We start from the raw sequence: 52,890 nt of genomic DNA, 5'->3' as shown, positions 1-52,890 counted from the left end.
GGCGATGCCTTCGATCCTGCCGCCCAGCCGGGAGCCGCCGGCGGGCCACGCCAGCTCGGCCAGATCATCGACGAGGAGTTCGCCGGTGACCAGGGGCAGGGGCCGATGGACCTCTCCAGCGTCGGGCGCCCGGTTCCGGGAGGGGCGCTGCCGCCCGCGGCAGCGCAGGGCACCAGCGTCGCCGCGACGGGACAGGCGGCCAGCCCGCGCGAGCTCTACGACGTCGCCTACGCCCATGTCCTGCGCAAGGAATACGAGCGCGCCGAGATGAGCTTCCGCGAGTTCCTGCAAAGCTATCCGCGCGATCGTCTGGCGGCCGACGCCACCTTCTGGCTTGGCGAGAGCTACTACCAGCGCCGGCGCTATCGTGAGGCGGCCGAGCAGTTCCTGAAGATTTCGCGCGATTTTCCGAAGGCCGGCAAGGGCGCCGACAGCCTGCTCAAGCTCGGCATGTCTCTGAACGGGCTCGGTGCGCGTGACCAGGCCTGCGCCACCTTCGCCAAGGTCGGCGTCGATTATCCCGCCGCCTCGAATGCGGTGCGCCAGGGGGTCGAGCGCGAGCGGCAGCGCGCCCGCTGCGCTTGACCGCGGCGCCCGCAGGTCCTGCCCAGTCCGAGCCGCTGACGGCGGCTGAAGCCGATGTCCTGTTCCGCCCGCTCGCCCACGACGACACGCTTGTCGTCGCGGTGTCGGGCGGGCCTGATTCCATCGCTCTCCTCGCGCTTCTGGCCGATTGGACCGGGCGGGGCCGTCCGCGGCTCCTGGCTGTCACCATCGATCACGGCCTGCGCCCCGAGGCGGCGCAGGAAGCGATGATGGTTGGCGAGCTGTGCGCGAAGCTTGGCGTCGAGCATCGTACGCGGCGCTGGCAGGGCCCGAAGCCGCAGGCCGGAGTGCAGGAGAAGGCGCGCGCGGCGCGCTATGCCCTGCTGGCGGAAGAGGCGAGGGTGCCAGGCGCCACCACGATCGTCACCGCGCACACCGCTGACGACCAGGCCGAGACCCTGCTGATGCGCATGGCGGCGGGGTCCGGTCTCGCCGGCCTGGCCGGGATGGCGCCGCGCAGCGCTGTGAACGGGGCCGTGCTGGCGAGGCCGCTGCTCGGGATCGCGAAATCCCGGCTGATCGCAACCTGCGAGGCGCGAGGGCTCGCCTTCATCCGCGATCCGTCCAATGACGATCCGCGCTTTGCCCGCATCCGCTGGCGCGCACTATTGCCGGCCTTGGCCCATGAAGGGCTGACTGCCCAGCGGCTCGGCCAGCTTGCGCATCGGCTGGCGCGGGCCGACGAGTCGCTCGACAGATTGGCGGCGCATGCCTTGGCGAGCGTGCCGGCCGGGGATGAGAACGGTCGGCGCTGGTTCGATTTCGCGCGGCTCTGCGGGGAGCCCGAGGAGATCGTGATCAGGAGCCTGGGGCTCGCGCTCGCCGCGGCGCAGGACGGCGAGGCGCAGGCCGGGGTACCGCCGCGTCTGGCGCGGCTGGAGGATTGCGCGAAGGCGCTGATCGCCGCGGCGCGCGCGGGCAGGGCGCTGCAGCGCACGCTCGGCGGCTTTCGTCTGTCGCTGGCCGGCGATGGCGTTTTGACGCTGATGCGCGAGGGCGAGAGGCGCCGAGGCGTTCACCCTGCGACGGTATAACCCTAAGAAGGGTCAGGCTTCCCTTGGCAAGGGGGCATGGCGGCCCTAGATTAGGCAGCGAAAACCACAGGCTCGCGCGGCAATCCCGCCGGCGAGCGGATCGGAACCGTAATGAATCCGAACTTCCGCAATTTCGCCCTCTGGGTGGTGATCTTCCTGCTGGTCCTGGCGCTGGTCACCTTGTTCCAGAGCCCGAGCCAGCGTGCCAGCACCAATGAAATCCCGTTCAGCCAGCTGATCAACGAGTCCGAGGCCGGCCGTATCGCCAATGTCGTGGTGGCCGGGCCCGAGATCACCGGCACGTTCACTGACGGCCGCAACTTCGTTGCTTACGCGCCTTACAACGACCCGCAGCTCGTTCGGACGCTGGCGCAGAAGGGTGTGCAGGTCTCGGCCCGCGCCCCGTCCGAGGGCACGCCCTGGTTCATGGCGCTGCTGGTCAATTCGCTGCCCTTCGTGATCTTCATCGGCCTGTGGATCTTCATGTCCCGCCAGATGCAGAACGGTGCCGGCCGGGCGATGGGCTTCGGCAAGTCCAAGGCCAAGCTCCTGACCGAGGCGCATGGCCGCGTCACCTTCGAGGATGTCGCCGGCATCGACGAAGCCAAGGAAGACCTGCAGGAGATCGTCGAGTTCCTGCGCGATCCGCAGAAGTTCCAGCGCCTGGGCGGCCGGATTCCGCGCGGCGTGCTGCTGGTCGGCCCTCCCGGCACCGGCAAGACCTTGACCGCGCGCGCCGTCGCCGGCGAGGCCAATGTGCCGTTCTTCACCATTTCGGGTTCGGACTTCGTCGAGATGTTCGTCGGCGTCGGCGCCAGCCGCGTGCGCGACATGTTCGAGCAGGCCAAGAAGAACGCGCCCTGCATCATCTTCATTGACGAGATCGACGCGGTCGGCCGCCATCGCGGCGCCGGCCTCGGCGGCGGCAATGACGAGCGCGAGCAGACGCTGAACCAGCTCCTGGTCGAGATGGACGGCTTCGAGCCGAACGAGGGCGTGATCATCATCGCCGCGACCAACCGTCCGGACGTGCTCGACCCGGCGCTGCTGCGCCCCGGCCGCTTCGACCGCCAGATCGTCGTGCCGAACCCCGATGTCGCCGGCCGCGAGAAGATCCTGCGCGTGCATGTGCGCAAGGTCCCGCTCGCTCCGGACGTCGATCTCAAGGTGCTGGCCCGCGGCACGCCCGGCTTCTCCGGCGCCGACCTGATGAACCTCGTCAACGAGGGCGCCCTGCTCGCCGCCCGTCGCGGCAAGCGCATGGTCACCCATGCCGAGTTCGAGGACGCCAAGGACAAGGTCATGATGGGCGCCGAGCGCAAATCGATGGCGATGTCCGAGGAGGAGAAGAAGCTGACCGCTTATCACGAGGCCGGTCATGCCATCGTCGGCCTCTATGTTCCCGCCGGCATCCCCGTGCACAAGGCGACGATCATTCCGCGTGGCCGTGCGCTCGGCATGGTCAAGTTCCTGCCCGAGGGCGACCGCTACTCGATGAAGTTCAAGGAGTTCACCTCGCAGCTCGCGGTCGCCATGGGCGGGCGCGTCGCCGAAGAGATGACGTTCGGCATGGAGAACGTGACCTCGGGCGCGACAGGCGACATCCAGCAGGCGACCAAGATGGCCAAGGCCATGGTCACCCAGATGGGCTATTCCAAGGAACTCGGCATGGTCGCCTATGGCGACAATCAGGAAGAGGTCTTCCTCGGCATGTCGATGGGCCGTACGCAGAGCCTGTCTGAGGCGACCGCGCAAAAGATCGATTCCGAGGTGCGCAAGCTGGTCCATCAGGGCTATCTCGACGCCCAGGCGATCCTGACCGAACACCACGACCAGTTCGTCGCGGTGGCCGAGGCGCTGCTCGAGTTCGAGACGCTGACCGGCGACGAGATCCGCGACCTGATCGCGGGCAAGCGCCCCTCGCGCGACGACGCCGACACGCCGCACGCGCCGCGTGGCTCGGCAGTGCCGAGCGCCGGCAAGGGCCGCAAGCGCGACGAGCCCGATGCCGGGCTGGAGCCGCAGCCGCTGGCCTGATGGCGCGACCAGACCTCGAACGACCAAAGGGCGGCCTTCGGGCCGCCCTTTGTCATGCTGATCCTCGTCAGCCATGCTGCGAAGATCCGGTGCCCCACATGCTTGTTTTATCGCATTTTTTTACGCGGACCGGTGTCCACTTCGCTCGAAAGTGCCCTAGCGGATACGGTCCGACACAATTTGTGAGAAGCTGAGCAGGCAAAGAGCCTGTATGAGCTGCAAAAGCAACGAGCCGGGCTAGGCTCCGAGGACTGACCTCATGACACGCAAATACTTCGGCACCGATGGCATTCGCGGACGCGCCAACGGCGTGATCACGCCCGATCTGGCGCTGCGGGTCGGGCAGGCAACAGGCATCGCCTTCCGCCGCGGCGACCACCGCCATCGCGTGGTGATCGGCAAGGATACGCGGCTCTCGGGCTACATGATCGAGAACGCGCTGGTCGCCGGCTTCACGTCCGTCGGGATGGATGTGCTGCTGCTGGGCCCGATGCCGACGCCGGCGGTGGCGATGCTGACCCGCTCGATGCGGGCCGATCTCGGCGTGATGATCTCGGCCTCGCACAACCCCTACGAGGACAATGGCATCAAGCTGTTCGGGCCGGACGGCTACAAGCTCAGCGACGAGGTCGAGGCGGAGATCACCCAGCTGATCGATTCCGATCTCGGCAAGCAGCTGTCGTCGTCGGCGATGCTCGGCCGGGCCAAGCGCGTCGAGAGTGCCCATGCCCGCTATATCGAGTTCGCCAAGCGCACTTTGCCGCGCAATCTTGGCCTGGACGGCCTGCGCATCGTGCTCGACTGCGCCAATGGCGCTGCCTACAAGGTTGCGCCCGAGGCGCTCTGGGAGCTCGGCGCCGAGGTCATCACCATCGGCGACGAGCCCGACGGCTTCAACATCAACAAGGATGTCGGCTCGACCAAGCCGGCGGCGCTCAGCCAGAAAGTGCGCGAGTTGCGTGCCGACCTCGGCATCGCGCTCGACGGCGACGCCGATCGCGTCCTGATCGTCGACGAGCAGGGCCAGATCGTCGATGGCGACCAGCTGATGGGCGTGATCGCACGCAGCTGGCAGGAGGACGGCCGGCTCTCGGCGCCCGGGATCGTTTCCACCGTGATGTCCAATCTCGGCCTGGAGCGCTATCTGGCGGGTCTCGGCCTGTCGATGGCGCGTACTGCGGTGGGCGATCGCTATGTGCTCGAGCACATGCGGGCCAACGGCTTCAATCTCGGTGGCGAGCAGTCCGGTCACATCATCCTCTCCGACTATGGCACGACCGGCGACGGGCTGGTCGCGGCGCTGCAGCTGCTCGCCGTGGTCAAGCGCCAGGAGAAACCGGTCTCCGAAGTCTGCCATTGCTTCGAGCCGCTGCCGCAGATCCTCAAGAACGTCCGCTACAGGCAGGGCCGTCCGCTGGAGGAGAAGCCGGTCGTCAATGCGATCAAGGCAGCCGAGCAGCTGCTCGGCGAGAGCGGACGGCTGGTGATCCGTCCCTCCGGCACCGAGCCGGTGATCCGCGTCATGGCCGAGGGAGACGATCGCGATCTCGTCCTGCGAGCGGTCGACGAAGTGGTCGAGGCGGTGACTAAGGCGGCCGCCTGAGCGGATCCCGCGGGCCTGGCGCCGTCCCCTGGACGAGCGCCAACGGTTCGCAGCGCTGAATTTATCGGAGGGCGCCGAGCCCTGCGATGGATTCCGGTACTCCGTTTCACCGCGGCCGGGATGGCAGAGAGCTGTCTTGGCAAGGTCTTTCGTTCGACCCCATGAATGCCTTCACGGAAGCTGATCTCTCAGGAGCAATGCTGCCGTTTACGGAGTGATAGGGTTAGTTTTTAGGGTTAAGTCTCATTTAAGAAATCCGTGGCAAGGTTTCCCCATCGGTAACTCGCGCGCTCCTGAGTTCGGCGGCGCGCACATTCGAGGGGTCCCGCCATGGGCAGCCTGAAATCTCTCGCGCTTGCTGGCGCCATGGCCGTGAGCGCGTCCGCCATCGCCAGTGCCGCAGATTTTCCGATGGCCCAGCCCGTACCTCCGCCGCCGCCGGAGCTGCGCGGCACGATCTCGTCGGGCATCTATATGCGCGGCGACATCGGCGTCGGCGTCACCAATTTCGGCAAGTACGAGCAGGAAGACGTTCGCCAGGCGAACGGGACCTGGCCTGCCAAGGAAGATCGCTCGACCTCATTCTTCGGCGGCGTCGGTATCGGCTATCGCTTCAACAACTGGTTCCGCGTCGACGGCACCTTCGAGTATCGCGGCGGCGGCAGCTTCGGGGCGACCGATCAGGTCGACCTGGGCGGCGGTACACTCCTGCACAACACCTACAAGGGCAGCATCAGCTCGATGGTCGCCCTGTTCAACGCCTATGTCGACCTCGGCACCTGGAACTGCCTGACGCCCTATATCGGCGCCGGTATCGGCTATGCGAGCAACCGCATCCACGGCGTCACCGACCAGGGCGTCATGAGCACCTTGACCCCTGGCGGCTGGGGCCCCGGCTACAGCACGCTCGGCACCGCCAATGCTGGCACCAAGAGCGGTGTCGCCTGGGCGCTGATGGCCGGTGTCGGCTACGAGGTGAACAAGAACCTGACCCTCGAAGTCGGCTATCGCTACCTCAATCTCGGCGACGCCCAGTCTGGCCGCCTCGTCAACGCCTATGGCGGGCAGGTGCAGGGGCCGCTCAAGATCAAGGACATCGACAGCCACGACATCAAGATCGGCATGCGCTGGAACTTCGGCGAGCCCGATTGCTGCGGCCCTGTCGAACGCCCGGTCGCCTACGCGCCGGCTCCGGTCGTCCGCAAGTACTGACCAGTCCGACAGCTGAAAAGAAGCCGCGCGAGCCATGCTCGCGCGGCTTTTTCGTTTGCCGCCGTGCCGGCGATCGATATACTCCCGTGGAGTATCCTGGTCGTAGGGCATGAAGCGCCATGCCGCATAGTCCTGAAGACAAGAAGCGGGCCGTCGCCCGCCTGCGCCGCATCAAGGGCCAGGCGGAGGCGCTGGAGCGCGCGGTCGAGGCGGGCACGGATTGCAGCGCGCTGCTGCAGCAGATCGCCGCCTTGCGCGGGGCGGCCAACGGATTGATGGCCGAGGTTCTGGAAAGCCACCTGCGCGAGACCTTCGGTCTTGCGCTGGGATACGGACGCCAAGGCGAGGAAGGGACCGGTTTCGAGCCCGAAGCCGAACTCGACGGAATCATACAGATGCTGCGAACCTATCTGAAATAGGCGCGGGCAATGCTCTGAAGGAGGGTGCTGAGATGAAGACACGTGCCGCCGTGGCCTGGGAGGCCGGCAAGCCGCTGACGATCGAGACCATCGAGATCGGCGGACCGAAGGCTGGCGAGGTGCTGGTCGAGGTGATGGCGACCGGCATCTGCCATACCGATGCCTATACGCTGTCGGGCCTGGATTCCGAGGGCAAGTTCCCGGCGATCCTCGGCCATGAGGGCGCCGGCATCGTGCGCGAGGTCGGCGCCGGCGTGACGACGCTGAAGCCCGGCGACCACGTCATCCCGCTCTACACCCCGGAATGCCGCAGCTGTAAGTCCTGCCTGTCGCGGCGGACGAACCTCTGCACCTCGATCCGCGCCACGCAGGGGCAGGGGCTGATGCCGGACGGCACCTCGCGCTTCTCCTGCGATGGCGGCGAGGTCTTCCATTATATGGGCTGCTCGACCTTCGCGAACTTCACCGTCCTGCCCGAGATCGCGCTCGCCAAAGTCCGCGAGGACGCGCCCTTCGACAAGATCTGCTATATCGGCTGCGGCGTGACCACCGGCATCGGCGCGGTGATCTACACCGCCAAGGTCTGGCCGGGCGCGAACGTCGTCGTCTTCGGCCTCGGCGGCATCGGCCTCAACGTGATCCAGGGCGCCCGCATGGTCGGCGCCGACAAGATCATCGGCGTCGACATCAACCCGGCAAAGCGCGCCATGGCCGAGAAGTTCGGCATGACCGACTTCATCAACCCGGCCGAGATCGGCAACGACAAGGTGGTGCAGGCGATCGTCGACCTGACCGGCGGCGGCGCCGACTTCTCCTTCGACGCCACCGGCAACACCAATGTGATGCGCCAGGCGCTGGAGTGCTGCCATCGCGGCTGGGGCGAGTCGATCATCATCGGCGTCGCCGAGGCCGGCAAGGAGATCGCCACCCGGCCGTTCCAGCTGGTCACCGGCCGCGTCTGGAAGGGCACCGCATTCGGCGGGGCGAGGGGGCGCACCGACGTGCCGAAGATCGTCGACTGGTACATGGAGGGGAAGATCAACATCGACGACCTGATCACCCACAAGCTCTCGCTCGACGAGATCAATCACGGCTTCGACCTGATGCACGAGGGCAAGTCGATCCGCTCGGTCGTCGTCTACTGAGCCAGCGATCTCGTCCTTCGGGAACGCCCGCACGCGATCGGGGTTGATCGGTGCGGGCGCATCCGGAGGCAGCCATGGCCAACAAGATCGCGGCGGGGAACAGCCGCTCCGTCTTCACCCGCCTGTCGCAGGCGACGGCGCATTGGGCCGGCAAGCCGCAGACGTTCTTCGCCGCGTTGGCGATCATCGTCGTTTGGGCGCTATCGGGGCCGTTGTTCGGCTTCAACGACACCTGGCAGCTGGTGATCAACACCTCGACGACGATCGTCACCTTCCTGATGGTGTTCATCATCCAGAACAGCCAGAACCGCGACACGGCGGCGATGCAGATCAAGCTCGACGAGCTGATCGACAAGATCGAAGGGGCGCGCGAGGAGCTGCTCGATCTCGAAGAGCTCGACGAGGACAAGCTCGAGGAGATGCGGGCGGAGTTCGAGGAGCTGGCGCGCAAGGCGCGCGCCGCTCGCGAAGGTCGCTCCGGCTGAATTATTTTTGACGCCTGTCGAAATCGCCCTTGCTCCGGCGTCGAGGCGGCGGCGAAGGAAATCGCTCCTTCGTCCTCGACGGTCATGAGCCACAGGAGAGCGCGATGCAATACATGCTGATGTTCCGCGAAGGAGAGGCCGAGTTCGACATGCGCGACGACCCTGCCAGGGCCCCCGCGTATTGGGGCGCCTGGACGGCGTATATCGGCGCGCTCAATCAGGCCGGCATCGTGGTCAGCGGGGCGGGCCTGCAGCCGCCGCGGAGCAGCGCCGTCGTCAAGGTCCGCGACGGCCGGCGCCAGATCCAGGATGGGCCTTACCCCGATACCAAGGAGCAGCTGGGCGGGTATTTCGTCGTCGAAGTGCCCGATCTCGACGTCGCACTCGACTGGGCTGCCCGCAGTCCGGCGGCCGCCTACGGATCGGTCGAGGTAAGACCTGTCCTGCCTCCCCCCGCTGCGGCCTGAGCGCCCGGCCGACGATGGCGCAGCCGGGCGAGTTTCTGGCGGCAAGGGCGGCGGCGGAGTTAGCCGCCCGTGCCAGCTATGGCCGCCTGCTGGCGACGCTGGCGCGGCAATGGCGCGACCTCTCTGCGGCAGAGGATGCGCTAGCCGAAGCCTTCCGCGCCGCGCTGGAAAGCTGGCCCGAGGCCGGCGTGCCGGCGCGGCCGGAAGCGTGGCTGTTGACCAGCGCCCGCAATGCGCTGATCGACGCAGCGCGCCGCCGCCGGGCGCGCGCCGACGCCACACCGACATTGGCACTTGTTGCAGGGCGGGACGACGAGGGCGACAGCGGCGTCTTTCCGGACGAGCGGCTCAAACTGCTGTTCGTCTGCGCCCATCCGGCGATCGACGCTTCGGTGCGGCCGGCGCTGATGCTGCAGGCCGTGCTCGGGCTCGACGCCGCGCGCATCGCCGCCGCCTTCCTGACCTCTCCGGCTGCGCTCGGCCAGCGCCTCGTCCGCGCGAAGGCGAGGATCCGCGAGGCCGGGCTCGCCTTCGCCGTACCGGAGCAGGCGGAACTGCCGGAGCGGCTGCATTGCGTGCTGCAGGCGATCTACGCCGCCTATGGCAGCGGCTGGGAGGATGTTGCCGGCGCCGATCGCAAGCGCCAGGGTCTGACAGGCGAGGCGATCTTCCTGGCGCGGCTGGTCGCGGCGCTACTGCCCGCGGAACCGGAAGCGCGCGGGCTGCTCGCGCTGATCCTGCATTGCGAGGCCCGCCAGGCGGCAAGGCGCGACCCCGCGGGCTCATTCGTGGCGCTGTCCGACCAGGATACGACCCTGTGGTCGGCGGAGCTGATCGCCGAGGCCGAGCGCGAACTGGCCGCCGCGTCCCGCCTCGGGCGTCTCGGCTCGTTCCAGCTGGAGGCGGCAATCCAGTCAGTCCATGCCGGCCGGGCCCGCACCGGCCGGGTCGACTGGCCTATTCTGGCGCAGCTCTATGAAGGCCTGGTGCGGCTCGCGCCGACGCTGGGAGCCTCGACCGGGCGCGCAGCCGCCTTCGCCGAAGCATTCGGGCCGGAGCGCGGGCTGGCAATCCTGGCCGAACTGCCTGAAGCGCAGACTGCCGGCTACCAACCCTATTGGGCGCTGAAGGCTCATCTGCTGGCGCGGACGGGCGCGGCTGCGGCCGCGCGAGAGGCCTATGGCCGCGCCATTGGCCTGGCCGAGGACCCAGCCGTACGCGGCTTCCTGCACCGTGCGCGGGAGCAGCTCGGCGATTTGCCCTGATCAGCTGCGACTGGACGCTGGCAGGCGCAAGACTATCCTTCCCTTGCGCGAGGTGGCGCGAATCGACCGGAGACGGACGCCATGCAGTGGGCTGGTCGGCGCTGGCTGGGTCTGGCCATGCTGGCCTTTGCTATAGCGAGCGCGTCCGCCGACGCCGCCGAACCGCTGCTCGATGTCCAGGATGTCGCCACGCTGCGGCGCCTGGAGGCGACCGGCTATGCGCTGTCCGATGTGCTTGGCGGTGGCCGGGCCGCCAGTACGTCTGATCTCGCCCGTGACAGTTCGGCCTTTCGGACGATTGCCGGCCAGGTCTATGAGGACGTCACGGCGCTGCGCGCCGAGATGCTGGCCAATGGCCGCAGGCTCTATGAGGTCACCGACGGCAATGTCGGCCGGGTGATCGACCTGCGCTGGCTGCGCTCGCCGATCGCGCGCTTCCAGCTGACGGCGATCGTCAACCGGCTCGACCGGCAGGACTTCGCGGCGCTGCTCGGCGAAACCGGTTGCGGCGAGCTGCGCCTGATTTACCGGCTGGCCTATGCCTTCGACGATGCGAAGCTGAAACGCCGGCTAGCCTCGCGCCTGCCGTTCACGCTCAACGCCGTCTTCAGCGTCAAGGCGGGCGAGGGCGGCTCCTGCCGCGAGGCGGCGCAAGCCTGGTCGATCGCGCCAGGCGGCGATCCGGCCATGCTGGCGCGGCAGCTCGCCAGCGGGCCGCTCTCGCCGCAGCGGATCAGCCTCAAGCAGATCGAGCTCAACGCCCAGATCGTGCGCTTCCCCTCCGGCATGGAGACCGCGTTCGGCGGACAGGCGGCCTATCTGCAGCGGGTCTTCGCGGCGTCGAAAGGGGAGGGCGGCTTGTCGCTCAAGCCCAAGCCGCTGGAGAACACGCCTGACGTCGCGAAGCTGAAGAGCGATGCCGCGCTCCGGCAGGAGCTGATCGACTATGTCAGGAGCAATCTCCCGGCGATCGACCGGGGCGTCTACCAGCTGCCGGAGCGCTTCCTGGCGACGAAGGCGATCTCCTACTCGACCTTCGGCAGCGCCCGGCTCGCCAATCACCCTTTCACCGAGGCCGTGCCGGCGGGCGCGCTGACCGGGCTCGAGTGGGGCGCCAGCCGGCTGGTGCGCAACGAGAAGGCGCTGCTGGAGCGGCTCGATAACGGCTCCTGCATGGGCTGCCACCAAGCCGGCGCCACCGCCGGCTTCCACATGTTCGGGCTTGACGACGGCTCGACCTCGGCGCTGAACCGGATCAAGACCGGCATATCCCCGCATGTCTACGCGGAAGGCTTTCGCCGCACGGCCTATGTCGCCGCCGTTGCCGCCGGGACCGAGCCGGACCGCTATCGCCCGCCTTCCTTCGCGCCACCGGCGAATTGGCAGGCGGAGCGGCCCTTTACCTACAAGCCGGCTGCGCTGACCATGCCCTGTCTGACCGGTGAGAGCGCGAGAGCCTTCGGCGAAGGTTGGGGCTGCGCTGCCGGCTCGGTCTGCAAGCCGCTGGTCGAGAGCAAGGCGGTCGGGATCGAGCTCGGCCAGTGCGTCAGGCTCGACGAAGCCCGCAATTTCTCCGGCCAGCCCTGCCTGACCGGTGCGATCACCACCGCTATCGGCAAGCCCTATCTCGACCGCTACCGCAAGACCGGCCAGTTCGGCGCCTTCGCCTCAGGCTTTTCGCAGACCGCCTTCACCTGCCGGCCGGCCAAGATCGGCGTTCCCGCCGGGATGGCCTATCGCCAGTGCACGCCGGCCGACCGGACCTTCGCCGGCTTCGCCAATGGCAAGGTGCCCGACGAGATCTGCGGGCTCGCCGGCGGCAAGGCCTTCGACGATTGCGTCGCGACCAACCGCTTCGACGACTGCCTGTCGCAGGCGGTGACGCGCGGCAATCGCGGCACCTGCAGCGCCACCAGCTTCTGCCGCGAGGATTATATGTGCCAGGCGATTCCGGACGACGTGCCGGGCGCGACCACGACGGTCAAGGATTACGGCTTCTGCTCGCCGACCTATTTCCTGTTCCAGATGCGGATCGACGGCCATCCCGATCCGCAGGCGCGGCTGTAGCGCTCAGGCGGCCAGCACGAAGTCGAAGCGCCCGAGCTGGCCGCCTTCAGCCGGTCGAAGAGTCATCAGAAGTTTCTGGTCGAACAGGCCGTCGCGGCGGTTGCCGGGATCGTCCGGGAAATAAAGCTGGGTGGTGAGCACCGGGCTCTGCGCGCCGCCTCGCACCTTTACATGGAGATGGCGGGTGCGACCGGTATAGAGCCCGGGCGTGCGCGTGATGAACTGGTAGCGACCCTGCTGGTCGGCGAAGAGATGGCCGCGGAAGCGGAAGCCACGGTTGTCGTACTGCCCGGATGGATCGGCATGCCAGAAATCGAGCAGGGCGCCGGGGATCGGCCGGCATTGCCGGGTCAGCACGAAGCCACTCAGTACCAGCAGCGTGCCGTCGCCGTCGCTGCGCAGATCGGCGCGCTGGGGCGAGGACGGGCTGAAATAGGGGCCTTCCGTCTGCCGTGGGGTCGCCGTGGCGCGGCCCTCGCAAGCCGGTGTCAGCGGTCGTTCGGCTTCCTGGGCGAGAGCGTGCTCCGGCTGGGACAGTGCCGCCAGGCCAGCAGCGGACAGCAGGCTGATGACGTTGCGACGATCTGGCGACTGCTGGCTCACGACACGATCCTCCAGGAAGACTGTGTCCCATCTGCACCTTTCCGGCAAAATCAGTCTTGTACACGAACCCGTGACGGCCAATTTCACCCTTGCTTGCTCAATTTCAAGCATGCTGCATCCGGGGGGTTGATGGCTGCGTAGCATGGTCTGCCACGTGGCGACGACCGGAGCTTCACATGATCAGGACTGGACTTCTCGCATCGCTCGCCATTGCGGGCTTGTCAGGCGCGGCATTCGCTGCCGATCTGCCCTCGCGCAAGGGGCCGGTCCTGGCGCCGATCGCGCCGATCTTCACCTGGACCGGCTTCTATGTCGGTGTCCATGCCGGCGCGGTCTTCACCGACAACAACATCCAGACCGAAGGCACAGCGGCGAACACCATCGCCAACGTCGCCTTCTCGCGTCGTCCGCCGAGCCTGTCGGTGAGCGATACCGGCTTCATCGGCGGCGCCCAGGTCGGCTACAACTACCAGATCGGGCAGATCGTGCTCGGCGCCGAAGCCGATTTCTCCTACACCGACCTGAAGAAGCGCGAGAGCTTCATCGGCACCACCAATGCGACTTCCAGTTTCCGACAGGAGATGGAGTATTTCGGCACGGTGCGCCTGCGCGCCGGCTATGCTTTCGATCGCCTGCTTGTCTTCGCCACTGGCGGTCTTGCCTATGGCGACGTCAAGAACAGCGCGACCTTCTTCAGCGCCGCGGTACCGGGCCAGGTCGACTACGTCGGCAGCCGCGACAATGTCGAAATCGGCTGGACGGTCGGTGGCGGTCTCGAATACGCCTTCACCAACAATCTCTCGGTCAAGGCTGAGTACCTCTACTACGATCTCGGCAAGCGCAAGGTGCCGGTCAACCTGCAGCCGGTCGGCCCAGCCGGCGGTTCCTATGTCTCGCGTTTCGAGAATACCGGCCATATCGTGCGCGCCGGCCTGAACTATCGCTTCAGCACCTTCTGAGGCCGAGTTGATCCCGGAAGCGGGCTTTCGCCGCGTGCGAGAGCCCGTTTTCATGGCCAGCGCCGGCTGGCGCAGACCATGATTCTTCGGCAATAGTTGCGCCCGAGGGAATCGACCGGCGAAGGCGTCCCTAGACCTAGCGCTGAGGGACGGCATGTCTACCGATATCGAGATCGCCCGCGCGGCGACGCTTCAGCCCATTGGCGCGATCGCCGAGGCGGCCGGCATCCCCGATGCGGCGCTGCACCCCTATGGCAAGTCCATCGCGAAGGTCGATACCGGCGCGATTCCGGGCTTTGCCGAGAAGCCGGACGGCAAGCTCATCCTCGTCACCGCGATCAGCCCGACGCCCGCCGGCGAGGGCAAGACGACGACGACCGTCGGCCTCGGCGACGGGCTGAAGCACCTCGGCAAACGCACCATGATCGCGCTGCGCGAGCCCTCGCTCGGCCCCTGCTTCGGCCAGAAGGGCGGGGCCGCCGGCGGCGGCTATGCCCAGGTGGTGCCGATGGAGCAGATCAACCTGCACTTCACCGGCGATTTCCACGCCATCACCAGCGCCCACAACCTGCTGGCGGCGATGCTCGACAACCATGTCTACTGGGGCAACGGGCTCGATCTCGATGAACGCCACATCGCCTGGCGGCGCGTGGTCGACATGAACGACCGGGCGCTGCGATCGATCGTCTCCTCCCTCGGCGGGGCGACCAACGGCTTCCCGCGCGAGGATGGCTTCGACATCACCGTCGCGTCCGAGGTGATGGCGATCTTCTGCCTTGCCCGCGATCTCGCCGATCTCGAAGAGCGGCTTGGGCGCATCGTCATCGGCCGCACCCGCAGCAAGCGCCCGGTCACGGCGGCCGAGCTCAACGCCCAGGGCGCGATGACCGTGCTGCTGCGTGATGCGCTGATGCCGAACCTGGTGCAGACGCTGGAGGGCACGCCCGCCTTCGTCCATGGCGGGCCCTTCGCCAACATCGCCCACGGCTGCAATTCGGTGATCGCGACGCGCGCCGCGCTGAAGCTCGCCGACTATGTCGTGACCGAGGCCGGCTTCGGCGCCGATCTCGGAGCCGAGAAGTTCTTCGACATCAAGTGCCGCAAGGCCGGGCTGAAGCCGGATGTCGCGGTGGTGGTCGCGACCGTGCGGGCGCTGAAGATGCATGGCGGCGTCGCCCGCGACATGCTCGGCACGGAGAACCTCAAGGCGCTCGAGGCCGGGCTCTCCAACCTCGCCCGCCATGTCGAGAACGTCAGGAAGTTCGGCGTGCCGGCGATCGTCGCGATCAACAACTTCACCAGCGATACAGCCGCAGAGCATGCGCTGATCCAGAACTTCTGCCGCAACCATCTCGGCGTCGAGGCGGTGATCTGCCGGCATTGGGCCGAGGGCGGGGCGGGCACCGAGGAGCTCGCGACCAAGGTCGCGGCGCTGACGCAGAGTGGGGAAGCCGATTTCGCGCCGCTCTATCCCGATGCGATGCCGCTGCGCCAGAAGCTCGAGACGATCGCGCGCGAGGTCTATGGCGCGGCCGGCATCTCGGCGGATGCCAAGGTGACCGCCCGCTTCGCCGAGCTCGAGGCGGCCGGCTACGGCAACCTGCCGGTCTGCGTGGCGAAGACGCAGTATTCCTTCTCGGCCGACCCGACCCTGCGCGGGGCGCCGTCGGGCCACACCGTGCCCGTGCGCGAGCTCAGGCTCTCGGCCGGCGCCGGCTTCGTGGTCGCGATCTGCGGGGACATCATGACCATGCCCGGCCTGCCGCGCCAGCCGGCGGCGGAGCGCATCTACATCGACGCGCACGGCCAGATCGAGGGGCTATTCTAGCGCTTCGTCGTCGTTCCGGGGCGCTGCGCAGCAGCGAGCCTGGACCCATGACCGCGACGCTATTCCAGCTCGTCATGATCGCCCTTGCGGCGAGCATCCACGTCTTGAACGCCGCTCTCGAAGGACGAAGACGTGGATGGTCGGGACAAGCCCGACCATGACGGGAAAGACGGCCCAGCCCGCCACATTCGTCAACGAAACGTAAACCATATCGCGGCCACCATGCGTCCCGAGCGATTCCGAGCATGTCGGAAGGCGCGGGAGATGCCGACGAGATGGGTTTGCTGAAAGCCTGGACCAATTCGGGCCTGAAGGCGCGTGTGCTCGTGCTCGTCCTGGCGACACTCGTCGCGATCGCCGTGCCTGCGTCCGGCATCTTCCTCTGGATGGTCAACGGCACGGTGGTGAAGCTCGGCACGCTCTTCGCCGAGAAGCAGATCCTGTTCGATCGCTATCGCGGGCTGGAAGCGCTGATGCGCGAGGTCTCGCTGGCCGAGACGGTGGCGCGCGCGCCTGTCATCGTCGACTGGGCGCAGGACGAGACCGATCCGGAGAAGGCCAAGCGCGGCCTTGCCGAGCTCGAGCACTACCGGCTCTCCTTCACCGACCGCAGCTACTTCGCGGTCGTCGACAAGAGCGGCCACTACTATTTCAACGACAAGGACAACACCTACGAGCACAACCGGCTGCGCTATACCGTCTCGCCGAGTGCTCCGCAGGATGCCTGGTACTTCAAGACGCGGGCGCTCGGCAAAGGCTGCCATCTCAACGTCAATCGCGACGAGGTGCTCTCCGTCACCAAGGTCTGGATCAACTGCATCATCCAGAAGGACGGCAAGGTGCTCGGCCTGATCGGCACCGGCGTCGACCTCACTCAGTTCATCAAGGAGGTCGTCGAGTTCCCGCAGACCGGCGTGCAGAGCATGTTCGTCGACCTGCAAGGGGCGGTGCAGGCGCATCGCGATCCGCGCGTCGTCGACTTCCACAGCCTGACCAAGGACGCCACGGCGAAGAAGACGATCTTCCGCCTGCTCGACGAGGAGGGCGACCGCAAGGCTCTCGCCGGGATGATGCAGCGTGTCGCCAAGGGCGAGGCGCTGGTCCTGTCACGCTTCATGCAGATGGACGGGCACGAGGTGCTGGTCGGTGTCGGCTTCCTCGACCGGCTCGGCTGGTTCAACGTCACGGTGATGGATGTCGACGCCATCATCGACCGCAAGCTGTTCGCGCCGCTCGCCGGGCTGATGGTGGCGATCCTGATCGCCGTGGCCGGGCTGATGACCTTCCTGTTCAAGCGCAAGGTGCTCGACCGGCTGGCATGGGTCGAGCAGGGCGTCACCAGGGTCCGCTCCGGTGATTTCACGGCCGTGGCGAAAGAGGACGGCAATGACGAGATCGCCCGGCTGTCGCGCGCCTTCAACGAGATGGCCCAGGCCGTCGGCGACAATACGGGGCGGCTCGAGGCAATGGTGCGCGAGCGTACGCAGAAGCTCGAAGAGCTGGCGCAGCACGATCCGCTGACGTCGGTCCTGAACCGTCGCGGCTTCGAGGAGGTGTTTGCGCGCGAGCAGAACCGGGCGCAGCGCAACGGCACGGCCTGTGGCCTGATCATCGTCGATCTCGACCGCTTCAAGCTTGTCAACGACGATTACGGCCACCGGGCCGGCGACGAGGTGCTGGTCGCCTGCGTGCGCCGGATGCTCCCGGCCCTGCGCAGCTACGACGCCTGCGCGCGCTGGGGCGGCGACGAGTTCATCCTGCTGATCAGCGATTGCTCGGCGCAGTCGCTGGCGACGGTCGCGAACAAGGTCGCGGCGCTGTTGCGCGAGGCGCCGATCATGCTCAGCGACGGCCGAGCCGTGCCGATGACGGCGAGCCTGGGGGCGGCCATGGCGCTGCCTGAGGACAGCCTGACCGATGCCGCCGCGCGCGCCGATGCCGGGCTCTACCGGGTCAAGCATGGCGGCCGCGACGGCGTCGCGATCGATGAGACGGGTGCGATGTTGCGACAGGTTGGGTAGGCGTCATTCTCGGGCGGAGCGAAGCGCAGACCCGAGAATCTCATGACGAGAAGGTGCTGACCAGAGCCTCCTCCGGCCTAAGATGCTCGGGTCAAGCCCGAGCATGACGCGGTTCCTCAGAAGGCCAGCTGCACCTTCATCGCCTTCGACTTATCGGCTGCGAGGTCGAAGGCCTCGACAGCGCGCTCGATCGGGATCGAGGCGGTGAGCAGCGGCGAGAGATCGATGCGGCCGGACGCGATCAATTCGACCGCCCAGTCGAACTCCTCATGGAAGCGGAAGGAGCCGCGCAGGTCGAATTCCTTGGCGACGACGACGTTCATCGGAATGGTGAAATTGCCGCCGACGCCGATCTGGACGATGACCGCGCCTGGGCGCAGTGCATCGAAGGCGCCAGTCAGCGCATGCTGGTTGCCCGAGCATTCGAACATCACGTCGAAGGCGCCTTTCTCAGCGCCATAATCGGCCTTGAGGCGCTCCGGCTCCGCCATGACGTTGATCGCGATGGTCGCGCCCATCTTGACGGCAGTCGGCAGCGGGCCGTCGACCACGTCGGTGACGACGATCTCGGACGCGCCGGCGGCGCGCGCGGCGACCACGGTCAGGACGCCGATCGGGCCCGAGCCGGTGACGAGAACGCGCTTGCCGAGCAGCGCGCCGGCGCGCTTGACCGCATGCAGGCAGACGGCAAGCGGCTCGGCGAAGGCCGCCTGCGCTGCACCGACATGGGCCGGCAGCTTCACCGCCTGGCGCTCTTCGATCACCAGGATCTCGCGGAAACCGCCCTGGACATGGGGGAAGCGCATGGCGCTGCCATAGAACAGCATGTCGAGGCAATGCTGCTGCTGGCCGGCCTGGCAATAGCGGCAGCGGCCGCAGGCCCGGCTCGGATTGACCGCGACGAGGTCGCCCGGCTTGACCCGGCTGACCTCGCTGCCGACCGCTTCGACGATGCCGGCAATCTCGTGACCGAGGATCAGCGGCTCGCGCACCCGGATCGTGCCGAAGCCGCCATGGAGGTAATAGTGCAGGTCGGAACCGCAGATGCCGCCAGCCTTGATCGCCACCTTGACGCCGAGCGGGCCGAGCTCCGGCACGGCCGCATCCTCGACCCGCAAATCCTTCTCGGCATGGATCACGACGGCGCGCATGGCAGGACTCCTGATAAGGCGGCAGCCATGCGGCTGCGGCATTGTCTAATCGTTTTAAAGCGCTTACCCAACCGTTGAAGCACTCACAAGCAACAAGTCAGGCCGAGGCCGGGAGGATAGGATGTCGCTCAATCTGTTCAAGCTCGACGGGCGCATCGCGCTGGTTACCGGCTCCGGCCAGGGCATCGGCCTCGCCATCGCCGAGGGCCTCGCCGCTGCCGGCGCCCATGTCGTGCTGAACGGGCGCGATGCCGGGAAGCTCGAGAAGGCCCGCAGCGCCATCGCCGCCGCCGGCCACAAGGCCTCCGTCGCCGCGTTCGACGTCACCGACCAGAAGGCGGTCGAGGCAGGTGTGGCGAAGATCGAGACCGAGGTCGGGCCGATCGACATCTTGGTCAACAATGCCGGCACACAGCGGCGCGGTGCCTTCGTCGAGTTCCCGGCCGAGGACTGGCATTTCCTGATGGCGACGAACCTGCATTCGGTGTTCTACGTCACCCAGGCGGTGGCCAAGCGCATGGCGCCGCGCAACCGCGGCAAGATCGTCAATATCGGCTCGGTGATGAGCAAGCTCGGCCGGCCGAGCATCGTGCCCTACACGGCGTCGAAGGGCGCGGTCGCCCTGATGACGCAGGGGCTCGCCGCCGAGCTCGGCAAGCACAACATCCAGGTCAATGCGATCGGCCCCGGCTATTTCATCACCGAGCTGAACCACGCCCTGCTCGCCGACGAGACCTTCTCGAACTGGGTCAAGAGCCGCGCTCCGGTCGGCCGCTGGGGCGAGACCAAGGAGCTGGCGGGGGCGGCGATCTTCCTGTCCTCGGAAGCCTCCGACTATGTCAGCGGCCATCTCCTGATGGTCGATGGCGGTTTGACGGCGGTGGTGTGAGCGCCAGCCGTCATGCTCGGGCTTGACCCGAGCATCTCAGGCCGGAGGAGGCGCTGGCTGGCGCCTTCTCGTCAGGAGGTTCTCGGGTCTGCGCTTCGCTTCGCCCGAGAATGACGAGCGCGGTCAGCTCTTCAGAAACGCATTCTGCGGGAAAAGGATCTTCCGCGCCTCGTCGTCGACCTCGGTCTTCCAGGCGAACTTGTCCTTGAGCGCGACGGCCCGCTGCGCCGCCGGCCGGGCCGAGATTTCGTCGAGATGGCGGCGGACGTTCGAGAGCTTGGCGAAAGCCTCGTCGCCGAGAGCGAACTGCGCCCGTGTCGCCCAGCCCCAGACCGCCATGTCGATTAGGGTGTAGTCGTCGCCGAGCATATAGCGGTGCTTGCCGAGCTGGTCGTCGAGGATACCCCAATGCCGCTCGGCCTCGCGGGCATAGCGGTTGATTGCATAGGGCACCTTCTCCGGCGCGAAGCGCGAGAAGTGCACGGTCTGGCCGGTATAGGGGCCGATGCCGGTGGCGACGAACATCAGCCAGGACAGCATCTGGCCGCGCATTTCGGCTGTGTCCGGCGGCAGGAACTGGCCGGTCTTTTCGGCGAGGTAGAGCAGGATGGCGTTGCTGTCGAAGATTTTGACGTCGCCGTCGGTCAGGGCCGGGGTCTTGCCGTTCGGGTTGATCGCGAGAAAGTCGGGCTTGAACTGGTCGCCCTTGCGGGTGTCGACCGGCACCATCTCATAGGGCAGGCCGGCTTCCTCCAGGAAGAGCGCAATTTTCGCCGGGTTCGGCGAAGGGTGGTAGTAGAAGCGGATCATCATTGGTCTCCTGGGTGGAAGGCTCAGCGGCGCGCCGCCACGTAAGGAACGAGTTCGGTCAGGGCGGAAATGGTGAGATCGGCGCCTGCGCCAAGCTGCTCCTCCTGCATGCGCAGCGCCTTGAACAGGCTCTTGGGCCCGATCACCGCTGCGCCTGAGAGTTCGTCGCGCAGGGCCTGCAAGGTTACACGCTCGATGCGCGCCACCGTCATGCCGTAGGCCTTGGCGCCGGCGATGTCGAAGCCGTTGGACGAGACGAACAGGATCTCGTCGCGGGTCAGCCCGAGCCGCTCCTCGACCAGGCGATATCCGCGCGGATCGGGCTTATAGGTCCTGATCTCGTCGACGCTGATCACGGTCTCCAGCAACGTGTCGATGCCGGCCTGGCGGGTGAGGTTGGTCAGCATGGCCGGGCTGCCGTTGGAGAAGATGGCGACGCGCGTCGGGGCGAGCCCCTGCAGCGCCGCCAGCGCTTCAGGATAGAGCGACAGCGCGTCATAGGCCGCGGCGATGCGGGCGAGGAGATCGGGCGTCGCTACGAGGCCAAGCGTCTTCAGCGTGAAGTCGAGCGAGGCCTGTGTCACGCTCCAGAAGTCCTCGTAATGGCCCATCAGCGCACGCAGCCAGGTGTATTCTAGCTGCTTCAGCCGCCAGATCTGGGTGATGGTCTCGCCATGGCCGGGAAAGGCATCCTCGGTGATGCTGGCGACCGACTGGACGTCGAACAGGGTTCCATAGGCATCGAAGACGACGGCCTTGATCGGCATGGCAATCTTCCCTTCTCAAACTCAGCCCTCATCCTGAGGAGTGCCGAAGGCACGTCTCGAAGGATGTTCCAGTTGCCTCATGAGCCTGCTGAAACATCCTTCGAGACGCCGCTTTGCGGCTCCTCAGGATGAGGGCTTTGAGGAACCGCTGCGCTATTCTTAGCGCTCGCCTTGGCCGCGCGGAGCGTGATATCCGCACAAGCACTTGTTCGCAGACGCACAGGATATACGCGCATGTCCAGCCGCCCCGTCATGCTGATGATCCTCGATGGCTGGGGCTGGCGCGACGACAAGGACAACAACGCTGTCCTGCTGGCGAAAACCCCGAATTTCGACCGTTTCTGGGCCTCCTCGCCGCACGCCTTCCTGCGCACCTCCGGCCTCGATGTCGGCCTGCCCGAGGGCCAGATGGGCAATTCGGAGGTCGGCCACCTGAGCTTGGGCGCCGGCCGCGTCGTGATGCAGGACCTGCCGCGGATCAACCAGGCGGTCGCAGACGGCACGCTGAAACAGGCGCTCGACGAGAGCGGGCTGATCGGGCGCCTGAAGGCCAGCGGCGGCACCTGCCATATCCTCGGCCTGGTCTCGCCGGGCGGCGTCCACGCCCATCAGGACCATGCCGTGGCGCTGGCGAAGCTCGTCGTCGCTGCCGGCGTGCCGGCGGTGGTCCACGTTTTCACCGACGGGCGCGATACCCCGCCGCGCTCGGCGGCCGAGTATGTCGCGGCGCTCGAGGCGGCGCTGCCCTCTCAGGTCAAGGTCGCGACGCTGTCCGGCCGCTATTACGCGATGGACCGCGACAATCGCTGGGAGCGCGTCGAGCTCGCCTGGAAAGCGCTTGCGCTCGGCGAGGGCGAGCGGATGCCGACTGCCGGCTCGGCGATCGAGGCGGCGTATGCCGCCAATGTCAACGACGAGTTCATCAAGCCTGCAGTGATCGGCGGCTATAGCGGCATGGCCGATGGCGACGGCCTGCTCAGCTTCAATTTCCGCGCGGACCGCATCCGCGAGATCCTGGCGCCGCTGCTCTTCGCCGAATTCAGCGGCTTCCCGCGCCCGCGCATTCCCAAGCTCGTCGGCGCGGTCGGGATGACCTCCTACAGCTCCGAGCTCGATCCGATCATGCCGGCGCTGTTCGCGCCGCAGAGCCTCGCCAACGGCCTCGGCGAGACCGTGTCGAAAGCGGGCCTCAGGCAGATCCGCTTCGCCGAGACCGAGAAGTACCCGCACGTCACCTATTTCTTCAATGGCGGGCGCGAGGAACCGTTCGAGGGCGAGGAGCGCAGCATGACGCCCTCGCCGAAGGTCGCGACCTATGATCTCCAGCCGGAGATGTCGGCGCCGGAGCTGACCGGGAAGGTCGTCGCTGCGATCGAGAGCGAGCAGTACGACCTCTTCGTGCTCAACTTCGCCAATCCCGACATGGTGGGCCATACCGGCGTGCTCTCGGCGGCGATCAAGGCGGTCGAGACGATCGATAATAGCCTCGGCCAGATCGCCGACGCGATCCTCGCCAAGGGCGGAGCGCTGCTGGTCACGGCCGATCACGGCAATGCCGAATTGATGGTCGATCCCGTCACCGGCAATCCGCACACCGCCCACACCACCTTTCCGGTGCCGGTGATGCTGATCGGCGGGCAGGCGAGGGGCCTAGCCGAGGGCCGCCTTGCCGATGTCTCGCCGACGCTGCTCGCGCTGCTTGGGCTGGAGCAGCCGGCCGAGATGACCGGCCAGTCGCTCCTGCGCTGAGCAGGCCTCAGGTCGGCGCCATGCCGGGCAGGGTGGCGATCTCCGCCGCGAGGAAATCGATCAGCAGGCGCACGCGGGCCACGGCTGCTCGTTCCGGAACGATCAGCATGCTGAGCGGCACGCTCGGCAGCGTGTAGCCGGTCAGGATCGGCTCGAGCTGGCCGGACGCCAGCAGGTCGTCGACCAGCCAGCGATGGGTGGGGGCGATGCCGCGGCCGGCGAGGAGGGCTTGGCGCACGGCTAGGCCATGATCGACCCGCAATCGCCCGTCGAAGGGCACGTTGTAATGCTCTCCGGCGTTGCCCGCCAAGGCGAGAACGGCGCTGCCGGCGACGTTCGTCATGCGGATGCCCTGATGCTTGGCAAGGTCGTCGGCCGAGGTCGGGATGCCATGCCGTGCCAGATAATGCGGCGCGGCGACGAACAGCCGGTGCGATCGGCCCAGAGGCCGCAGCTTCAGCGTGCTGTCGGCGAGCGGACCGAGGCGGATGGCGATGTCGATGCCCTCGCGGACGAGGTCGATGCGCTCGTCGCTGAGGCTGAGATCGATATCGATCTGAGGGTGCCGGTCCTGGAAGGCGAAGATCAGTCGCGTGAGATGCAGGACGCCGAAGGAGGCGGTGCAGGACAGGCGGACCGTACCGGCCGGGGCGTCGCGGGTGCTGCGTGCCTCGTCGCTCGCCTGCTCGACCAGGCGCAGGATGGCGAGGCAGTTCTGATAGTAGCGGCTGCCTTCCTCGGTCAGCGTCACCCGCCGTGTCGTGCGGCTGAGCAAGGCGATACCGAGCGCGTCCTCCAGTTCGTTGAGATGCCGCGTCACCGAGGATTGGCCGAGACCGAGCTCGCGCGCCACTGCCGACAGGCTGCCGCGCTCGGCGACGCGGACGAAGCTGCGCATGCGCTCCAGGGTGATATCCGATTTATCCATTAATCGGCATGATCATATCCATTACACCTTTGTAGTACAGAAACGGAGGAGCGCCTAGCTGGAAAGCCTCATCCTCTTGGAAAGGCTCCGCCATGAAGGTCCTGCTTGTTTTCGCCCATCCCGAACGCCGCTCGCTCAATGGCGCGCTGCGCGACGTCGCCGTTGCCGAACTGGAGGCCCAGGGCCATGAGGTCCGGGTCAGCGATCTCTATGCCGAGGGCTGGAAGTCGGAAGTCGACCGCGCCGATTTTCCGAGCTGGCCGGAGGGCGAGCGCTTCGCCGCCGGCGCCGCCTCGAAGCAGGCTTTCGCCGAGGGGACGCTGACCGCCGACGTCAAGGCCGAGATCGAGAAGCTGCTCTGGGCCGACACGCTCATCCTGCAGTTCCCGCTGTGGTGGTACACGATGCCGGCGATCCTCAAGGGCTGGGTCGACCGGGTCTTCGCTTACGGCTTCGCCTATGGCGTCGGCGAGCACAGCGACAAGCGCTGGGGCGATCGCTTCGGCGAGGGCACGCTGGCTGGCAAGCGCGCCATGCTGCTGGTCACCGTCGGCGGCTGGGAGGAGCATTACTCGCCGCGCGGCATCAACGGGCCGATCGAGGACCTGCTGTTCCCGATCAATCACGGCATCCTCTACTATCCCGGCTATGAGGTGCTGCCGCCGCACGTCGTCTACCGGGTGGACCGGTTCAAGGACGCGGATTTCGAGCGTGAGGCCGAGCAACTGCGCGAGCGCATGCGGACATTGGCGACGACGGCGCCGATCCGCTACCGCCGCCAGAATTTCGGCGACTACCTGATCCCGGCAATGACCTTGCGGCCCGAGCTGGGCGAGCCGGAGGCGCGCGGCTTTGCACTGCATGTCGATGCCACGCCGACGGTCTGATCGCGCGGTGGAACTCATCAGGCGTGAGACGGTTCTCCTCCCGAGAGGATCGCCTCATGCCGAACAAGCGCGAGAATCGCCTGACCGATGCCCCTGCCGCCTTCGTGACCGCGCCGCGCCCCGGCCAGTCCGGCGCGCCTGAGCAGCGGCGGGCGGGCCCCAATCCCCGCTCCGCCCATCCGACAGGGCCGCATGCCCCTTACGAGCCGGACGACCCCGATGGCCTGGCGGCTGGCAAGCACCAGCGAGACGAGGTCGCCGGCAAGGGCTGACGCGTCGAGCCCATGGCTAGGTAGCCATACAAGCCGGCATTGTCCCGCACTGCCAATTGTCATGCCCAGGTCGTTCCACTGATCACTATCGCGCAGCGATGGGTTCGGCATCGAAAAGCCGATCGGAAATCCTCGCGGAAAGGCAAATCAAACTATCGTTCGGTTTAAAATTTACGCGATGACTCTGGAATTTCAGCTTGAACGGAAAGGTTGTCACCTTGATCCTCGGCGCAAGGGAAAGTAGTGACGGCAATCATGCGCTTCCGAATGGACGCATGTTCGACCCGAAAAGGCGGCGGGTCGTCGCCAATGCTGGGGACGGGCGGATCCAGGATGAAAGCGCGCGATGCGGGAAGGCCGGCGGCGGCCGGTTCAGCGACGACGAAGCAAAGGACGATACGGGACGAGATCCTCGACGCGGCGGCTGAAATCATCGTGCGCGAGGGCTATGACGCCTGCACGATGCGGGCGGTGGCGGCGCTGGTCGATATGAAGGCCGGCAGTCTCTACTACCATTTCAGGTCGAAGGACGAGATCGTCGAAGAGATCCTCAACCAGGGCATCGAGACGCTCTATGCTCGCCTGGCCGAGACGATGCGCGGCCTGCCGAAAGAGGCTTCGTTCGCAGACCGGCTGGCCGCTGCGGTGGGTGTGCATGTTTCGAGCCTGGTCGGCAAGGACCCGACCTACATGCACGTCTACGAGCACCTGCCGCCGATCATCAAGCGGCGCAGCCGCAAGATGCGTGAGAAATACGCCCAGCTCTGGCACGATCTCTTTGCCGGCGCCGTCGCCAGCGGAGAAGCCGCGAATGGGCAGGATCTGCGCCTGCTGGTGCCATATTTCCTCGGCGGGCTGAACCGCGTGCCGGAATGGATGCGCGCCAGCGGCGCCAGCAGCGACCAGGTCGCGGCGCTGGCCATCACGACCCTGCTCGACGGAATTGGCGCCAAGCGGTAGCAGAAGAGCGCCGCCGTGCCGATGCGGCTGCCGATGCAGGAAGCCGCGCCCGAGCCCATGTCCGAGACCTTCGCCATCAGCCTGAACGGCACCACCGACCTGCCCGCCGGCAAGATCGCCGCGATCGTGACCTCGCTCGAGATGTTGTCGGCGCCGGAACGGCGAACCGATCCGCCGGGCGTCGAGGGTTTCTCGCTCGAGGCGATCGGGCGCGATGACGTGGCGCGCTATCTGGCCGTCTATCGCCTGCTCGGCGAACGCTGGATGTGGTTCAGCCGGCTGGTGAAGCCGGTGGCCGAGTTGCAAGCGATACTGGCCGATCCGCTGGTCGAGTTCTTCGCGGTCCGCTTCGGCGGGCGCGATGTCGGTCTGCTAGAGCTCGATTTCCGGGTGGAAGGCGAGGGCGAGCTTGCCTTCTTCGGCCTCGACGAGAGCGTCGTCGGCAAGGGAGCCGGGCGCTGGCTGATGAACCGGGCGCTGGAGCGCGCCTGGGCAAGGCCTATCGGCCGCTTCTGGGTGCATACCTGCACGCTCGATCATCAGGGCGCAGTCGAATTCTACCAGCGTTCAGGCTTCTCGGCGTTCAGGCGCGGGGTCGAGGTCGTCGACGATCCGCGCCTCGGCGGGGCGATGCCACGCAGCGCCGTCCCGCATTGCCCGGTGATCGAATAGAGAGCGGGCCCTCAGGCCCGCGTGCGCAGGCCGATCGAGTCCATCATCGCCTGGTCGCGGGCGGCCTCGGCGGCACGCTCGGAGGCGCGCTCGCGGTCATCGAGGATCTCGACCTTCTTCATGTCCTCGAAAGCTTCCTGCAGCTCGCCCTTGGCCTCGTCGAGCTGGCCCTGCAGGTTGTCGGCGGATTGGCGCAGGTTGTCGCGACGGCCGAGCGCCGCCTTGGCATAGGTCGGATAGGCGAAATGGGCCGGATCGGAAATGCCGGCCCGCGTCTCTTCATTCTGGATCTCTCGGTCGAGATCTCCAGCCATACGGTTGAATTCCGCGATCATCATCTCAATCTGGCTTACCCGGCGGCGCTTCTCGTCCACCTGGAAGCGTTTGAGACGCAAAAGGGTCTCTCGCGACTTCATGTCGTGCCGAACTCCTGATTACGCATGGCAGTGCGCCGACCCCTCGGCTCGCCGCCGGAACACTCCGCGAGACGAAAAGTACAATGGGGCAAGGAGGTTGATCGTTCCTTACCAGGATCGTTCGCTTTCGATGCATGCGAAGGGTGCGTGCCGTGCTCTGCCAGGGGAGCGCGGCGCGCGCTAATCTGCGGCGAATCAAAACAAGGGGCGCGCATGCCGGCGCGCCGGAAACGTCCTTGCCCGCCTCGCGCCGCCTCCCCGAATACAGCCTGCTGCTAGCCGGCCTCGCCCTGACGCGGATCATCGGCTGGGGCTCGATCTATTATTCGCCCTCGGTTCTGGCGGCCTATCTCGAACGCGATATCGGACTCGGCCCGACAATCGTCTTTGGTGGCATCACCATCCTCCTAGTGATCGGGGCGGTGATCTCGCCGATGCTCGGGCGCCATCTCGACCGGCGCGGGACACGCCTGGCGATGGCGCTGGGAGCGGTGATCTCCGCCGTGGGCCTGGCGCTGCTGGCGCTGGCGCAGGGGCCGATCAGCTATCTTGCGACCTGGCTGGTGATCGGCGTCGGCCATGCAATGCAACTCGCCAACACCGGCAACGTCACGGTGGCGCAATTGATGGGCGAGCGCACCCGCCGGGTGATCGGGCTGATGATGCTGGTGACAGGGCTCGCCTCCAGCGTGTTCTGGCCGCTGGCCGCCTGGCTCAGCGCCGATTATGGCTGGCGGGCCTGCCTTCTCGTGTTCGCGGCGATCCAGCTCGTGATCGTGCTGCCGATCCATCTGGCGATCCCGGCCTACCGTGCCAAGCCGTTGGCCGACCCCGGCCCGTCGGCGGTGCCGGCCGAGGAGCAGGGCAGGGTCCCGCCCGCTCAGAGGCAGCCGATCTTCTGGCTGCTGGCATTGAGCTTTTCGGCGAGCGGTTTGGTCTCCTGGGGGCTGCCGTTGCACATCATCGGGTTGATGCAGGGCGCTGGCATCGCGGGGGCGAGCGCCGTTGCCATTGCCTCGCTGAGCGGTCCTGCGACCCTGGTGGCGCGATCCGTCGATGCGATTGCGGGCGAACGTCTCCCGGTCGAGCGGGTGGCTCTGGTGGGATTGGCGCTCGGACCGGCAGCCTGCCTATTGATGGCGGTGGCGCCCGGCTCCAGCGCATTCGCGATCACCTTCGTCGTGCTGTTCAACGCCGCGATGGGCGTGATCGCGGTCGCGCGTGCGACCCTGCCGCTGGCGTTGTTCGGCCGCAACGGCTTCGGCGCGATGCTCGGCCGCCTGACCGTGCCGCAGAACCTGACCTTCGCTGCGGCGCCGTTGCTCTTCGCGTTCTTGGTCGAGCGGCTGGGCGCGGCCGGCACGCTGATGGTGTCGGCGACGATCCAGAGCTTCGCCTTGCTTGCCATGATCGTGCTGGTGCGGCGACTGCGCGCCTAAGCCCGTCTTGGAAACGACAAGGTCGGCTGTGTCACTGGCGCGATCGTGCATAGGGGCGCGGCCTGGGCCGATCTATCACACCGCCGTCCCGACGAAAGCGAACACAAAACTAGATGCTTTCCCATTCAATGACCCGCCGCTTCGCCCTGCAGGCCTCGCTCGGACTGCTTGCGGCGCCGGTCCTGGCGCAGGCGCGGCTGCCGCAGTTCCGCACCGCCCGCTACCAGTTCATCGAGCTCGACCCGGTCGAGATCATCACGCCGCTCTCCTTGCAGGGGCTCGACGGCAAGCCCGCAACCGCCAGGCCGGTGCCGGGCAAGGTCAACCTGATCTATCTCTGGGCGACGTGGTGCCCGGTCTGCCGAATCACCTTGCCGCGCTTTGAACGGCAACTCGCCGATTTCCGGGCCCGAGGCGTCGAGATCGTCTCGATCAGCACCGACGAGCGGGATTTGGCCCATGTCGCGGAGTACCTCAAGCGCCTCGGCGTCAGGCGTCTGCCCGTCTTCTACGATCGCGGCGGCAAGGTCGTCGCGGCACCGGGGACGGGGCAGCTGCTGTCGAACGCCGAAGGATTGCCGGTGATCTATGTCACGGATCGGCGCGGCGGCGTGCGCGGCTACATGCTCGGCGACGCGGACTGGGCTTCTCCCGCGGCACTGGCGCTGCTCGACCATGTCGGGACGCTGTAGAGCCGCTCACATCCCCATGATTCGGGCGAGCCGGGCATAGCCGTCGCCCAGCGGGGTTGCTTCGTCCTTGGCCTGTTTCAGGAAGGCTTCGAGCTCGGGATTGAGCCGAATTGCCTCGTCGACCTCGGCGGAAGCGCCCTGGCGATAGGCACCGAGCCGAATCAGTTCTTCCATGTCGGCATAGGTCGCGAGCGTGGCGCGGGCCTTCTGCACGACCGGATAATAGAGCGGGTCGCAGGAGCGCGGCATGGTGCGCGACACCGATTTCAGGATGTTGACCGCCGGATAGCGGCCGCGCTCGGCGATGGAACGCTCCATGACGATATGGCCGTCGAGGATGCCGCGCACCGCGTCGGCGACCGGCTCGTCATGGTCGCCGCCGTCGACCAGTACGGTGAAGAGGCCGGTGATCGCGCCGTTGCCGGTGCCGGGGCCGGCGCGTTCGAGCAGGCGCGGCAGTTCGGCGAAGACGGTCGGAGTATAGCCTTTGGTCGTAGGCGGTTCGCCGGCGGCGAGGCCGATCTCGCGCATCGCCATGGCGAAGCGGGTGACCGAATCCATCAGGCACATCACCTGCAGGCCCTGGTCGCGGAAGAATTCGGCGAGGGTCAGCGTGGTCAGCGCTGCCTGCTTGCGCATCAGCGCCGGCTCGTCCGAGGTCGCGACGACGACGATCGAACGGGCAAGCCCGTCCGGCCCGAGATCGTCCTGCAGGAACTCCTGGACCTCGCGGCCGCGCTCGCCGACCAGGCCGATGATGTTGACGTCGGCACGCGCATAACGCGCCAGCATCGACAAAAGCACCGATTTTCCGACACCGGAGCCGGCGAAAATGCCCATGCGCTGGCCGAGGCAGCAGGTCAGGAAGGTGTTGAGGGCGCGCACGCCGAGGTCAAGCGGCGGGCCGACGCGGCGGCGAGAATGGGCCGGAGGCGGATCGTTGCGGAAGGGAATGGTGTGCTCGCCCTGCGGCAGCGGTGGGCCGCCATCGACCGGCCGACCCAGCGCATCGACGACGCGGCCGAGCCAGGCCGTGGTGGGGCGCAGGCCGGCGACGGCGCGGTCGACATAGGCAGGGCAGCCGCGGCGGACGCCGTCGAGGCCGCCAAAAGGCATGACCAGTGCCTTCTCTCCGGAAAAGCCGATGACCTCGCAGGGGACGCGGACACCGGGCGCGATCTCGATGCCGACCCGGCCGCCCAGACTCATCGCCGCGATCGGGCCGGAGACCTCGACGAGCAGGCCGCGCACGGCGGTGACGCGGCCATAGACGGACGTCGCATCGAGCTCGCCGATCATGGTGGCGAGTGTGGATAACCGGTCCTGGCCTGGTCGTGCGCCGTTCATGATTCGCTGCCGTAAACCTTTCGTTTACCCGAGTGATTAACACTACGTTTCGAAGCCGCGTCGGAGAGCCGGGCGATTAACGCCTGTTTTCCTCGACGCGAGCTTACGCGAAAGGTGCTTTCGCGGCCGAAGCTCGAACGATCCGTGTCAAATTCGACTCACCTCGACAAGGATCGTCAACCTTCTGCCAAGAAGCGCTTGCGCCCGGGAATCAGGGTTTGTTAACCATTTCCCCGTAGCGTGTCGCGTGGCGTTTCATCGGGCAAGCGTTCGTCTCCAGGGCCACGAGGGTTCTGGGGGAATGAACGGAATCGCTGGCCTCGGGGCGAAATTGGGGACGTGACATGCGGGTTCTGCTGATCGAAGACGATAGCGCGACCGCTCAAAGCATCGAGCTGATGCTGAAGTCCGAGAGCTTCAACGTCTACACGACCGATCTGGGCGAAGAGGGTGTCGATCTCGGCAAGCTCTACGATTACGACATCATCCTGCTCGACCTGAACCTGCCGGACATGTCGGGCTACGAGGTGCTGCGCAGCCTGCGCGTCGCCAAGGTCAAGACGCCGATCCTGATCCTCTCCGGCCTCGCCGGCATCGAGGACAAGGTGAAGGGCCTCGGCTTCGGCGCCGACGACTACCTGACCAAGCCGTTCCACAAGGACGAGCTCGTCGCGCGTATCCATGCCATCGTGCGCCGCTCGAAGGGCCATGCCCAGTCGGTGATCACGACCGGCGACCTCGTCGTCAACCTCGACACCAAGACCGTCGAGGTCGATGCCCAGCGCGTGCATCTGACCGGCAAGGAATACCAGATGCTGGAGCTGCTCTCGCTGCGCAAGGGCACGACGCTGACCAAGGAAATGTTCCTGAACCATCTGTATGGCGGCATGGACGAGCCCGAGCTGAAGATCATCGACGTCTTCATCTGCAAGCTGCGCAAGAAGCTCGCCAACGCCTCCGACGGCAAGAACTATATCGAGACGGTCTGGGGCCGCGGCTATGTGCTGCGCGAGCCCAGCGAGGTGGAAGAGCGCATTCCGGCCTGATGCCAGTCATCACGGCGTCATGTTCGACGTCCAAGAGTTAGATCGCCTGATCGTCGGATGTACACGACAGGTGAACGGGGACCCCGCCGCGAGGCGGGGTTTTTGTTTGCGCCGGCCAGTCGCGTTGTTCCGAGGCTTTGCGCTGCAGCGAGCCCGGAAGCCGGACGATGCCGGTTGTCATGGTGCCGTCGCGGCAGAGGCGCTTTCTCCGGCCCGTCTCGGCTCTGTAATCCGAGCTCAGCCATGAAACGCCGAGGTGGGCTTGACCCATAAGCGAGCCGGAAAGCCGAGAGGCTCAGGGCCGCGCGATTTTCCGCGAGGAGAAGGCGCTGCTTGTCTCGGCAGGAGTTGGGAAGGGTGGTCGCCGCGCCTGCGGGCTCGATGCGGCGTCGCGATAGATGCCCCGGTGCTGCGGGTCAGGCACCAAGGTCGTGGTGATGCCGATGACGGTCTCGGCCGCGCCGAGGATGAAAGCACCGTTTCGGGCCAGCCGCTCGGCAAGCGCCGCCATGACCCGCGCCTTGGTCGGGACGTCGAAGTAGATCAACACGTTGCGGCAGAAGATGATATCGAACTGGCCGAGCTGATGGTTCGGCTCGAGCAGGTTATGCTGCCTGAGCTTGACCATGTCGCGAATGCGCTCAGACAGGCGCCATTTGTCGCCCTCCTGCCGGAAATGCTTGAGCAGGAGCTGGATCGGCAGGCCGCGCTGCACCTCGAACTGGCTGTAAAGCCCCTGGCGCGCCCGGTCGAGCACCTCGACGGAGATGTCGGTGCCGAGGATCTCGATCGTCCAGCCGGCGAAGCGGTCGGCGACCTCGTCGAGCAGCATGGCGAGCGAATAGGCTTCCTGGCCGGTCGAGACCGCCGCGCACCAGATGCGCAGCGTCCGGCTCTCGGCATTGGCCGCGAGCTTCTCCGGAAGGACGACGTCGCGGAACAGGTCGAAAGGCATGCGGTCGCGGAAGAACAGGGTCTCGTTGGTCGTCATCGCCTCGATGACGGCGGCCTCGAGGTCGGAGGCGGGGCTGGTACGCAGCTGCACGACCAGCGCGGTAATGCCGGCGATGCCACGACGGCGGCAGAGCATGCCGAGGCGGCTCTCGACCAGATAGCGCTTCTCGATGCTGAGAAAGAGGCCGGAGCGCCGCTGCAGCAGGACGCGCAGGAAGTCGAAGTCGAGCTCGGTCATGCCGGACGACCCCCGCCGACGAGCGTGCGGATGGCGGGGCCGATACCGCCGAGGGGCAGCACGGCGCTGGCCTGGCCGGCGCGCACCACCGAGCCCGGCATGCCCCAGACCGTGCTCGATAGCTCGTCCTGGGCAATGACGGCGCCGCCGGCGTGGCGCAGGGCGGTCGCCCCGTCGGTTCCGTCACTGCCCATGCCGGTCATGATCAGGCCGAGCGCGGCCGGGCCGAGATGGCGGGCTGCCTCGGCGAAGAGGACATCGACCGCCGGGCGGCAGAAATGCACCGGTGGTCCGTCGCTGATGCTGGCGACGATGTGGCCGAGCTTGCGCTCGATGCCGAGATGGCGTCCGCCCGGCGCGACATAGATCGTGCCGCGGGCGAGGCGCTCGCCATCATGCGGCTCGCGCGTCGGCACGCCGAGCTGAAGCGCGATCTGGTCGGCGAAGGAGGCCGTGAAGAGCGGCGGCATGTGCTGGACGATCAGCGTGGTCAGGTTGGCGAGGGCCTCGCCGAGGTCGCCAAGCACGCGCGCGACCGCTCGCGGCCCGCCGGTCGAGGCACCGATCACGAGATAGCGCGGCATCACCGAGACCAGTGAGCGCAGATCGGCGACCCCGTTTGGCATCGCGACGGCCGCGCCTGCGTCGGGTGCCGCCTCCCCGTTGCGGAGACGGGACTGGGCGATGCTGCCGAGCTTGCCGAGCAACTCGCTGCGGAAGTCCAGGGAGAGCGTCAGGCCGCTGCGGCTGTCTGGCTTGGGCAGGACGTCGATGGCGCCCATGTTCATGCATTGCAGCGCCAGCTGCGCGTTGCGCTCGGTGAGCGTGGTCGTCAGCAACACGGCTGTCCGTGGACTTTCCTTGACGATCCGCGGCAGTGCCTCGACGCCGTCGAGCACCGGCATGTCGAGGTCGAGCACCATGATGTCGGGATGGTGGCGCCCGGCATGCTCGATGGCGGCCTCGCCATCACCCGCGACACCGACGACATGGAAGCGGCCGCTCTCGCCGAGCCAGCGGGCGAACAGGCCCCGCACCACGACGGAATCGTCGGCGATCACCACGGTGCTCGGGCGCGCTGCTGGCCGTTCGGCGAAATGCGGCGTGGCGATCATGGGGGCACGCGATGGGAAAGCGGGGCTGTCGGATGCCGCTCGGGCTCCAGAGCTAGAGCAGGCCGACCTGGTGGAACTTCGACGCGACGATCTCCTTGTCGAACGGCTTCATGATGTACTCGTCGGCGCCGGCATGCATGGCGCGGGCGATGTGGGCGATGTCGTTCTCGGTGGTGCAGAACACCACTTTGGGCCGCTTGCCGCCGGGCATCTGGCGGAGGTTCCGCAGGAAGTCGTAGCCGTCCATGATCGGCATGTTCCAGTCGAGCAGGATTGCGTCCGGCATCTCGCCCTTGCAGGCGTCGATGGCGCGCGCGCCGTCTTCCGCCTCGGCGATGCGGAACTGCAGCCCTTCGAGGATACGGCGGGCAACTTTGCGGATGACCGCGGAGTCATCGACGACGAGGCAATATTTCATGACATGGCTCCAAGCGGATCGTCAGGCGGCGATCGGCAATTCGATGTTGAGGACGGCGTCGACGTCGATGACGACCAGGAGACGATCGTCGAGGCGGTGGACGCCCTTGGCGATGGCTGCCCAGGCGCTGTCGAGATGGATCGGCACCGGCTCGAAGGTCGCGCGGCTGAGGCGCATCACCTCGCCGACGGCGTCGACGATCAGGGCGAAAGCCTCGCCGCCCTGGTCGAGGCCGACCGCGGTGAGCTCGTGTTCCTCGGTGCCGCTGGGCATGGCGCCGGAGTCGGCATGGCGCATGCGCCGACGCATGCAGATCGCGGTTACGACGCGTCCACGCAGATTGATCAGGCCGACGATCTCGTACGGGGCCAGCGGAACCGGGGTGATGCGCGTGGCGATGAACACGTCCTGCACGCGCCCGATCGGCAGGCCGAGCAATTGCCCGCCCACCGTGACGGTGACGTAGTCGAGCGAATCCTCGAAGGCGGCAAGACCGGACGGGCTGTCCTCGCGCGGCTCGGTCATGCGGCTCGCCTCAGTCTGGGACGGGTTTCAGCCAGCTCGGCGATCAGCGCGCGCCGGTCGAACTTGGCGACGACCTCGTCGAACTGCGCGTGGATCGCGGCGACATGCAGTTCGGGGGTCGGCAGGCTGGTCAGCCCGATGATGCGCAGTCCGGCATGGCGAGTTTCGGCCCGTAGCCGCGCGGCGAGAGCAAAAGCTGCCTCGGCGTCGCGATCGATGTCGACGACGACGGCGTCGAGGGTGGCACTGCCGGAAGCAAGGCCAGCGGCCATGGCGGGATCGGAGGCGTGGACGACCTGCAGGCCCGCCGCCTTCAGCACGGGGGCGAGCATCTCGCGCAGGAATTCGGAGGGCTCGACCAGCAGGACGCGTGGCGAGCCGGACTCACCGCGGCGCAGATGCAGCCAATTGGGGTTCGCTTTCGGCAAATAGTGCGCGAGATCGAGGATCTCGGTGGCGCGGCCCCGGATGATCGCCGAGCCGAGCAGCCCCTGTTCGGGCATGGCCAGCATCTCGATGTCGAGCACCTCGTCGACGATGTCGACGATGGCGTCGACCGCCAGCGCCATGCTGAAATCGCCCTCGGAGAAGATCACCATCGGCTGCAGGCCGGCCTGGCGCAGGGCGCAGCCCTCGACCGGGACGACCGGCATGAGACGTCCGCGGTAATTGAGCAAGGCGCGTCCGCCGCCGGTCTCGAACAGTCCGGCCTCGACCTCCTCGAGGCGTGTGACGAGGGAGAGGGGCACGGCCTTCACCGTGTCCTTCCCGGCCCGGAAGACCAGCATCGTCGTGCGCTCGACGGGAGAGCCCAGCTCGAGGGGGTCGTCCGAGGTCGTCTCGTCCTGCGCCGCCGCCACGCCGACGAGGCGGGCGACGCCGTTGGGATCGACGATCAGCACCACGGCGCCGTCGCCCAGGATGGTGTTGCCCGAGAACAGCGGGATATGGCGCAGCCGCGTCGACATCGGCTTCACCACGATCTCCTCGGTGTGGAACACCGATTCGACCAGGATGCCGAACTGGCGCTCGCCGATCTGGGTCACCACGATGAAGCCGTCATCGGCGATGGCCGCGTCCGTCGTCCGGTTCATCACTCCGGCCAGCGCGATGATTGGCAGCAACCGTTCGCGCAGGCGCAGCACGGGCGCGTTGTTGATACGCTCGATGCGGTGCTCGCCATTGGCCTTGACGCGCACCAGCTCGCGCACGACCATCTGGGGAATGGCGAAGCGCTGCCCCTCGGTCGCGACGATCAGGGCCGAGACGATCGCCAGCGTCAGCGGGATCTTGATGGTGATCGTGGTGCCGGCGCCGGCGATGCTGGCGATGTCGATCATGCCGCCGATCGCGTCGACATTGACCTTGACCACATCCATGCCGACGCCGCGCCCGGAGATGGCGGTGACGGATTCGGAGGTCGAGAAGCCCGGGTGCAAGACGAAGCGCAGGAGCTGCGACTCGCTCATCCGCTCGACTTCGGTCTCGGTCGCCAGGCCGCGCTGGATCGCCTTGCTGCGAATGCGGGCGACATCCATGCCGCGGCCGTCATCCGAGATCGCGATCGTGACCGAGCCACCCTCGTGATAGGCAGAAACGCGGATCGTGCCGGTTTTCGGTTTGCCCAGCGCGGCGCGTTCCTGCGGCTCCTCGATCGCATGGTCGGCGCAGTTGCGCACCATATGGATGAGGGGATCCTTGATCAGGTCGAGCAGTTGGCGGTCGAGCTCGGTTTCGGCGCCCTCCAGCACGAGCTCGATCTGCTTGCCGAGATCGGTGGAGAGGTCGCGGACAATACGCGGCAGCTTCGACCAGGCGTTGCCGATCGGCTGCATGCGCGTCTTCATCACGCCGTCCTGCAGTTCGGCGGTGATGAGCGAGAGCCGCTGCAGCGGCGCCTTGAGGCCGGCATCCTCCTGGCGGCGGGCGATCTCGAGCAGTTGGTTGCGGGTCAGCACCAGTTCCGAGACCATGGTCATCAGATGTTCGAGCGTGTCGACATTGACGCGCAGCGTCGCCGGTCCGGTCGCCTTTGGGTCGCGGATGGTCTCGCCATGGGCCATGCCGGGCTGGTCGAGCGGGCTCGGCGCAGCTCGGAAAACCAGGTCCATCTCGTCCTGGATCGAGCCGGGGGCGGGCGCAATGGCCGCTTCCGTCGATCTCGTTTCGGCCGTGCGAGCGAGATAGGCGGCGACGGGGTCGAGCGAGCCCTGCGGCTGCCGCCTGGCCAGTTCCTGCTTGGCCCGCTCCGCCAGGCCGCGCAACTCGTCGATCAGCTGGCCGTCATGGCCCGGTGGCTCCTGGCCCTTCTCGGCGAGCTCGGCCATGATCTCCTTGATCCGGTCGATCGTCTCGAGGATTGCGGTGACGGCGCTGGAGGACACGCTCGCACCGTCCCGGAACTGGCCGATGACGGATTCGGCCGCATGGGTCAGCGCCTCCAGCCGCGGCAGGCCGATGAAGCCGCAAGTGCCTTTGACCGTGTGGACGAGCCGGAAGATGTTGCGCAGGATGTCGCCGTTGTTCGGCTCCTGCTCGAAGCGGACGAGCTCCCGATCGACCATGTCGAGGTGCTCGCCGGTCTCTCCCAGAAACTCTTGCAGCAACTCGTCCATGCAAGGACCGCTCACTCACGCCACCGATGCTGCCGCGGATATTGCGGCGCAAGGGTTTATGATCAGTTGAGAGCGAGCGGAAACCGCAAGGAATCCTGGCGGCGGGTGGCGTTCCTCGAGGTGTCAGGCGGGCTCGGCGACGATGCTGACCGTGTCGCCCTCGATCGAGAAGGCGATCTTCATTCCCGCCGCGCGCGCTACCATGCCGGTGTAGACCGGCTGGACCGCATGGGCATCGATGGCGCCGCTCTCCGAACGGCCGGCGATCAGCTCCTCGACATGGGCGGGAATGCGCGCATGGGAGCCGGTGGCGGTGATGGCGAAGCTGCCCTGCTCGCCGTCGACGGTGCAGCGGCTGGTGATCTTGCCGCCGCGCGGGATCGCCTGCGTCGCCAGCACGAGCAGGTTGAGCACGAGCTTGACCTGGTTCTTCGGCAGCAGGGCGCGGGGCGCCTCCCAGTCGAGCGAGAGCTTCTCGTCGTTGAGGAAGCCGTTTGCGACGGCGCCGGCGTCGCCAAGGTCGATCATCGCGCCGGCCGAGCCGGCGGCACCGAAGGCGAGGCGGGCGAATTGCAGCCGGGCCGAGGCGTTGCGCGCGCTCTTCTTGATCAGGTCGAGCGCGAAGTCCTTCATCGAGGGATCGTCTTCCTCGAGCACTTCGAGTGCGTTGACGATCGCCCCGACCGGGCTGATCACGTCATGGCAGACGCGGCTGCAGAGAAGCGCGGCCAGATCGAGCGGCTCAAGCGAGATGGCGGTCATGATCCGGTCCTGCGGTCAAGAGAATCAGGGCGGCGCGCCCCATGTCGGTGGTGGAGCATGCGCCAGGCTGGTTTGCAGCTGGTTAACCATAGCTGCGGAGGCGCATCGGCGCGATTATGCGGACGTGTCGCGCCGGCATGCCCCGGCAAGATGGCTGCCAGAAGGCGAGCCGGCTTTTTCTTTACCGCACCATGCACTACCTAATGGAGTGATGTCGCCGGAGGCGCTGCCCGGCATGGAACCAAGATAGCACACGGCGCCGGCGAGACTGGTTCGAACGATGGCCATCGCTCACGACGATCCACGCCTGACCGATCGGGACGGGCTCGCGCGCGCCCTCGGCGAGGCGGCGCGGCGCACGGCCGCCGTCCTGCTGGCGAAGCGGGCGGCGCGCGACGTCAAGCTCAAGGCGGACGGCTCGCCAGTCTGTTCCGCCGACCTTGCCGCCGATCTGGCCGCCAAGCAGGCGCTGGCCGAGCTGCTGCCGGGCTTTCCGGTTATCAGCGAGGAGAGCGTCGGCGATGTGGCGCCGGCTTCCGTCTTCATCCTGCTCGACCCGCTCGACGGCACGCGTGAATTCCTCGCTTCCGGCGACAGCTATTGCGTCGCTATCGCCGTGGTCCGGGATGGGCGTCCGCTCGCCGGGGCGATCGCCGCGCCCGCCATCGGCCGGCTCTGGTTCGGCGGCGAGCGCAGTTTCACCCAGGATCTCGATGCCGAGGCGAACCCGCTCGACGCGGCGCGGCAGGTCCATGTTCGGACCGAGCCGGCCGAGGGACCGTTGATGCTGGTGAGCCGCTTCCATGGCGACCCGGTCAGCGCCGGCGTCGCGGCCGCGGTCGCGAAAGGCGATGGCGCGCCGGTATCGTCGGCTGTGAAGTTCGGGCTGATCGCCTCGGGCGAGGCCGACCTGCATGTGCGCGGCGGCCCGACCATGGAATGGGACATCGCCGCCGGCGATGCGATCCTCGCGGCAGCTGGTGGTATCGTGTTGACCCTCGAGGGCGAAAGGCCCGGCTACGGCCATGCCGAGCGGGATTTCCGCAATCCGCCCTTCGTCGCGGCGAGCTGCGAGCGTCTGGCCCGGCTCGCCATCGAGAAGGCGGCGACCTGTCGCTGCGCTTGACCCTACTCCGAGCAGGATGCGAAAAGTCGGAATCGGTTTTTCGCAGAAATCCTGCTCTAATCTTCTGGAATCGATCACGTTTTATGATTTTGGATCGGTTCGATCCGGAATCATCGTGATCTAGCGCGCGATCGAGGTCGCGACGGTCGGCCAGCGTTCCTGAGCCTTGGCTCGCAGGGCCGCCTCGTCGAGGAAGCGCCGGCGATTCTCGTCGCTCCGGAAGAAATAGAGCTGCGAACCGATGACGGCGAAGCGATGCGGATCGGCATCGACCGCGCGCCCATCCGCCACGCCGCTGGCATCGAAGCCACCAAAGCGCGGCATGTAGACCTGCGGCGCCTCGCGGAAGGCGTCGCGGTTGGCGGCACTGGCGAAGCGCCAGACCGCACCATCGTGGACCAGCTCATAGTCGGACAGGCCGGGCACTGCGGCATCGTTCAGGAAATAGGCGACGGGATCGAAGCCAGAGAGCGCAAGACCGTTGCGGTTGTCGCGCTGCATGACCTCGCCGAGACCGGGCAGCTCCGGCAAGCCCGCCGGGAGGGTCGAAGCCCGGTTCGCCGTGGCGGCGAAGAGAAACGCACAGCCGGTGATGATGCCGGCGATCAGGGTCCCGGCATGCCTTGCTGCGGCCTTCATCGCCCACCAATCCTTGGCTCTAGTCGCGTTACGGCACGTCCTGCGCCGCAGTTCACCGCTTGGATACACATACGGCGTATCCAGGAGGTTACCGTGATCGCGCGGATTCGCGTGGGTCCGCCGTCGACGCCACCCCGGCAGGAGGCCGAATGCCCAATGCCCGGCGCTTGCCTGGAGACGATGAGATGAACTTTACCCGCCGCACCCTGCTCGCCAGCGCCCTGCTGCTCGGCGCGGGCCTTGCCGCCGGTCCCGCTGCCGCCCAGCCGGCCGAGCGCTCTTTCACCCAGAACGAGCTGGTCAGCTCCGGCCACCAGTTCTTCGGCAATGTCTCGCGCGGCTTTGCTCTGACGGTCGAGGAGGCCGTGCGTCGCTGGGGCGAGCCGAACGGCTATGTCCTCGGCCAGGAGGCATCGGGCGCCTTCGTGGGCGGGCTGCGCTTCGGCGAGGGCACGCTGTTCACCCGCAATGCCGGCGACCGCAAGGTGTTCTGGCAGGGACCGTCGGTGGGCTTCGATTTCGGCGGCGACGGCGCCCGCACGATGATGCTGGTCTACAACCTGCCGAGCGTCAGCGCGCTCTACCAGCGCTTCGGCGGCGTCGACGGTTCGGTCTATTTCGTCGGCGGGTTCGGCTTCACCGCCCTGACCGCCGGAGGCGTCATGGTCGTGCCGATCCGCACCGGCGTCGGCTGGCGGCTCGGCGTCAACCTCGGCTATCTCAAGTTCACGCCCGAGGCGACCTGGAACCCGTTCTGACCTGACAATCGCCGGCTGCTGGCCTTATCTATCAAGGCATGGCAGCCTGAGCCCGGGCTGATCACAGACATCGGAGCCGCCCCACCTTGATCGAAGCCGCCATGCTCGTCGCGCTCGGCTTCCTGTCGGCAAGCCTGCTCGCCCTTGCGGCGCTACCGGCGTTGAGCCGCAGGGCCGATCGGCTCGCACGGCGCCGGGCCGAAGCCGCATTCCCGCTGTCGCTCGCCGAGATCGCCGCCGACCGCGACCATCTGCGCGCCGAACTTGCGGTTCGCGAGCGGGCGCTGGAACAGAAGGCCGAGAGCGGCTTTGCTGCCAAGGCCGGTGCGATGAGCGAGATCGGCCGGCGCGACATGACGATCGGCCGGCTGGAAACCGACCTCATGGAACGCAAGCAGCGGATCGAGGCGCTCGAAGTCGAGCTTGCGCAGAGGACGCAGGAGCTGGCGCAGACGCGCGAGGCATTGGCCAGCGAAAGCGCTGGTCACCAGACCACGCAGGCGACCTTGTCGAGCCGTGTCAACGATCTTGCTGCCGTGGAGGCCCAGCTGGCCGAGACCCGGCAGGCGCTCAGCGGTACCTCGGCCGACCTCGCCGCCCGCAGCCATGAGCTTGCCGAGCTGAGGGCGCTGCACGAGAAGGCCGGAACAACGCTCGCCGAGCGCAACCAGGCGCTGTCGGTGCTCACCAGCGAACATGACCGCCAGCGTGTCGCCCTGGTCGAGGCCAATACGCTCAGGCTCACGCTGGAGGCCGGGCGCGATGATCTTTCGACTCGCCTCACCACGGCCGAGACGGCGCTGGCCGATGCGCGCATGGATCTCTCCACCATGAGATTGGATCGTGACAGCGAGAGATTGCGGGCCGACGCTCTTTCGACGCGTGCAGACGAAGCCGAAGCTGCGCTGCGCACGGCCGATGCGAACGCCATCGCGCTCGGCGCCGAGATCGCAAGACTGGAGGCGGCGATGACCCAGGCATCCGCCGAGCATGCCGAGGCGCTGGCCAGGATCACGGCGCTGGAGGGCAGGATCGAGGCTGCCGCTGCAGCCGAGGCCCATCTGAAGGAGCAGATGGCGGGCGAGGCCGCTGCTCATCGCGCGGCTCTGCGCGAGCGCGACGAGATGTTTGAGGCGCTGCATGCGGAGATCGGCACTGTCCAGGGTGCTCGCGATCAGGCTCGAGCGGACCGGGCGGGCTTGAAGCGCGAGCTCGCGGCGTTGCGCAAGCAGAATGGCGGCAAGGCCGCCGGCGAGGCGGCCTTGCGCCAGGAGATCGTCCGGCTGGCCGATGCGTTGCTGGTCGCATCGGAAAGCCGCGAGGCGGCGGAATAGGCGCTTTCCGGCCAAAGCCTTTTGACCACGGCCAGCAATGTTCTAGTGAGAAGATCGTTCGCGTCCGCGGTCGCGCTTCTCGGTTTGGATTCATGACGGATATCGTTTGTATCGGCGAGCCTCTCGGCGAGTTCAATGCGACGCGGGGCGAAGCGGGCGCCTACCGTTTCGGCCTCGGCGGCGACACCTCCAATTGCGCGATCGCGGCGGCGCGGCAGGGTGCGAAGGTCGCCTATATCGGCGCGCTCGGCGACGACGAGCCGGGTCGCACGTTTCGGACGGTGTGGGCTGAAGAGGGCGTCGACGACAGCCATGTCTCGACGCACCCCACTGCGCCGACCGGGCTGTATTTCGTCTCCCACGGCCCGCAGGGCCACCTCTTCTCCTATCTGCGCGCCGGCTCGGCCGCGAGCCTCTATGGCCCCGCGCAGTTGCCCAGGGATCTCATCGCCTCAGCCAGGGTGATCCAGGCCTCCGGCATCAGCCAGGCGATCTCGGCGAGTGCTTGCGACGCGGTGTTCGAGGCGTTTGCGATTGCGCGCGAGAACGGCGTGCTCACCGCCTATGACACCAACCTCAGGCTCAAGCTCTGGCCGCTGACGCGGGCGCGGGCGATCGTCCACGCCGCCTGCGGGATGGCCGACATCGTCCTGCCGGGCGACGGCGACGCCAAGCTGCTGACCGGGCTGGAGCAGCCCGACGCCATCGTCGATTTCTATCTCAAGCTCGGCGCCAAGGTCGTGGCGCTGACGCTCGGCCATGAGGGCTCGCTGGTCGCGACGCCGGATAGCCGCCGGCGCTTCGTGCCGATCAAAGTCGATGCGATCGACGCGACCGGCGCCGGCGACTGCTATGACGGCGCTTTCCTTGCCGAATACATCCGTACCGGCGATCCCTTCGCAGCCGGCGCCTATGCCAATGTCGCGGCGGCGCTGTCGACGCAGGGCTATGGCGCGGTGGCGCCGTTGCCGCGTCGCGCCGACGTGGAAGCGCGAATCACCCAAGAGGCGGTAGGCCGGGCATGAGCGTTCCAGTCCTGATGGAAGCGGGCGCGCTGCTCGCCCGCTACGACGTGCTGATCAGCGATGTCTGGGGTGTCGTCCATGACGGCGTGCTGGCGCTCGATCCTGCCTGCGAGGCGCTGATGCGCTATCGCGAGGGCGGCGGAACCGTGGTGCTGCTCTCGAACGCGCCGGGCCCCTCGGCTCAGATCGCCGGCGTGCTCGACGGCAAGCGCGTGCCACGCGCCGCCTGGGACCGGCTGGTGACCTCGGGCGATGTGACGCGAGCGCTGATCGCCGAGACGCATCTGCGCAAAGCCTATCATATCGGCTGGCCACAGGACCGGGCGGTGTTCGAGGGCTTCGATGTCGAGATCGTCGGCGAGGACGAGGCCGAGTTCGTTGTCGCGACCGAGCTCAACGACTATCGCAAGGAGCAGCCGGAACAGTACCGGCCCCTGCTGTCGCGCTTCGCGGCGCGCGGCCTGCCCTTCATCTGCGGCAATCCCGATCTCGTCGTCCATGTCGGCCAGGATCTCCTGCCCTGCGCCGGGGCGCTGGCGACGATCTATGAGGAGCTCGGTGGCCATGTCGCCTGGGCGGGCAAGCCGCACCGCCCGGCCTATGATCTTGCGCTCGCGGCGGCCCGCGAGGCGCGGGGCGGGCGCGACGTCGATCCCGACCGCGTGCTCGTCATCGGCGACGCCGTGCGCACCGATCTCGCCGGCGCCAAGATGATGGGCTTCGACAGCCTGTTCATCGCCGGCGGCATCCATCGCGACGAGACGATCCGGGATGGCTCTGTCGTTCCCGACGGGCTTGCTCGTGTGCTGGCGACGCACCGGCCGCTGCCGGTCGCGGCGATGGCGGCGCTCGGCTGATCAGACCGGCGGCGGGTTCGCCTTGCGGATTCGCTCGCCGATCGCGTGATAGAGGCCATCGAACGGGCGGAAGACGAAGCGGACGGTCGAGCGACCGGGCGGCACCTGGACAGCGCGGAAGATCACGTTCGCCCGCAGCAGCTGCGTCGGCTTGCCGTCGACCTCGACCTGCCACCAGGGCTGCCAGACATCGTTCAATACGACGAAGCCGCCGCGCGGCGCGTCGACATCGAGCAGCACCTCGGTGGTGCCGTAATTGCGGATGCGGACGCTTCCGGGCTGGGCCGGGCCGGTCGGCAAAGGCGGCGGCGCCTTATCGAACAGGACGGTACGGCGCGGGTCGAATCCGACAGGCCATTGCCCGGTTTTCAGGATCGCGCTGAAATCGGCCTGTTGCGCCTCGGTGACGAGGAGCGCGCGCGGCAAGGCGCGTGGGTTCTCGTAGACATACGCTTCCTTGGTCCGGGCGATCTGGACGAGGTCGCCCGGCTTAAGGCGCTTGTCGATCTCCTCGACCGGGACGCCGGTGGCGATGAAGCGCAGGCCGAGCATGTCGGCTAGCAGCGAGCGGTAGGATGGCATCAGCGGCGAGAACGTCCGCTGGTCGGGCAGGGCGACATGGTCGCCGGCACCGGTCGCCTGGCTGTAGAGGCCGAGCCGGAGCGGGTTGTAGCCCAGCGTGTTGTCGAGCCCATGCACGAGGCTGGCATTGGGCCAGTGGAAGTCGATGCCGGCGAGCTCGATGCGGTCGCGCCGGTCGGGGCCGGCAGTGCGGGCGGTCTCGCGCTTCAGCAAGGCGATGGTCTCGTTGCCGCTGTCGGCGCGCAGGACGTCGTACATCGAGGCCGGAAGCGCGGTCGACTCGCTCGGGCCGTTGTTGACCGCGAGGTCGACGACCATTGTCGCGGCGAGGATGACCGCCGCGGCCATGCCGGCGTCCTGCAGCGCGAGCCCGCGTGCCGCGACCAGCGCTCCCGCGACCAGGATCAGGCAGAGCACGGCCGTGACCAACGGCACGATGGCGACATGCAGGCGGCCGACCGTCCAGGCCAGCCAGATCGCGGCGGCGAACGCTGCCAGCAGCAGCAGGATCTCGAGCCCGATCTGCCAGCGGCGCGGACGTGGCGCCGTATCGGTCAGGACGAGATGGGTCAGGTAGCCGCCGAGGATCGCCAGCAGCGCGCCGAGGATGAAGAGCGCATCGGCCGGACGGCGGTAGAAATCGATGCCCGGCAGGTGGAAGAGCAGGGCAAAGCCGGGCGTGTAGCGGCCGAGCGCGAAGACCAGCACGAGCAGCGCCGCAACGCTGAGCGCGACGATCTCGCGCCGCAGCAGGGCGCCGCGGACGATGCCGACGCCCACGACGAGCAGAATCGGCAACAGGCCGAGATAAAGCTCGCCCATATTGCGGGCGAGATAGAGGTCGAGCGGGCCGAAGCGCTTCTCCCAGGCCGGGCTGGGCGGGCCCCAGAAATTCTCCAGCGGTCCCGATGCGCCATAGAGATTGGCGATCAGCCCGGTCAGCAGCGAGCCCGGATGCAGCGAGCCCTTGCCGGCCCCGGCTAGATCGATGACCGGCCGGTTCGATTCCTCCGCCAGGACTGCGGTCAGCAGGATCGGGACGGTCGCGACCAATGTGGCGCCGATGACGCCGAGCAGGAGCGGCATCAGGCTGGCGCGCAGTGCCGGCAGCGGCTTGTCGGCCATGGCGATGGCGGCGAGCACCAATCCGGCGAGGACATAGACGCCGAGCAGCGCGACCTGGTCGCGCCCCAGCACCATGAAGCCGGCGGCGAGGCCGGCGGCGAAGCCGTAGCGCCAGGAGCTGCGTTCGAGCGCCCGCGATAGCAAGAGCAGCGTCACCGCGAAATAGGACAGGCTCAGCACTTGGCCCACATGCTGGATGCGCCAGGCGGCAGCTGCGCCGAAGGCGAAGGACAGAGCGCAGACGACCGCGCCGGCCGGGTGCCAGCCACGATCGCGAAAGATGAGGACGAGGCAGAGTGCGCCGACGAGCAGCGATCCCAACAGTGCGCCGTCGCTCCAGCGGAAATCCGGAGCCGGGTTGAGCAGGGCGATCAGGAAGAAGGGCGGCGAGAAGATCAAGGACTGCGGATCGGCCACCTGCGGCGATCCCGCGAAGACGTAGGGCGTCCAGAACGGCGAGAGACCCCTGTGCAGCGAGCTGGCCAGGAATTGCAGCTGCGGGTGGAAATGCGCTTTGGCGTCCCAAGGTATGGTGACCGCGCCGGAGAGCCAGGGCCAGGACAGCGCCAGCCAGCCGGCGCAGACCAGCAACATCACCCTGGCGGTCGGCCAGGGTGCGGGCGGCTGCTCGGTCTCGTGGTGGTCCCGATCTGGCAGGGGAGCATCGGACATCCGGGCTTCCTGCCCCAGGTCCGGCGCGCGATCAATGCTCGCGCCGGTCAATCCTTGGGCGCGGCACGCGCCATCAGTGCGTCCATATCGATGAAGTGGCCGGCGCGATCACGCTTCGAGGCGAGATAGCGGACATTGTGGACGTTCGGGCGGCCGAGCACGCGCTGCGTCGCGGCGACTTCGAGGCCGGCGGCCTTGATCGCCCCGATCTTCAGCGGGTTGTTGGTCAGCGCGGTGACGCTGGAGACGCCGAGCTGCTTCAGCATCGCGGCGGCGAAGTCGAAATGGCGCTGGTCGAGATCGAAGCCGAGCACCTCGTCGGCATCGTAGGTGTCCCAGCCCTGGCTCTGCAGCTTGTAGGCCCGCATCTTGTTGGAGATGCCGTTGCCGCGGCCTTCCTGGTCGAGATAGAGCAGGATGCCGCCCTCGTTCTCAGCCATCCACTGCACGGTCTCGCGCAGCTGGTCGCCGCAATCGCATTTCAGCGAGCCGAACAGGTCGCCGGTCAGGCAGGCCGAATGCAGGCGCACCGGCACGGCAGTCGAGAGATCCGGCTTGCCGACGATGATCGCGACCTGGTCGCGCAGGCCCTCGCCCCCGCGGAAGACGACGAACTCGGTCTCGGGCGCGCCCTCGAGCGGGACGGGGGCGCGGCCTACGATGGCAAGCCGCGCGACCTGCGCGGCGCGGTAGCCGTTGATCGCGTCGATCGAGACCTCGATCAGCGGCTCGCCGGCGACCTGCGCGGCCTGGACCGGGACGAGGATCACTGCCGGCAGCACGAGTGCGAGGCGAGCAAGTTCGAGCGCGGCATTGTCGAGCGCACCTGCCGGCCCGACGGGGGCATCGACGCGGGCTTCAATCTTCAGGGCGAGCGTTTCGACCCGGGAGAGATCGATCGCCGGCATGGCGAGGATGCCGGTCTCGGCGCGCCCTTTGGCGCCGAGACGGCGCAGGCGCGCCGAACTCAGAACCAGACGAGTATTGCCGGCGGACAGGGAGTCGAGGCGGCCGGTAAGATCGGCCTCCGCAAGCTCGGCCGACAGAGCCAGAGCCAGCTCCGCGCCATGGCGCAGCAGCACCGGACGCGCGGCGCGAAACTCGGCGAGAGCGCGGTCGACGGCGACCAGATCGGTTTCACCCGGCCGGTCGAAAAGCTTACGCGACTGAGGCATCGGAAGGTCCGTCAGATTGCGCCCGAGAGCGCGGAGGAGTGTGAGCTTCTTACGCGTATCTCGCTCGGACAGATCACCCGGCGCGACACGGCGCTTCTACAACGTTTCCGCTTCTGCGTGGTTCCCAAGACAGTGCCTGCAATCGACCTGATCGCCAGCGGATTGCAGACTGGGCTATAAAAGCGCGAGATTGAACACCAGATGAATAGTCGTGGCAGCGGGCCCTGACCAGATATGGCGAGCCGGAGCGCGTAAGGGAAATGACGCAGGGGCATGACCCGGTAACGCCGGGCGCGGGACGCGTCGCCGTCTACAGTGCGACGGCGCGCGCGCTGCACTGGATTACGGTCGCCGCGGTGTTCGTGATGATCCCGCTCGGGTTCGCCATGACCTATCGCGGCAACACGCTCGACATCTGGGACGGCGTGACCGACGCCCTCTATTCCTCGCACAAGCTGCTCGGCTTCCTGGTCCTCTGGCTCAGCGCCGGCCGACTGCTCTACCGGCTGCTGCATGGCGCGCCGCCTGACGAACCGACGCTGGAATGGTGGCAGAAGGCTGCCTCGCATCTCGTGCATTGGGCGCTCTACGGTCTGCTGCTGATCGTGCCGCTGCTCGGTTGGATCGGCGTCTCGCTGTTCCCGTCGCTGATGGTGTTCAACCTGTTCGAGCTGCCGGCGCTGGCTGCGCCGAACGAGGAGGTCGCCAAGCGCGTACTGTCCGCCCATGGCTGGCTCGCCATCCTGCTGGCGCTGCTGGTCTGCGCGCATATCGGCGCGGCGCTCTTCCACTATCTCATCCGCAAGGACGGCGTGCTGCGCCGGATGCTGCCGGGGCTTTCAAGACGTTAAGTCCCGACATTTATCTCGGTGTCATCCCGGACGGAGCGCAGCGGAGATCCGGATCCATTCCTGAGCCTTGCCGATGAAAGTTCCGGAATGGGTCCCGGGTCTCTCTGCGTTCGCCCGGGACGACTCGCGTTTTTTCATTTTTGCGCTCTACCCGTCACCATTCAGCTGGTGTTGTTGTCCCCTCGACGATCTCCGCCAGCCGGCGGCGGGTCCCCGGCGTCGTCCCGTCCGGCAGGGCCGAAAGCGGGAAGAAGCGCGCCTCGGCGATCTCGTGATCCGGCTGCTTCGGCGCGCTCTGCGTGAAGGCCCGTACGATGAAGACGGCAACATGGTCGCGCACGGAGACATGGCGGTTGAGGAAGACCCCGTGCAGCACGGCCGGACCGGCCAGCGCGATATTGGCCTCCTCGCGCAGTTCCTTGGCGAGAGCGTCGAGAAGCGTCTCGTCCGGCTCGACGCCACCGCCGGGCATATGCCAGCCCGGCGTGTAGGTGTGGCGTACCAAAAGGACCTCGCCAGCCTCGCTCAGCACGGCGGCGCGGACGCCGAGCGTCATCCCGCGGCGCAGGCGGAAATAGAGGTGCAGGACACGGCCGGCGAGCCGGCGCAGCGCGCGCGGCACTCGCTCGATTCCCGATGCGTCGGAGCGCGGGCCGGATCCGTCCTCGCTGCTCACGATGTGGGCAAATCCTGCTGCCGGGTTAATTGTCTATGCAATGGGTGCATAACGGAACTCTGTTTGCCCTCTCGATATAACACAAACGCGCCTTAAATAGGGGGCACAAGCTCACACCGTTACCGCTGGGGAAATTACCATGCTTCTCGCATTCATCACCGCCCGTCTGAACGCCAAGCCCCGCTTCGTCTGGAAGCCGGCTGTCACCCTGACCGATCCGCGCATCGTCTCGGAGCTGATGGGCTCGGCCAACTGAGCCTTTCAGGCTGCGTCATCTTCGCCCGCCGCCGCTGTCATGCTTGACGCGGCGCGGGCGTTGAAGGCAAGCACTGGAGTGTGTTCACGCTCGCGCATCTCTCCGACCCGCACCTCGGGCCGCTGACCAAGTTCTCGCTGCGAGAGCTGATCGGCAAGCGCGCGACCGGATATGTCAACTGGCGACGCAAGCGGCGCCATGCCCATGACATGGAGATCCTCGGGCTGATCGTCGCCGACATCCTGGCGCAAAAGCCCGACCACATCGCCTGCACCGGCGATGTCTCCCATATCGGCCTGCCGACCGAATTCAAGACGGCGCTCTCCTTCCTCGATACGCTCGGCCCGCGCGATGCCGTCAGCTTCGTGCCGGGCAATCACGACTGCTATGCGCGTTCGTCACTGTCGGCGCTGGCGCGCGAGCTTGCGCCCTGGTGCGCCAGTGATGACGGACAGGCCGGCTATCCCTGGTATCGCCAGCGCGGCTCCGTCGCGCTGATCGGGATGAACACCGGCATCCCGACCATGCCGCTGATGGCGACCGGGCGTGTGGGCTCGGCCCAGATCGCCATTGCCGAGAAGCTGCTGGCGCAAGCCAAGGCCGAGGGGCTGATCCGCGTCGTACTGATTCACCACCCACCCTATATCGGCGGCGCGCGGCGCACGCGCGAACTGGTCGACGCCGATGCCTTCGAAGCGATGCTGCGCCGGGCCGGGGCCGAGCTCGTCCTGCACGGCCATAATCACCGTTTCTCGCTGGCCTGGCGGCGGGGGCTCGACCACGACGTGCCGATCGTTGGCGTGCCCTCGGCCTCGATCGGCCTGCGCGGCGGTCATGCCGAGCTCGCCTGCTGGCACCTGCTGCGCATCGAGGGGCCTGCGGCGGCCCCGCGCATCAGCCTGGAGCGCCGTGCCTTCGATCTCGACGGCACGGTAAAGCTGTTCCAGTCGATACCGCTGACGGGCGGCGGGCTGGTCTGAAGGGCCGCGTCAGACGCAGCGGCCGCCGTCGACTGCCAGGATCGAGCCGGTCACCATCTCGGACTCGTCCGAGCACAGGAACAGCGCGGCATTGGCGATGTCCTGCGGCGTCGAGAAGCGGCCCCAGGGAATCGTCGCGGTGAAGGCCTTGCGCTTCTCGGGCGTGTCCTCGCCCATGAAGGTCGCGAGCAGCGGCGTCTCGCCGGCGACCGGGGCGATGGCGTTGACGCGGATCCTGTCCGGCGCGAGCTCGACCGCCATCGACTTCGAGAGCAGGTTCGCGGCGCCCTTCGAGCCGTTGTACCAGGTCAGGCCCGGGCGCGGGCGCACACCGGCGGTCGAGCCGATATTGAGGATGACGCCGCCGCCATGCTCGCGGAAATGCGGCACCGTCGCCCTGGCCATCAGGAAGATCGACTTGACGTTGACGTCGAAGACGCGGTCGAACTCGGCCTCGGTGACATCGAGCATCGGCTGGTTGCGATGGCTGATGCCGGCATTGTTGACGACGATATCGAGCCGCTCGAAGCGCTTGATCACCTTGGCCACGGCAGCATCGACGCTCTTGGCCTTGCCGACGTCGCAGGCGACCGCGAAGGCCTTGCGGCCGATCGCCTTGGCAGCCTCGCGGGCCTTGTCGCCGTTGATGTCGAGCACCGCGACCCGTGCGCCCTCGCGTACGAAGGTCTCGGCGATGCCGAGGCCAAAGCCCTGCGCCGCGCCGGTAATCAGCGCGGTCTTGCCCTTGAGTCTCATTGGTGTTCCCTCGGAAAGCATTTTGCCGGGCGACTGTGGGGCGATTTGGCGGCCGAGATAAATACGCTTTCGCGATTGGCCGGATAGCGGAATTGTATGGGCTGCACCGGCCGCCGCCTTAAGCTCCGATCTCCTCGCGCAGCATCTCCAGCTCGAGCCAGCGCTCTTCCGTCTGTGCGATCTCGCGCGTGACCTCGTCGAGCCTCGCGGTCGCCTTGGCGAAGAGTTTTGGATCGCGGGTGTAGAGATCGCCTGCCAGCGCGGCATTGAGCTTGCCGGCCTCGGCCTGCAGCTTCTCGAGCTGCTGCGGCAGGGTCTTCAGCGCGTGCTGCTCGTTGAAGGAGAGCTTGCGCTTCGCAGCAGCGGTACTGGCGGTCGGGGTGGGCGTCGCTGACGCCGTTGCCGATCCCTTCACCGGAACGGCGCGCACCTTGGCGCCGACGCCGCGGCCACGCTGGGCCAGCATGTCGGAATAGCCGCCGGCGAACTCGGTCCAGACGCCGTCGCCATCCGAGATCAGGGTCGAGGACACCACCCGGTCGAGGAAGTCGCGGTCATGGCTGACCAGCAGGACGGTGCCGCCATAGTCGGCGAGCAATTCCTGCAGCAGGTCGAGCGTCTCGATGTCGAGATCGTTGGTTGGCTCGTCCAGCACCAGGAGGTTGGACGGCTTGGCGAGCGCGCGCGCCAGCATCAGCCGGCCACGTTCGCCGCCGGAGAGAGCGCCGACGGCGGTGCCGCGCTGGATCGGCTGGAACAGGAAGTCCTTCATGTAGCTGATGACGTGGCGCGGCATGCCGCCGACCATGACCTGGTCCGAGCCGCCGCCGGTCAGCGCGTCGCCGAGCGGGGTCGCCGGGTCGAGGCTTTCGCGACGCTGGTCGAGCGTCACCATTTCGAGCGTGGCGCCGAGCTTGACCTTGCCCGAGTCGGGCTTCAGCGCGCCGGTCAGCAGGTTGATCAGCGTCGTCTTTCCGGCGCCGTTGGGGCCGACGATGCCGATGCAGTCGCCGCGGGCGACGCGCAGCGAGAAGTCCTTGACCACGGGCCTGCCGTCATAGGCCTTGGCGATGTCGACGGCCTCGATCACCAGCTTGCCGGAGACCTGCGCCTCGCTCGCTTCAAGCCGGACGGAGCCAACGGCCTGGCGGGCTGTCCGGCGCTGCTCGCGCAGGCCATGCAGCTCGCCGAGCCGGCGCTGGTTGCGGGTGCGCCGGGCGCTGACGCCGTAGCGCAGCCAGTCCTCCTCGCGGGCGATCTTGCGGTCGAGCTTGTGGCGGTCGAGTTCTTCTTGAGCGAGAACCTCGTCGCGCCAGGCCTCGAACTCGCCGAAGCCGCGCTCGACGCGCCGGGTCACGCCGCGGTCGAGCCAGATCGTGGCACGCGAGAGCGAGCTCAGGAAGCGGCGGTCATGGCTGATCAGCACCATGGCCGAACGCAGCGATTTCAGCTCCTGCTCGAGCCATTCGATCACCGGCAGGTCGAGATGGTTGGTCGGCTCGTCGAGCAGCAGGATATCCGGCTCGGGCGCGAGCACGCGGGCGAGCGCGGCGCGGCGCGATTCACCGCCCGACATGCTGGCGGGGTCTTCCTCGCCGGTCAGGCCCAGTTCCTCGATCAGATATTGCGCGCGATAGGCATCGTCGCCGGGGCCCAGGCCCGCCTCGACATAGGC

The 52,890-nt window shown here is 67.2% G+C and carries 49 protein-coding genes (1 of these 49 only partly in view); 30 read left to right on the top strand and 19 right to left on the bottom strand.

The annotated features are described in order from the left end of the window. The 11 genes from ybgF to CXY91_RS24835 form a co-directional block, all read left to right on the top strand. Nucleotides 1-585: tol-pal system protein YbgF (gene ybgF / locus CXY91_RS24885; protein WP_100964237.1), on the top strand; the 585-nt coding region annotated here is incomplete at its 5' end. Then, nucleotides 582-1,640 carry a tRNA lysidine(34) synthetase TilS gene (gene tilS, locus CXY91_RS24880; protein ID WP_100964235.1) on the top strand — a complete coding sequence of 353 codons (1,059 nt, stop codon included), beginning with the start codon at nt 582-584 and terminating at the stop codon, nt 1,638-1,640. The genes ybgF and tilS, both read left to right, overlap by 4 nt. A 111-nt stretch (nt 1,641-1,751) precedes the next feature. After that, a complete protein-coding gene (gene ftsH, locus CXY91_RS24875) occupies nt 1,752-3,677 on the top strand; it encodes an ATP-dependent zinc metalloprotease FtsH (RefSeq protein WP_091839033.1) in 1,926 nt (641 codons plus the stop codon). Nucleotides 3,678-3,936: 259 nt separating this feature from the next. Continuing rightward, on the top strand, nt 3,937-5,280 hold the full coding sequence (gene glmM, locus CXY91_RS24870) for a phosphoglucosamine mutase (protein ID WP_100964233.1): 1,344 nt from the start codon (nt 3,937-3,939) through the stop codon (nt 5,278-5,280). 372 nt (nt 5,281-5,652) lie between these two features. After that, on the top strand, nt 5,653-6,492 hold the full coding sequence (locus tag CXY91_RS24865) for an outer membrane protein (protein WP_465246892.1): 840 nt from the start codon (nt 5,653-5,655) through the stop codon (nt 6,490-6,492). A gap of 119 nt (nt 6,493-6,611) precedes the next feature. After that, nucleotides 6,612-6,911, top strand: coding sequence for a metal/formaldehyde-sensitive transcriptional repressor (locus CXY91_RS24860; RefSeq protein ID WP_100964228.1), 300 nt, complete (start codon nt 6,612-6,614; stop codon nt 6,909-6,911). A gap of 32 nt (nt 6,912-6,943) precedes the next feature. Then, nucleotides 6,944-8,056 (top strand): S-(hydroxymethyl)glutathione dehydrogenase/class III alcohol dehydrogenase, encoded by a 1,113-nt coding sequence (locus tag CXY91_RS24855; protein WP_091839044.1) that lies wholly within the window; start codon nt 6,944-6,946, stop codon nt 8,054-8,056. Nucleotides 8,057-8,130: 74 nt separating this feature from the next. Next, nucleotides 8,131-8,541: a low affinity iron permease family protein gene (locus CXY91_RS24850; RefSeq protein WP_091839047.1), complete on the top strand. Its 411-nt coding sequence runs from the start codon at nt 8,131-8,133 to the stop codon at nt 8,539-8,541. 104 nt (nt 8,542-8,645) lie between these two features. Further along, nucleotides 8,646-9,008: a YciI family protein gene (locus CXY91_RS24845; protein WP_100964226.1), complete on the top strand. Its 363-nt coding sequence runs from the start codon at nt 8,646-8,648 to the stop codon at nt 9,006-9,008. A gap of 14 nt (nt 9,009-9,022) precedes the next feature. Further along, complete coding sequence (locus CXY91_RS24840; RefSeq protein ID WP_100964224.1) at nt 9,023-10,273, top strand: RNA polymerase sigma factor; 1,251 nt, start codon at nt 9,023-9,025, stop codon at nt 10,271-10,273. An 81-nt stretch (nt 10,274-10,354) separates the two neighbouring features. Then, nucleotides 10,355-12,340: a hypothetical protein gene (locus CXY91_RS24835; protein WP_248307623.1), complete on the top strand. Its 1,986-nt coding sequence runs from the start codon at nt 10,355-10,357 to the stop codon at nt 12,338-12,340. Nucleotides 12,341-12,343: 3 nt separating this feature from the next. Here CXY91_RS24835 and CXY91_RS24830 read toward each other — a convergent pair whose 3' ends face one another. Further along, nucleotides 12,344-12,943: a dioxygenase family protein gene (locus CXY91_RS24830; RefSeq protein WP_248307622.1), complete on the bottom strand. Its 600-nt coding sequence runs from the start codon at nt 12,941-12,943 to the stop codon at nt 12,344-12,346. Between the two features lie 176 nt (nt 12,944-13,119). Here CXY91_RS24830 and CXY91_RS24825 point away from each other — a divergent pair, with 176 nt between their 5' ends. The 3 genes from CXY91_RS24825 to CXY91_RS24815 all read left to right on the top strand — a co-directional run bounded on the left by CXY91_RS24825 (nt 13,120) and on the right by CXY91_RS24815 (nt 17,751). Further along, complete coding sequence (locus CXY91_RS24825; RefSeq protein ID WP_091839057.1) at nt 13,120-13,902, top strand: outer membrane protein; 783 nt, start codon at nt 13,120-13,122, stop codon at nt 13,900-13,902. A 154-nt stretch (nt 13,903-14,056) separates the two neighbouring features. Beyond that, a complete protein-coding gene (locus CXY91_RS24820; RefSeq protein WP_100964219.1) occupies nt 14,057-15,730 on the top strand; it encodes a formate--tetrahydrofolate ligase in 1,674 nt (557 codons plus the stop codon). 245 nt (nt 15,731-15,975) lie between these two features. Then, entirely contained in the window at nt 15,976-17,751 is a 1,776-nt protein-coding gene (locus tag CXY91_RS24815; protein ID WP_248307621.1) for a sensor domain-containing diguanylate cyclase, read from the top strand. A gap of 116 nt (nt 17,752-17,867) precedes the next feature. On the opposite strand, the gene CXY91_RS24810 is transcribed toward CXY91_RS24815, so the two are convergent. Beyond that, nucleotides 17,868-18,902 (bottom strand): L-idonate 5-dehydrogenase, encoded by a 1,035-nt coding sequence (locus tag CXY91_RS24810; RefSeq protein WP_100964217.1) that lies wholly within the window; start codon nt 18,900-18,902, stop codon nt 17,868-17,870. Between the two features lie 121 nt (nt 18,903-19,023). Here CXY91_RS24810 and CXY91_RS24805 point away from each other — a divergent pair, with 121 nt between their 5' ends. Then, a complete protein-coding gene (locus tag CXY91_RS24805) occupies nt 19,024-19,791 on the top strand; it encodes a glucose 1-dehydrogenase (RefSeq protein ID WP_100964215.1) in 768 nt (255 codons plus the stop codon). Nucleotides 19,792-19,914: 123 nt separating this feature from the next. On the opposite strand, the gene CXY91_RS24800 is transcribed toward CXY91_RS24805, so the two are convergent. Together CXY91_RS24800 and CXY91_RS24795 are read right to left on the bottom strand one after the other, a co-directional pair. After that, a complete protein-coding gene (locus CXY91_RS24800) occupies nt 19,915-20,601 on the bottom strand; it encodes a glutathione S-transferase family protein (protein WP_100964286.1) in 687 nt (228 codons plus the stop codon). A gap of 23 nt (nt 20,602-20,624) precedes the next feature. Further along, nucleotides 20,625-21,368 carry a haloacid dehalogenase type II gene (locus tag CXY91_RS24795; protein WP_100964213.1) on the bottom strand — a complete coding sequence of 248 codons (744 nt, stop codon included), beginning with the start codon at nt 21,366-21,368 and terminating at the stop codon, nt 20,625-20,627. A 234-nt stretch (nt 21,369-21,602) separates the two neighbouring features. Here CXY91_RS24795 and gpmI point away from each other — a divergent pair, with 234 nt between their 5' ends. Continuing rightward, nucleotides 21,603-23,117: a 2,3-bisphosphoglycerate-independent phosphoglycerate mutase gene (gpmI, locus tag CXY91_RS24790; RefSeq protein WP_100964211.1), complete on the top strand. Its 1,515-nt coding sequence runs from the start codon at nt 21,603-21,605 to the stop codon at nt 23,115-23,117. Between the two features lie 7 nt (nt 23,118-23,124). On the opposite strand, the gene CXY91_RS24785 is transcribed toward gpmI, so the two are convergent. Beyond that, entirely contained in the window at nt 23,125-24,045 is a 921-nt protein-coding gene (locus CXY91_RS24785) for a LysR family transcriptional regulator (RefSeq protein ID WP_100964209.1), read from the bottom strand. A 92-nt stretch (nt 24,046-24,137) separates the two neighbouring features. On the opposite strand from CXY91_RS24785, the gene CXY91_RS24780 reads away from it, so the two are divergent. The 4 genes from CXY91_RS24780 (at nt 24,138) to CXY91_RS24765 (ending at nt 26,836) form a co-directional block, all read left to right on the top strand. Continuing rightward, nucleotides 24,138-24,932, top strand: coding sequence for an NAD(P)H-dependent oxidoreductase (locus CXY91_RS24780; protein ID WP_100964207.1), 795 nt, complete (start codon nt 24,138-24,140; stop codon nt 24,930-24,932). A gap of 56 nt (nt 24,933-24,988) precedes the next feature. Then, nucleotides 24,989-25,204 (top strand): hypothetical protein, encoded by a 216-nt coding sequence (locus tag CXY91_RS24775; protein ID WP_091839083.1) that lies wholly within the window; start codon nt 24,989-24,991, stop codon nt 25,202-25,204. Nucleotides 25,205-25,537: 333 nt separating this feature from the next. Next, a complete protein-coding gene (locus CXY91_RS24770; protein ID WP_199777555.1) occupies nt 25,538-26,164 on the top strand; it encodes a TetR/AcrR family transcriptional regulator in 627 nt (208 codons plus the stop codon). 21 nt (nt 26,165-26,185) lie between these two features. Then, nucleotides 26,186-26,836, top strand: a complete 651-nt coding sequence (locus CXY91_RS24765; protein ID WP_248307628.1) for a GNAT family N-acetyltransferase — start codon at nt 26,186-26,188, stop codon at nt 26,834-26,836. A gap of 11 nt (nt 26,837-26,847) precedes the next feature. Here the strand turns inward: CXY91_RS24765 and fliJ are convergent, their stop codons facing one another. Then, on the bottom strand, nt 26,848-27,252 hold the full coding sequence (gene fliJ, locus CXY91_RS24760) for a flagellar export protein FliJ (RefSeq protein WP_091839090.1): 405 nt from the start codon (nt 27,250-27,252) through the stop codon (nt 26,848-26,850). Between the two features lie 236 nt (nt 27,253-27,488). On the opposite strand from fliJ, the gene CXY91_RS24755 reads away from it, so the two are divergent. After that, complete coding sequence (locus tag CXY91_RS24755; RefSeq protein WP_158673574.1) at nt 27,489-28,691, top strand: MFS transporter; 1,203 nt, start codon at nt 27,489-27,491, stop codon at nt 28,689-28,691. 113 nt (nt 28,692-28,804) lie between these two features. After that, nucleotides 28,805-29,383, top strand: coding sequence for a TlpA disulfide reductase family protein (locus CXY91_RS24750; RefSeq protein WP_100964202.1), 579 nt, complete (start codon nt 28,805-28,807; stop codon nt 29,381-29,383). Between the two features lie 6 nt (nt 29,384-29,389). On the opposite strand, the gene fliI is transcribed toward CXY91_RS24750, so the two are convergent. Then, on the bottom strand, nt 29,390-30,682 hold the full coding sequence (gene fliI, locus CXY91_RS24745; protein ID WP_248307627.1) for a flagellar protein export ATPase FliI: 1,293 nt from the start codon (nt 30,680-30,682) through the stop codon (nt 29,390-29,392). A 392-nt stretch (nt 30,683-31,074) separates the two neighbouring features. Between fliI and ctrA the strand changes: the two genes are divergently transcribed. Continuing rightward, nucleotides 31,075-31,776, top strand: a complete 702-nt coding sequence (gene ctrA, locus CXY91_RS24740) for a response regulator transcription factor CtrA (RefSeq protein WP_091839107.1) — start codon at nt 31,075-31,077, stop codon at nt 31,774-31,776. 295 nt (nt 31,777-32,071) lie between these two features. On the opposite strand, the gene CXY91_RS24735 is transcribed toward ctrA, so the two are convergent. The 6 genes from CXY91_RS24735 to chpT form a co-directional block, all read right to left on the bottom strand. Then, nucleotides 32,072-32,968: a CheR family methyltransferase gene (locus tag CXY91_RS24735; protein ID WP_100964199.1), complete on the bottom strand. Its 897-nt coding sequence runs from the start codon at nt 32,966-32,968 to the stop codon at nt 32,072-32,074. After that, a complete protein-coding gene (cheB, locus tag CXY91_RS24730) occupies nt 32,965-34,083 on the bottom strand; it encodes a chemotaxis-specific protein-glutamate methyltransferase CheB (protein WP_091839114.1) in 1,119 nt (372 codons plus the stop codon). The genes CXY91_RS24735 and cheB overlap by 4 nt, the downstream gene beginning before the upstream one ends. 52 nt (nt 34,084-34,135) lie before the next feature. After that, the gene (locus CXY91_RS24725) at nt 34,136-34,501 is read right to left on the bottom strand and encodes a response regulator (RefSeq protein ID WP_057190702.1); all 366 of its coding nucleotides are present in this window, start codon (nt 34,499-34,501) and stop codon (nt 34,136-34,138) included. A gap of 21 nt (nt 34,502-34,522) precedes the next feature. After that, complete coding sequence (locus CXY91_RS24720; RefSeq protein WP_100964197.1) at nt 34,523-35,026, bottom strand: chemotaxis protein CheW; 504 nt, start codon at nt 35,024-35,026, stop codon at nt 34,523-34,525. After that, the gene (locus tag CXY91_RS24715) at nt 35,023-37,641 is read right to left on the bottom strand and encodes a hybrid sensor histidine kinase/response regulator (RefSeq protein ID WP_100964195.1); all 2,619 of its coding nucleotides are present in this window, start codon (nt 37,639-37,641) and stop codon (nt 35,023-35,025) included. Before CXY91_RS24715 ends, CXY91_RS24720 begins: the two co-directional genes overlap by 4 nt. Nucleotides 37,642-37,764: 123 nt before the next feature. Then, nucleotides 37,765-38,403, bottom strand: a complete 639-nt coding sequence (gene chpT / locus CXY91_RS24710; protein ID WP_091839123.1) for a histidine phosphotransferase ChpT — start codon at nt 38,401-38,403, stop codon at nt 37,765-37,767. Nucleotides 38,404-38,683: 280 nt separating this feature from the next. On the opposite strand from chpT, the gene CXY91_RS24705 reads away from it, so the two are divergent. Continuing rightward, the gene (locus tag CXY91_RS24705) at nt 38,684-39,529 is read left to right on the top strand and encodes a 3'(2'),5'-bisphosphate nucleotidase CysQ family protein (RefSeq protein WP_100964194.1); all 846 of its coding nucleotides are present in this window, start codon (nt 38,684-38,686) and stop codon (nt 39,527-39,529) included. 120 nt (nt 39,530-39,649) lie between these two features. Here the strand turns inward: CXY91_RS24705 and CXY91_RS24700 are convergent, their stop codons facing one another. Continuing rightward, nucleotides 39,650-40,168 (bottom strand): YHS domain-containing (seleno)protein, encoded by a 519-nt coding sequence (locus tag CXY91_RS24700; RefSeq protein ID WP_100964192.1) that lies wholly within the window; start codon nt 40,166-40,168, stop codon nt 39,650-39,652. 185 nt (nt 40,169-40,353) lie between these two features. On the opposite strand from CXY91_RS24700, the gene CXY91_RS24695 reads away from it, so the two are divergent. The 4 genes from CXY91_RS24695 to CXY91_RS24680 all read left to right on the top strand — a co-directional run bounded on the left by CXY91_RS24695 (nt 40,354) and on the right by CXY91_RS24680 (nt 44,142). After that, nucleotides 40,354-40,926 carry a DUF1134 domain-containing protein gene (locus CXY91_RS24695; protein WP_091839135.1) on the top strand — a complete coding sequence of 191 codons (573 nt, stop codon included), beginning with the start codon at nt 40,354-40,356 and terminating at the stop codon, nt 40,924-40,926. An 86-nt stretch (nt 40,927-41,012) separates the two neighbouring features. After that, on the top strand, nt 41,013-42,260 hold the full coding sequence (locus CXY91_RS24690) for a coiled-coil domain-containing protein (RefSeq protein ID WP_100964190.1): 1,248 nt from the start codon (nt 41,013-41,015) through the stop codon (nt 42,258-42,260). A 92-nt stretch (nt 42,261-42,352) separates the two neighbouring features. Further along, entirely contained in the window at nt 42,353-43,285 is a 933-nt protein-coding gene (locus tag CXY91_RS24685) for a sugar kinase (protein WP_100964188.1), read from the top strand. After that, nucleotides 43,282-44,142, top strand: coding sequence for a TIGR01459 family HAD-type hydrolase (locus tag CXY91_RS24680; protein WP_100964186.1), 861 nt, complete (start codon nt 43,282-43,284; stop codon nt 44,140-44,142). The genes CXY91_RS24685 and CXY91_RS24680 overlap by 4 nt, the downstream gene beginning before the upstream one ends. Here the strand turns inward: CXY91_RS24680 and CXY91_RS24675 are convergent, their stop codons facing one another. Next, nucleotides 44,143-46,521, bottom strand: a complete 2,379-nt coding sequence (locus CXY91_RS24675; protein ID WP_100964183.1) for a glycosyltransferase family protein — start codon at nt 46,519-46,521, stop codon at nt 44,143-44,145. Nucleotides 46,522-46,568: 47 nt separating this feature from the next. Beyond that, complete coding sequence (ribA, locus tag CXY91_RS24670) at nt 46,569-47,696, bottom strand: GTP cyclohydrolase II RibA (RefSeq protein WP_100964181.1); 1,128 nt, start codon at nt 47,694-47,696, stop codon at nt 46,569-46,571. Between the two features lie 260 nt (nt 47,697-47,956). Here ribA and CXY91_RS24665 point away from each other — a divergent pair, with 260 nt between their 5' ends. Continuing rightward, entirely contained in the window at nt 47,957-48,547 is a 591-nt protein-coding gene (locus CXY91_RS24665; RefSeq protein WP_100964179.1) for a cytochrome b, read from the top strand. Between the two features lie 154 nt (nt 48,548-48,701). On the opposite strand, the gene CXY91_RS24660 is transcribed toward CXY91_RS24665, so the two are convergent. After that, nucleotides 48,702-49,223 (bottom strand): NUDIX domain-containing protein, encoded by a 522-nt coding sequence (locus CXY91_RS24660; RefSeq protein WP_465246891.1) that lies wholly within the window; start codon nt 49,221-49,223, stop codon nt 48,702-48,704. A gap of 336 nt (nt 49,224-49,559) precedes the next feature. Here CXY91_RS24660 and CXY91_RS24655 point away from each other — a divergent pair, with 336 nt between their 5' ends. Next, on the top strand, nt 49,560-50,459 hold the full coding sequence (locus CXY91_RS24655; RefSeq protein WP_100964175.1) for a metallophosphoesterase family protein: 900 nt from the start codon (nt 49,560-49,562) through the stop codon (nt 50,457-50,459). A gap of 9 nt (nt 50,460-50,468) precedes the next feature. Here CXY91_RS24655 and CXY91_RS24650 read toward each other — a convergent pair whose 3' ends face one another. After that, nucleotides 50,469-51,215, bottom strand: a complete 747-nt coding sequence (locus tag CXY91_RS24650) for a glucose 1-dehydrogenase (protein WP_091839171.1) — start codon at nt 51,213-51,215, stop codon at nt 50,469-50,471. A gap of 118 nt (nt 51,216-51,333) precedes the next feature. Then, nucleotides 51,334-52,890 carry the 3' portion of an ABC-F family ATP-binding cassette domain-containing protein gene (locus CXY91_RS24645; RefSeq protein ID WP_100964173.1) on the bottom strand. The gene runs 255 nt beyond the window's last position, so 1,557 of the gene's 1,812 nt are visible here — the last part of the coding sequence; the start codon falls outside the window, past its right edge; its stop codon occupies nt 51,334-51,336.

Origin of the sequence: Allobosea sp. FBZP-16 (assembly GCF_002831785.1) — a bacterium.
Classification (GTDB): domain Bacteria; phylum Pseudomonadota; class Alphaproteobacteria; order Rhizobiales; family Beijerinckiaceae; genus Allobosea; species Allobosea lupini.
This window is presented reverse-complemented; position numbering and strand designations above follow the sequence as displayed.

What these genes read in the sequence shown, in the direction of transcription:
- ftsH (WP_091839033.1), top strand. Translation starts at nt 1,752, where the DNA reads ATGAATCCGAACTTCCGCAATTTCGCCCTCTGGGTGGTGATCTTCCTG.
- glmM (WP_100964233.1), top strand. Translation starts at nt 3,937, where the DNA reads ATGACACGCAAATACTTCGGCACCGATGGCATTCGCGGACGCGCCAAC.
- CXY91_RS24860 (WP_100964228.1), top strand. Translation starts at nt 6,612, where the DNA reads ATGCCGCATAGTCCTGAAGACAAGAAGCGGGCCGTCGCCCGCCTGCGC.
- CXY91_RS24855 (WP_091839044.1), top strand. Translation starts at nt 6,944, where the DNA reads ATGAAGACACGTGCCGCCGTGGCCTGGGAGGCCGGCAAGCCGCTGACG.
- CXY91_RS24850 (WP_091839047.1), top strand. Translation starts at nt 8,131, where the DNA reads ATGGCCAACAAGATCGCGGCGGGGAACAGCCGCTCCGTCTTCACCCGC.
- CXY91_RS24845 (WP_100964226.1), top strand. Translation starts at nt 8,646, where the DNA reads ATGCAATACATGCTGATGTTCCGCGAAGGAGAGGCCGAGTTCGACATG.
- CXY91_RS24840 (WP_100964224.1), top strand. Translation starts at nt 9,023, where the DNA reads ATGGCGCAGCCGGGCGAGTTTCTGGCGGCAAGGGCGGCGGCGGAGTTA.
- CXY91_RS24835 (WP_248307623.1), top strand. Translation starts at nt 10,355, where the DNA reads ATGCAGTGGGCTGGTCGGCGCTGGCTGGGTCTGGCCATGCTGGCCTTT.
- CXY91_RS24825 (WP_091839057.1), top strand. Translation starts at nt 13,120, where the DNA reads ATGATCAGGACTGGACTTCTCGCATCGCTCGCCATTGCGGGCTTGTCA.
- CXY91_RS24820 (WP_100964219.1), top strand. Translation starts at nt 14,057, where the DNA reads ATGTCTACCGATATCGAGATCGCCCGCGCGGCGACGCTTCAGCCCATT.
- CXY91_RS24815 (WP_248307621.1), top strand. Translation starts at nt 15,976, where the DNA reads ATGTCGGAAGGCGCGGGAGATGCCGACGAGATGGGTTTGCTGAAAGCC.
- CXY91_RS24810 (WP_100964217.1), bottom strand. Translation starts at nt 18,902, where the DNA reads ATGCGCGCCGTCGTGATCCATGCCGAGAAGGATTTGCGGGTCGAGGAT.
- CXY91_RS24805 (WP_100964215.1), top strand. Translation starts at nt 19,024, where the DNA reads ATGTCGCTCAATCTGTTCAAGCTCGACGGGCGCATCGCGCTGGTTACC.
- CXY91_RS24800 (WP_100964286.1), bottom strand. Translation starts at nt 20,601, where the DNA reads ATGATCCGCTTCTACTACCACCCTTCGCCGAACCCGGCGAAAATTGCG.
- CXY91_RS24795 (WP_100964213.1), bottom strand. Translation starts at nt 21,368, where the DNA reads ATGCCGATCAAGGCCGTCGTCTTCGATGCCTATGGAACCCTGTTCGAC.
- gpmI (WP_100964211.1), top strand. Translation starts at nt 21,603, where the DNA reads ATGTCCAGCCGCCCCGTCATGCTGATGATCCTCGATGGCTGGGGCTGG.
- CXY91_RS24785 (WP_100964209.1), bottom strand. Translation starts at nt 24,045, where the DNA reads ATGGATAAATCGGATATCACCCTGGAGCGCATGCGCAGCTTCGTCCGC.
- CXY91_RS24780 (WP_100964207.1), top strand. Translation starts at nt 24,138, where the DNA reads ATGAAGGTCCTGCTTGTTTTCGCCCATCCCGAACGCCGCTCGCTCAAT.
- CXY91_RS24775 (WP_091839083.1), top strand. Translation starts at nt 24,989, where the DNA reads ATGCCGAACAAGCGCGAGAATCGCCTGACCGATGCCCCTGCCGCCTTC.
- CXY91_RS24770 (WP_199777555.1), top strand. Translation starts at nt 25,538, where the DNA reads ATGAAAGCGCGCGATGCGGGAAGGCCGGCGGCGGCCGGTTCAGCGACG.
- CXY91_RS24765 (WP_248307628.1), top strand. Translation starts at nt 26,186, where the DNA reads ATGCGGCTGCCGATGCAGGAAGCCGCGCCCGAGCCCATGTCCGAGACC.
- fliJ (WP_091839090.1), bottom strand. Translation starts at nt 27,252, where the DNA reads ATGAAGTCGCGAGAGACCCTTTTGCGTCTCAAACGCTTCCAGGTGGAC.
- CXY91_RS24750 (WP_100964202.1), top strand. Translation starts at nt 28,805, where the DNA reads ATGCTTTCCCATTCAATGACCCGCCGCTTCGCCCTGCAGGCCTCGCTC.
- fliI (WP_248307627.1), bottom strand. Translation starts at nt 30,682, where the DNA reads ATGATCGGCGAGCTCGATGCGACGTCCGTCTATGGCCGCGTCACCGCC.
- ctrA (WP_091839107.1), top strand. Translation starts at nt 31,075, where the DNA reads ATGCGGGTTCTGCTGATCGAAGACGATAGCGCGACCGCTCAAAGCATC.
- CXY91_RS24735 (WP_100964199.1), bottom strand. Translation starts at nt 32,968, where the DNA reads ATGACCGAGCTCGACTTCGACTTCCTGCGCGTCCTGCTGCAGCGGCGC.
- cheB (WP_091839114.1), bottom strand. Translation starts at nt 34,083, where the DNA reads ATGATCGCCACGCCGCATTTCGCCGAACGGCCAGCAGCGCGCCCGAGC.
- CXY91_RS24725 (WP_057190702.1), bottom strand. Translation starts at nt 34,501, where the DNA reads ATGAAATATTGCCTCGTCGTCGATGACTCCGCGGTCATCCGCAAAGTT.
- CXY91_RS24720 (WP_100964197.1), bottom strand. Translation starts at nt 35,026, where the DNA reads ATGACCGAGCCGCGCGAGGACAGCCCGTCCGGTCTTGCCGCCTTCGAG.
- CXY91_RS24715 (WP_100964195.1), bottom strand. Translation starts at nt 37,641, where the DNA reads ATGGACGAGTTGCTGCAAGAGTTTCTGGGAGAGACCGGCGAGCACCTC.
- chpT (WP_091839123.1), bottom strand. Translation starts at nt 38,403, where the DNA reads ATGACCGCCATCTCGCTTGAGCCGCTCGATCTGGCCGCGCTTCTCTGC.
- CXY91_RS24705 (WP_100964194.1), top strand. Translation starts at nt 38,684, where the DNA reads ATGGCCATCGCTCACGACGATCCACGCCTGACCGATCGGGACGGGCTC.
- CXY91_RS24700 (WP_100964192.1), bottom strand. Translation starts at nt 40,168, where the DNA reads ATGAAGGCCGCAGCAAGGCATGCCGGGACCCTGATCGCCGGCATCATC.
- CXY91_RS24695 (WP_091839135.1), top strand. Translation starts at nt 40,354, where the DNA reads ATGAACTTTACCCGCCGCACCCTGCTCGCCAGCGCCCTGCTGCTCGGC.
- CXY91_RS24685 (WP_100964188.1), top strand. Translation starts at nt 42,353, where the DNA reads ATGACGGATATCGTTTGTATCGGCGAGCCTCTCGGCGAGTTCAATGCG.
- CXY91_RS24680 (WP_100964186.1), top strand. Translation starts at nt 43,282, where the DNA reads ATGAGCGTTCCAGTCCTGATGGAAGCGGGCGCGCTGCTCGCCCGCTAC.
- CXY91_RS24675 (WP_100964183.1), bottom strand. Translation starts at nt 46,521, where the DNA reads ATGTCCGATGCTCCCCTGCCAGATCGGGACCACCACGAGACCGAGCAG.
- ribA (WP_100964181.1), bottom strand. Translation starts at nt 47,696, where the DNA reads ATGCCTCAGTCGCGTAAGCTTTTCGACCGGCCGGGTGAAACCGATCTG.
- CXY91_RS24665 (WP_100964179.1), top strand. Translation starts at nt 47,957, where the DNA reads ATGACGCAGGGGCATGACCCGGTAACGCCGGGCGCGGGACGCGTCGCC.
- CXY91_RS24650 (WP_091839171.1), bottom strand. Translation starts at nt 51,215, where the DNA reads ATGAGACTCAAGGGCAAGACCGCGCTGATTACCGGCGCGGCGCAGGGC.